This is a genomic window from Stenotrophomonas sp. TWI169, assembly GCF_039674705.1.
Lineage (GTDB): Bacteria > Pseudomonadota > Gammaproteobacteria > Xanthomonadales > Xanthomonadaceae > Stenotrophomonas > Stenotrophomonas maltophilia_P.
Map to the genome: position 1 here is coordinate 115,344 of NZ_JBDJOB010000002.1, position 55,209 is coordinate 170,552.

A 55,209-nucleotide genomic window follows, 5' to 3' on the forward strand; every position below is an offset into this window, starting at 1 on the left:
AGCGGCGGCCGCGGGGCGCGGTGCGGGCAGTGCAGGCGCCGCCGCCGCCGGGGCAGCCACGGGTTTCGCGCCAGGGGCGGCGCCGCCGTGCAGTTGGTCAAGCAGGGCTTCGAACTCATCCTCGCTGATCAGGCCATCGTCGGCCTTGGCCGGCGTCGCCACCGCGGTGGGGGCGTTGCTGCCGTGCAGCTGATCGAGCAGGGCCTCGAACTCGTCGTCGGTGATCAGGTCACCGGCACCGGGTGCGGCCGCTGCGGGAGCGGCGGCGGCCGGCGCAGCAGTGCCGTGCACGTCGAACTGGGCGATCAGGTCCGGCGGGGCATAGCCGGGTTCGTTGCCGGAAGACACGGCATCCAGCATCGATTGCAGGTAGTCCAGGGATTGCTGTGCGGCATCGAAGTGATGCGGCTGCAGCACCGCCTGGCCAGCGCGGGCGGCGCCCAGTGCCTCTTCGGCGGCATGGCACAGCTCGACCATGGCGGTGATGCCGAGGAAGCCGGCGCCGCCCTTGAGCGTGTGATAGCCACGGAACACGGCGTTGAGCTGGTCGGCGTCCTGCGGCGCCTGTTCCAGCGACACCAGCTGTTCGCCGAGGCGATCCAGGATTTCCTGTGCCTCGATGATGAAATCGGCGGTGATGTCGTCGGATACCGCGCTCATGCTTACAGTCCCAGGTCCGACAACAGGTCGTCGGCGTCGTTCTGAGAGACCGCGTGGCGGTCCAGTCCCTTCAGTGCCGGTCCGGCCAGCGCCGGATCGGTGCGATGCTGCTCCGGTGGCAGGCCCAGCGCGCCAAAGCCTTCGTGCACGCGGCGGACGATGCCGACCACGCGACGGATGATCTGTCCGGTCAGGTCCTGATAGCTCTGGGTCAGGGCAATCTCGGTCAGGTTGTGGCGGATGCGTTCCAGCTGCGCATCCTGCCCCGGCTGCAGGCCTTCGGCGCGCAGCTGTTCGGTGAGGCTGCGGCACTCTTCGGCCAGGTCCAGGGTGCGGTGCGTGGCCTGTTCGGTCATCGCCACCACATGGTCCAGGCGCGCGCAGGCGTCGTCCAGCTCGCCCGCCTCGCTGGGGACGGTCGGCAGTTCGCCCAGGGCCTGGCCCAGTTCGCGGGCCAGCCGTGACAGGCCGCTCATCATCGGCTGCGTGCGTGCGGCCACCAGGGCATCGATGCGCTGGCGCCAGGCGCTCTCGTCGCCGGATTCGAGCGCGTCGAGGGCTTCCTGCAGGCGCAGGGCGAGGGCGTTCTTGTCGACCGTGGCGTCCATCAGGCGCTGGCCGCCAGGCGTTCGAAGATCTTGCCCAGTTTCTCTTCCAGCGTCTGCGCGGTGAACGGCTTGATGATGTAGCCGTTCACGCCGCTCTGCGCCGCTTCGATGATCTGCTCGCGCTTGGCCTCGGCGGTGACCATCAGGACCGGCAGGGTCTTGAGCTTGGCATCGGCGCGGATCGCCTTGAGCAGTTCGATGCCGGTCATCACCGGCATGTTCCAGTCGGTGACCACGAAGTCGAACGGCTGGCTCTGCAGCATCGACAGTGCGGCATGCCCGTCCTCGGCTTCGGCGGTGTTGGTGAAGCCCAGATCGCCCAGCAGATTCTTGACGATGCGGCGCATGGTCGAGAAGTCGTCGACGATCAGGATGCGCATGTTCTTGTTCAAAGCGGAGTTCCTTTGTTGTTCAGTCGCCCGCGGTGGCCGTGGCCGCCGCAGGCATGTTCATTCTTCAAGCCCGGCATCCGCGGCCTCGAAGATCTTCAGCCGGCCGCGCAGGCGCAGCACGGCCTGGCCGTGGATCTGGCAGACGCGCGATTCGCTCACGCCGAGAACCGCGCCGATCTCCTTCAGGTTCAGCTCCTGCTCGTAGTACAGCGAGAGCACCAGCTGTTCGCGTTCGGGCAGATGGCCGATGGCCTTGCCCAGTTCGCGGCCGAATTCGCCACGTTCCAGGACCTGCTGCGGTGTCGGTCCGCCCTGGGCGACGGTGTCCAGTTCGCCCTGGTCTTCGATGCGCGATTCCAGGCTCAGCACCTGGCCGCGCGAGGCATCCTCCATCAGCCGCAGGTATTCGGGCAGTGGCATGTCCATGGCCGCCGCCACCTCGGTGGCACTGGCTGCACGGCCCGTGGTCTGCTCCAGGCGGCGGATGGTGGCGGCCGCATCGCGGGCGCGCCGATGCACCGAGCGCGGTACCCAGTCGCCACGGCGGATCTCGTCGATCATCGAGCCGCGGATGCGGATCGAGGCATAGGTCTCGAACGAGGCACCCTGGTCGGCGTCGTAGCTGCGCGAGGCTTCGATCAGGCCCATCATGCCGGCCTGGATCAGGTCGTCCACTTCGACGCTGGCCGGCAGGCGTGCGGCCAGGTGATGGGCGATGCGCCGCACCAGGTCCGAGTGCTGGGCGATGACCTCGGTCGCCGCCGAGCGCTGGACTTCCCTGTACTGGGCCGCGCCTTTCATGCTGCCACCCCGCGTTGCTTGAGGATGCGCTCGAGGAAGAATTCAACGCCACCGCGTGGCTCGGTGGGGGCCTGCCAGCGGGCGGTGCGACGGGCGATCTCGGTGATCGCCAGCGCCGCCGGGCTGGATGGATAGGCCTTCACCACCGGCTGCTGGCGCTGCACCGACAGGCGCAGCCAGTCATCCTGCGGCACGCAGCCCAGGTAGTTCAGCGAGACATCGGCAAGGAACTTCTCGCAGACCCGGGTCAGCTTTTCATACAGCACGCGGCCCTCGTTGGGGTCGCGCACCATGTTGGCCACCACCTGGATGCGGTCCACGCCGCGCTCGCGCGACAGCACCTTGATCAGTGCGTAGGCGTCTGTGATCGAGGCCGGTTCGTCGCAGACCACGACAACCGTGTCCTGTGCGGCCTGGCAGAAGGTCAGCACGCCGTCGGTGATTCCGGCGGCGGTGTCCACCACCATGATGTCCAGCTCGCGTTCCAGTTCGGAGAACACGTTCACCAGGCCGATGTGCTCGGCCGGGGCCAGCTCGGCCATGTGCCGCCGACCGGACGCGGCCGGCACCACCAGCACGCCGTTCGGACCTTCGACGATCACGTCTTCCAGCGAGCAGCGGCCGGCGACCAGATCCGCCAGGGTGTGGGTGGGATTCAGCCCCAGGATCACGTCGATGTTGGCCAGGCCCAGGTCGGCGTCGAGCAGCAGCGTGCGCTTACCCATGCCGGCCAGCGCCACGGCCAGGTTGGCCGAGACGTTGGTCTTGCCGACGCCGCCCTTGCCGCCGGTCACGGCGATGGTGCGCACAGGGCCGAGCGGCTCGCTGCGGGTGGCCGACAGCGGGAAGGTCTTGGTCAGCTTGGCGTACTCACGCGACGGCATGGTTCAACTCCGGGTTGCAGGGCATATCGGCCGCTCGGCGCAAATCTTCAAGGCGAAGTACGAGATTGGCCGCGCTGGCCCGGTGCAGGTCGTCCGGAACGTCCTGGCCATCGGTCACCCAGGTGATCGGCAGCGCGTGGTCTACCGCCACTGACAGGGCGTTGCCGAAGCGGCCGGTCTCATCCAGCTTGCTCAGTACCAGGCCCTGCAGGTTGGCCGCGCCGAAGCGGCGCACGACCTCGTCCATGTCGCCAAAGCTGGTATTGGCCGGCAGCACCAGCAGAGTGCGGACCTGGCGGGCGGCACGCAGCCACTGCAGCTGCGCGGCCAGGGCGCGGTCACGCGGGCCCAGGCCGGCGGTATCGATCAGCACCAGCTTGTAGTCCTTCAGCCGCTCCAGCAGCTGGTCCAGGTCGGTACCGCTGTTGGCTTCATGCACCGCGATGCCGAGCTGGCGGCCATAGCCGTACAGCTGCTCGCGGGCACCGATGCGCAGCGTGTCGGTGGTGACCAGGGCCACATCGCGCGGCGCGTGCTTCTCGGCGAAGCGCGAGGCGAGCTTGGCGATGGTGGTGGTCTTGCCGGCCCCGGTCGGACCGACCAGAGCGATCACGCCGCCTTCTTCCAGCGGATCGACCGGCGCGATCGGCAGCCTGCGCGAGATCAGGCCCAGCATCAGCCCTCGGCCCCGGTGGGCTTCGGTTTCCAGCGGTATCTGCATGGCCACATCGCGGGCCAGCCCGGCATCGAATCCGTACTCGTCCATCAGGTCCAGGGCGGTCGCCCGCACCGGGCAGCCGCGCAGGCGCTCGTCGGTGAAGCGGTTCATCTCGCGCTCGATGACCTGGCGCATGCCGGCCACTTCGTGGCGCAGCTGGCGGATCTCGGCATCGTCCTGTGCAACCACCGTCAGTACCGGCGCCGGGGCAAGGAGCGGCGCCGGGGCCGGCGCGGTCTCCGCTTCAGCGGCAGCGGCAGGGGCTGGCGTGGTCTCGGCAACGTCCTGCGCGTACGGCGGCTCGGGGTGCACGGACTCGGCCTGCGCAGTGGCCGCAGCGGTGATCGGCAGCGGCGGCGGCAGCACTGCCGGCGCGGGGGATGCGTGATGCTCGTCCTGCGGCGGGTCGATCAGGAAACGGGCGCGGTTGGCGGGCGCCGGTGCGGGAGCCACGACGGCGCTCGCGAACGGCGCGAAGATCTGCTCCGGCAGTGCCGGATCGTTGACGGTGGCACGCGCCAGGGTGGCAGCGAAGCCGGAACTGCCGCGGGTGGGCACGATCTCGTCCGCACTGTCCAGGGTGCGGCCGGTGGCACCGACGGCCGCGCGGGCGAGGGCGGCCACGGCCGATGTGGTGGCCGTCACCGGCTGCTGGGCAGGTGTCGCGGAGCGGCGACGGGTGACCGCGGCGATCACTGCATCCGCGGCGGTGCGCGGTTTCGGCGGCGGCGGAGCCACGTCGCGCCGCGAGGCTTCCAGCGCGCGTTGCACCGCGCTCTCGTCATAGTTGGCTGCGGAGACGATCTCGACGCCTTCCTCGATCCGGCGGTTGGACAGGATCACAGCATCGGGACCATGTTCCTTGCGCACCAGGTTCATGGCCGAGCGCATGTCGGCGGCGACGAATCGTTTGATTTTCATGCTGTGGTCACGGGACGGGGACGGCGGGGTGGTGGTGGGAGAACGCGGGTGGTCGGTGGTCTGCACGGAACGGGTTCCCCTTGGCATCTGTCTGTTGCGGTGGTTCGAAGGTGGTGTCTGTTTTCTGACGCATCGGTGGGCGGCGTCAGCTGATCGTTCCGACCAGCTTCAGGCGCTTGTCCTCCGGCACTTCGCTGTACGCCAGTACCGACAGCGACGGAACGCTGTGACGGACCAGGCGTGCCAACGCGGCACGTACCGGGCCGGGAACCAGCACGACCGCGGGCTCGTTGCGGGCTTCCTGCTTGCTGACACATTCGGCCAGACTCTGATGCAGTCGCTCGGCAAGCCCGGGTTCCAGCGCGGCGCCGTTGCCCTGCGTGGACTCCTGCAAGACGCGTTCCAATTGCGGGTTGAGGGTGAACACCGGCAGCTCCGCCGACATTCCGGCGATCTCCTGCACGATGAAGCGGCCGAGCGCGGTGCGCACTGCGGCGGTGAGCGTGGCCGGGTCCTGGCTGGACGGCGCGTGCTCCACCAGTGCTTCGGCGATCTTGCGCAGCTGGCGGATCGGAATGCGTTCCACCAGCAGGTTCTGCAGCACCCGCACCACGGCCGACAGCGGCAGCGCCTTGGGCGTCAGATCTTCGACGAGCTTGGGTGCGCTCTTGGCGAGGTTGGCCAGCAGGTGCTGCACCTCTTCGTGGCCCAGCAGCTCCGGCGCATGCTCGCGGATCAGGTGGGAAAGATGGGTGGCGACCACGGTGGCCGGGTCGACCACGGTGTAGCCCATGGTTTCGGCCTGGGCGCGCTGGTGCGGCTGGATCCAGGTAGCGTCCAGGCCGAAGGCGGGATCCTTGCCGGCGATGCCGTCCAGCGGGCCGAGCGCACTGCCGGGGTCCAGCGCCAGTTCGCGGTCGGGATGGATCTCGGCGGTTGCCACCGGCACGCCATGCACCAGCACGCGGTAGCCGTTGGCCGGCAGTTCCAGGTTGTCGCGGATGTGCACGGATGGAATCAGGAATCCCACGTCCTGGGTCAGCTTGCGCCGCACACCCTTGATGCGTGCCATGAGTTCGCCGCCCTGATTGCTGTCCACCAGCGGAATCAGCCGGTAACCGACCTCCAGCCCCAGCGGGTCGACCGGGCGCAGTTCGTCCCAGCTCAGTTCCGCGGTGGGGGCCGGCGCCGCCGGTCGGCCCAGCGCACTGACCGCGCCGGGGTCGCTGCCGGCAGCGTCGCTCGGGGCCGGTGCCTGTCCCTTCCGGTACAGCTTCCAGGCGATGAAGCCGAGAATGGAGGCAAGCGTCAGGAAAGCGACGTTGGGCATGCCGGGCACCAGGCCGACCAGGCCGATGATGCCGGCCGTGATGGCCAGGGCACGGTACTGGCCGAACACCTGGCCGGTCATCGCCTGTGCCATGTCCTGCGAGCGCGAGGCACGGGTGACCAGCATCGCCACTGCGCTGGAAACCAGCAGGGCCGGCAGCTGCGCCACCAGACCGTCACCGATGGACAGCAGGGTGTAGGTCGCAGCGGCATCGCCGAACGGCATGCCATGCTGCAGCACGCCCACGGCGAGGCCACCGAGCATGTTGATGAACAGGATCAGGATGCCGGCAATCGCATCACCCCGGATGAACTTGCTGGCGCCGTCCATCGCGCCATAGAAGTCGGCTTCCTCGCGGACCTCCTCGCGGCGCAGCTTGGCTTCTTCGCGCGTCAGCAGGCCGGCGTTGAGATCGGCATCGATGGCCATCTGCTTGCCGGGCATGGCGTCGAGGATGAAGCGTGCGGTCACTTCCGAGACGCGGCCGGCGCCCTTGGTGATGACCACGAAGTTGATGATGGTCAGGATGGCGAACACCACGATGCCGACCGCGTAGTTGCCGCCGATCACGAATTCACCGAACGCGGCGATGACCTTGCCGGCCGCGTCGTGGCCGTTCTGGCCGTTGAGCAGGATGACGCGGGTGGAGGCCACGTTCAGTGCCAGCCGCAGCATGGTGGTGACCAGCAGCACGATCGGGAAGATGGTGAAATCCAGCGGGCGCTTCACGTACACCACCGCCAGCAGCACCATCAGCGAGATGGCGATGTTGAAGGTGAACAGCGCATCGAGCACGGGCGCCGCCAGCGGCACCACCACCATCGCCAGCAGCGCCAGCACGATCAGCGGCGCGCCCAGCCCCTGGCGGATCATCTCCAGCACCCGGCGGGTGTTGAATCCGGACGAGGCCTGCGCGCTCATGCCCGGCCTCCCTTGCCGAATTCATCCACCTCGATGTGCGGGGCGCCCGGCATCGGGCCGGTGCGCCAGGCGCGCAGCTGGTAGACGTAGGACAGGACCTGGGCCACGGCCGAATACAGTCTCACGGGGATTTCCTTTCCGAGTTGGCCTTCCCGATACAAGGCGCGTGCCAAAGGCGGGGCGGAGACGATGGCGACCTTGTTGCCATCGGCGACTTCACGGATGCGCAGGGCGGTCTCGTCCACGCCCAGCGCCACCACGGTGGGCGCGTTCATGGCGCCGCCCTCGTACTTCAGGGCCACGGCGTAGTGGGTCGGGTTGACCACCACCACGTCCGCGGTGGGCACCGCTTCCATCATCCGGCGGTTGGCCATCTGCTGCTGCAGCTGGCGGATGCGGCCCTTCACCTCCGGGCTGCCTTCGCTTTCCTTCATTTCCCGCCGCAGTTCCTCGCGGGTCATCTTCAGCTTGCGCATCCAGTTCCAGCGCTGGTACGGCGCGTCGATCGCCGCCAGCACCAGCGTTGCCCCGGCGGTGGCCAGCAGCAGTCGCAGGGTGAAGCCCAGGCCATCGGTGATGGCGGTTTCCAGTGGGTGGTGGATCAACCCGCGCAGGGTGTCGAAGCCGCTCCACACCACCAGTCCGGCGGCGACGCCCACGAACGCCACGCGCAGCAGTGACTTGGTGAATTCAGCGATGGCTTCCGGCCCGTACAGACGTTTGAGGCCGGTCAGCGGGTTCAGCCGATTGATGTCGGGCATCATCGCTTTGGCCGACCAGCGCAATCCGCCCATCACCAGCGGGGCGACGAAGCTGGCCAGCAGGCAGACCAGCACCAGCGGGGTGATCACCAGCATGAACTGCAGCAGCAGGTCGCCAAAATGGCCGAACAGTTCCTTCGGGTTCTGCCGCAGCCCCTGCTCGGGACTCAACGCCTGTTTCATCCATTGCGTGGCACCACGGCCGATCGAGCCGCCCATGGCCATCACCGCCAGCACGCCGCCACCGAACACCGCGGCGGTCCCCAGTTCGCGGGAACGCGGCAGGTTGCCCTGTTCCCGGGCCTCGCGCAGGCGTTTTTCGGTGGGTTGTTCGGTCTTTTCGCCGGCGGATTCGTTCTCGGACATCACGGGCACTGCGGCAGGGGATGCCGGGCTGCCTGCAAGAACTGTTCCGCGGCGCGTGGTTCACCGCCGGGGCAACGCTCGACGCTAGCCGGGCAGGGCCGGCCGCAGCGGGATGCTCAGCGTGCTGTCGCTGTGCCAGTCCACCTGCAGGGGCTCACCGGCATCGGCGGCTGACTCGTCGCTGACATCGCGTCCGGTGCCGTGGTTCACCTGGTGCATGGCGTCCTTGAGCACGTCCACCTTCACCAGCAGCCGGCTGCCCGCGCCCACGCGGCGGGCGACCATGCGGGTGCGATCGAAGGGCAGGTCGGTCCATCGCCCCGGCACCAGCAGCTGCCGCGTGGTCGGGTCGCGTACGTGGCTGGCCCGGCCGACGTAGTAGGACAGCTGCATCCGGCGCCCATCGGGCAGCAGCTCGTACAGGGTGACCGTGAAGTCCATGTCGCGCTTGTTGATGCGGACCTTCAGATCGCCCGAGAAGCGTCCGATCAGGTCCATCGGTGCTGGGAAGGGCTCGGAGAGGAAGGTCAGTGCCGTGTCCGGCTCGTCCCCGGCGGCCACGATCGGGAACGGATAGTAGCCATGCCGGACCTCCGTGCGGTCAGCGAGGTCCACCGTCTGCCGCAGTGTTCCCGGCGTTGGCCGCTGTTCCTGCAACGGGTGATGGTCGCCCTCAGCGGCTGCCGACAGGTAGTACGTGCGGTGGCCGCCTGCAGCGGCATCAAGGGTGGCTGCATGCCCCCAGGTGTTGCTGCCCATCAGCTGGAAGTTGACCTGGTCGGCCAGAAGCGCCGGGCGCGGGGCACCGCGAAGTACGTGGTCCAGCCACTGGAAGGTCAGCGCAGGCGTATCGAACTGCGCGACCGGGTCCACCGTGTAGCCGCGCAGGTGCATCGGCTTGCTGGCGGCCTGGGCACCGCCGTGGTCGTACGGCCCGATCAGCAGGACATGATCGGCGTCCGGCCGGTAGCGCATGTGATCGGTGAAGTACTGCAACGCGGAAATCTGGCCGTCGTCGTAGTAGCCGGTAATGGTCAGTACCGGAATGCGGATGTCCCTGAAGTCTTCGGCGTACGGCACCATGGCCTGCCAGTAACCATCATAGGCCGGGTGGGCGAGCCAGCGCTGCAGCCAGCGATTGGGGGTGCCGTCGATCTGGTCGATCTGCCGGTACGGCCGGCCGGAGGCATACCAGCGGCCGGGCAGCTGTGACCACCGGTCCTGCTGCCCATAGGTGTCGGCATCCAGCATCGGGCCATTGGCCACGTAGAAGGCCCAGCCGTAGTTGGCGCTGAGGAATACGTTGTTCTCCATCGGCAGGCCCTGGCCCGGAATGGCAGCCACGTAGGGCACGATGGTCTTCAGTGCCGGATGGTGATGGCGCGCTGCCGCCCATGCGGTGAATCCTTCATAGCTGCCGCCATACATGGCGACCCGACCGTCGCTCCAGGGCTGGCGGCTGACCCAGTCGATCGCGGCATTGGCGTCCACCCCGTCGTGTTCGTAGGGGGCGATGGTGCCGGTACCCTGACCTTTTCCGCGTGCGTCGACCACGATGCCGGCGTAGCCGTGGGCTGCGGCCAGCAGCATCTTCAGACGGTTTTTGGGCGGGTCGGTGTAGATGGTGAACAGCATGGCCGTCGGCAGCGGCGCGGACGCGCTGCGGGGCCGTGCCAGCTGTGCGGACAGCACCACCCCTTCGGCCACGGGGATACGCAATCCGCTGTCGATCACGAAGCGGCGTTGCTGTTCTGCGTCAAGCAGTGCAGGGGCGAGTGCCGCAGCCAGGGTCTGCGCGCGCAACACAGCCTGCAGGCGCACCAGCTCCAGCGCGGCTGACTGCGGCACGGTGGCGGCATCGGCCTGTGCCGCAAGCGCCTGCGTCAGCTGCGCCTGTACCGCAGCGGGAGGCAAGGCAAGCGCTGCATCGGCCTGCACGGCGGCAACATCATCCAGGCCAGCAAAGGCCGAATGGAAGGCGCGCGAATACGCTTCCGCATCCCGCGCGCCAGTGCTTGCCAGCAGCATCGGCATCCAGCGCTGGGCCGCCGCGCCATCGCCGGCAGCGGCCAGCATCGCGCGCAGCTTCTCGATCATGGCGCGTGCCTCGGCGTAGCGACCCGTGGCCAGCAGCGCGTGGCAGCGCTGTGCATCGGTCAGCGTTGCCGACTGCAACAGCTCCGTACCCAGCGCCTGCAGTGCCGTATCCACCTGTGCTGGCGGCGCATCGCGGGGCAGCGACCACCGCAGATCGCTGGCGGCCACGCCGGTGCAGGTGAGCGCCAGCAGCAGGCCAGCAAGAAGAGTGCGTAAGGTCACGGGGTGTTCCTTGCAATGGCGGGCGCGTGGCCATCATACGGTGGGTGGCCGCCCGCCGCGGAGAGTCCGACGTTACCCCGGCGGGGCCGGTGGGGGCGGGGTCTGCGCCAGCTCCACCCGTGGCCGCGGCAGGTCGTGCAGTTGCATGAAACGGCCCGCATCGACCGGGCGGCCGAGCAGGTAGCCCTGCAGGTAATCGCACCCCAGCCGCTCAAGGTAGGCACGCTGGGCAGCCGTTTCCACGCCCTCGGCAACAATGTCCATGTCCAGTGCATGGCCCAGCGCCACGATCGCCGATACGATCACCACGTCCTCCGCGCTGTGTTCGAGATCGCGCACGAAGGCGTGGTCGATCTTGATCTCGGTGGCCGGCAGGCGCTTGAGGTACAGCAGACTGGAGTAGCCGGTGCCGAAATCGTCGATGGAGATGCCGACCCCCAGCACCGACAACGCCTGCAGCAGCCGCAAACTGGTGTCGGTGTCGCGCATCACGGTGCTTTCGGTGATCTCCAGCACCAGGTTGCGCGGCGTGATGCGATGCCGCTCGATCACGTCGCGCACATCGCGCAGCAGGTGCGGCGAGCTGAACTGGACCGGCGACAGGTTGACCGATATCGACCAGCCCTCGTGGCCGGCGTCGTGCCAGTGCCGCAGTTGCAGGCACGCCTGGTCCAGCGCCCAGCGGCCGATCTCGTTGATCGCGCCGCTGCGCTCGGCCAGGCGGATGAAGCGATCCGGTGGAATAAGGCCCTGTTCCGGATGACGCCAGCGGATCAGCGCCTCGGCGCCGGCGACCTTCTGGGTGGCCACGCGGATCTTCGGCTGGTAGTGCAGGAACAGCTGTTCGCTGCCGATCGCCCGGCGCAGGTCGGCCAGCAGGCGGAACTGCTGTTCGGCGCTGTCGTTCATCCAATCCGCGAACAGGACAAAGGAGTTTCGGCCGGATTCCTTGGCCTGGTACATCGCAGCGTCGGCGAAGGCCATCAGCTGGCGTTCGCTGGCGGCGTGGTCGGGGCAGATGGCGATGCCGATGCTGGCAGTCACCTGCAGCTCGTTGTCGGGCAGCAGCGGGCCGCCTCCCACCGCCTGCAGGATGCGCCGGGCCAGGGTCGGCAGGTCCTCGTCATGGTCGATGCGCACCACCAGCACGAACTCGTCGCCGCCGAGCCGCGCCAACAGGTCGTTCGGCCGCAGCAGCTGGCGGGTGCGCTCGGCGACGGCCACCAGCAGGGCATCGCCGGCCTGGTGGCCATAGGCATCGTTGACCTGCTTGAAGCCATCCAGGTCCATGAACATCACCGCGAAGCGGCTGCCGCCCTGTTCGGCTTCGGCCAGTGACTGCACGATGCGCCGTTGCAGCAGCAGCCTGTTCGGAAGGCGGGTCAAGGGGTCGTGCAGCGCGGCCTGGGTCAATTCCTCCTGCGCATCCGTCAGCGAGGTGCTCAGCATCGCGTTGCGAAGGCGCAGCAGCTGCGCTTCCACCCGCTGGTCCAGCCAGGACACCACCAGCACCACCGCCAGGATCGCGACGGTCAGCACCACCACCAGCATCGCCAGCCAGGTGCTCTGCAGGCCATCGCCCACTGCAGCGCCGCAGATGCTGCCCTGTGGAAAGCGTGCGGCGGCCATGCCGGTGTAGTGCATGCCCACGATGGCCAGACCGAGCAGGCCGGCGGCGGCCAGCCGGTCACCGACCCGGGTGCGCTGCGCGCGCAGGCGGAAGGCGACGTAGAGGGCGGTCCAGGATGCAGCGACCGCAACCAGCAGCGACAGCAGCAGCCAGCCCGTGTGGTAGTCGATGCCGGGTTGCATGCGCATCGCGGCCATGCCGACGTAATGCATGCCGGCGATGCCGGTGCCCATCAGCAAGGCGCCCCCTGCCAGGCGTGGATGTGGCAGGGTGGGCAGCGAGACCAGCCAGAGCGCGAACACCGACGAGGCGATGGCCAGGGCGAGCGACAGCAGGGTGATCGGCAGGTCGTACCCCAGCGGAATGGGCAGGTCGAAGGCCAGCATGCCGATGAAGTGCATCGACCAGATGCCCAGGCCCATCGCGAAGCCGCCACCGAGCCGCCACCACCAGGTCGCGCCCCTGCCGGGTGCCGTGACCGTGCGTCCGGCCATCGCCAATGCCGTGTAGGAAGCCATCACGGCCACCAACAGCGAGACTGCCACCAGCCATGCGTTGTACGTGCCTACCAGCATTCGTCAGTCTCCCGGACCTGCCTGTCGACGGAAACTACGGTGGGGCATGCATGTGGCAGGCAGCCAGAAGCGGCCGCCAGGTGCGGCATCCCCCCGGTTGCCGCGTATTCACTCTAACGCGCGTCCCCGGGGGGACGGCAAGCAGCAAAGCGTGATGGAAGCGTCAGTGTGTGACCGCGTCCGCAGCCTGGAACGCCGCATCGAACAGTCGTTGCACCGGGGGGCCCATTTCGCCGGCCAGCAGGACCAGCAGGAACAGGCCCAGCAGCAGCGACACCGGCAGGCCGAGCTGGATCGGATTGAGCGCAGGTGCCGCACGGGCGAGCACGCCGAACGCCAGGTTCACCGCCAGCATCGCCACCGTCAACGGAATGGCCAGTGTCAGCGCACCGCGCAGCACGGTCAGCAGGAATGTCGGGGCGATGCTGAAGAACGCGTGCGGATCGGGCAGCGGCGCACCGATCGGCAGTGCCCGGTAGCTGTCCACGACCAGCGAGATCAGCGCGAGGTGGCCGTTCGCGGTGAAGAACAGCAGGCCGAACAACAGGTAGAACCACTGCCCGATCACGCCGGAGGTGCCGCCGCGCAGGGGGTCGCTCATCTGCGCGAACGCCAGGCCGGTGCCCTGTGCCACCAGTTCGCCGGCCATCGCGCCAGCTTCGAACACCAGCCGCAGCAGGAAGCCGATGGCCACGCCGATGGCCAGCTCACGGGCGATGGTCAGCACGGTGGCCGCATCGAAGCCGGTCCACTCCGGCACGGGCGGCAGCAGCGGGGCGAGCGCGATGGCGAGGGTACCGGCCAGTACCACGCGGATCCGCGCCGGCACCGCACGGGTGCCGACCATGGGCATGGCCATGGCTACCGCGCCGATGCGCAGCATCGTCCACAGCACGGTGCCGATCATGCCGAAGGCCTGCAGGCCGTCGGCAGCCATCTGGGTGGCGGCATCCATCGCGGTGCGCGTCCTAGCCGATCAGGTGCGGAATGCGCTGGAACAGCAGCGTGGTGTATTCGACCAGATGGCCGATCAGCAGGCTGCCCAGGGCGAACAGCACGGCGGTCAACGCTGCCGCTTTGGCGACGAAGGCGATGGTGGGCTCATTGAGCTGGGTCGCGGCCTGCACGACACCGACCACCACACCTACCACCAGTACGGTCAGCAGCAGCGGGCCAGCCACCCACAGTACGGCAATCAGGCCGCCACGCAGTTCGGTCAGGGCAAGTTCGGGAGACATCGTCTTTCCATCGGTAGCGCCGGGTCCTGCCCGGCGGTGGTCAATGCGGCCGCCGGCAATGGCTGGCGGCCCCTGCAATCACGCCGGTCCGGGTCACGCCGGATTGAAGCTGGCCGCCAGCGTTCCCACCGTCAGCACCCAGCCGTCGACGAGCACGAACAGCAGGATCTTGAACGGTGCCGAGACCAGCATCGGCGACAGCATCATCATGCCCATCGACATCAGCACGCTGGCCACGACCAGATCGATGATCACGAACGGGATGAAGATCAGGAAACCGATCTCGAAGGCGGTCTTCAGTTCGCTGGTCACGAACGAGGCGACCAGGACCGGGAACGGGATCGCATCCGGGCTGGCGTAGGTGCCGTGCCCGGCGATGCCGGCGAAGGTCATCAGGTCGGTCTCGCGGATCTGCGCCAGCATGAAGCCGCGCAGCGGCTGGGTGGTCAGTGTCCACGCGGTCTGGAAGTCGATCTGGCCGTTGAGGTAGGGCGCCATTCCGCTGCTCCACGCCTTGTCCCAGGTCGGCATCATCACCATCGCGGTGAGGAACAGGGCCAGGCCCAGCAGCACCTGGTTGGACGGGGTCTGGCCGGTGCCCAGTGCCTGCCGCAGCAGGCCCAGCACGATGATGATGCGGGTGAACGAGGTCAGCACCAGCAGCATCGACGGGATCAGGGTGATCGCCGTCATCAGCAGCAGTGTCTGCAGCGGCAGGCTGACCGGCTGGCCACCGATCCTGCCCACGTTGACATCCGGCAGTGGCGTGGTCGGAGCAGCGCCCGGCGCGGCAAAGGCGAGCGCGGGCAGCAGGCACAGGGCAATCAGCAGCAGCCACGCGATCAGGGTAGCTGGACGGGTACGGATGACACGCATGTCAGGGGTCCTTGCGCAGCCGCTGCTGCAGCAGCTGGGCGAAATTCGGCAGGTTCTTCAGGTCCGGCACGCGCACCGGCGCGGGCGGCGGCAGCGGTTCGGAAAGGGTGTGCAGGGCGTTGATGCTGCCGGCGGTGACGCCCAGCAGCAGTTGTTGGCCGTTGACCTCCACCACCACGACGCGTTCCTTGGCGCCGACGCTGAGGCTGGCCACCAGCTTCATGCCGTCGGCCGGGCGGAAGCCGCTGCCGGGCAGGCGCTTGAGCAGCCAGCCCAGGCCGACCACCAGGGCCAGCACGGCCAGCAGCGCCAGCACGGCGCCGAACAGGCCCGGTGCCGAGGCCGCGTGCTGGCCGACCGGGGCGGCGGCCTTGCCGACGCCCAGCAGGGTGGATGCCAGCAGGCTCAACGCAGTCTCCGGATGCGTTCGCTCGGGCTGACCACATCGGTCAGGCGCACGCCGAAGCGGTCATTGATCACCACGACCTCGCCATGTGCGATCAGGGTGCCGTTGACGAATACGTCGAGCGATTCACCGGCGCCACGCTCCAGCTCCACCACCGAACCCTGGTTGAGCTGCAGCAGGTTGCGGATTGGCAGGCGGGCGCGGCCGACTTCCAGCGACAGGGTCACCGGCACGTCGAGGATCACGTCCAGATTCAGATCGACCCCGGAGGCCTCGTCGGCGTGCAGGGTGCCGAACTGGGCCGGAGTCGGTTCGAGGGCGTCGGTATCGTTCATTGCGGGTCTTCCTGGATGACGGGTACGCGCGGGCGGGTGCCCGGCGGATGGGTAGCAGTGATCTTCACGGCATTCATGCCGTTGGCGATGCCGAATTCGCCGGTGAACACCGGGATGTTCTCCACGCACAGCGGCACCTGCGGGCTCAGCTCGATCGGCAGGATGTCGCCGACCTTCAACCGGGTCAGGTCACGCAGGGTCATGCGCTTGCTGGCCAGCACGCTGGACAGGGTCACTTCGGCGATGTTGAGCTGCTCGCGCAGGGTCTGGCCCCAGCTTTCGTCGCGGTCGTTGCGATCGCTCTGGATGCCGGCATCGAGCAGCTCCCGGATCGGTTCGAGCATCGAGTACGGCAGGGTGACGTGGATGTCGCCGCCACCGCCGTCGAGCTCGACATGCAGGCGGCACACCACCACGTATTCGCGCGGGGTCACGATGTTGGCGAAGTGCGGGTTGATCTCCGAGTTGATGTACTCGAACTCCACGTCCATCACCGGTGCCCACGCTTCGCGCAGGTCGGCGAAGGTCTGCTTCAGCAGCAGATGGATCACGCGCATCTCGGTGGCGGTGAACTCGCGGCCTTCGATCCGGGTGGGGTAGCGCCCGTCGCCGCCGAAGAAGTTGTCGACGATGGCGAACACCAGGGTCGGCTCGAACACGATCAGGCCGGTGCCGCGCAGTGGCTTGAAACGGATCAGGTTCAGGTTGGTCGGCACATACAGCGAATGCATGTAGTCGTTGAACTTGATCAGCTCGATGCCGCGCACCGACAGTTCGGCCGAGCGCCGGATCAGGTTGAACAGGCCGATGCGCCACAGGCGCGCAAAGCGCTCGTGGACCATTTCCAGCGTCGGCATACGGCCGCGGATGATGCGGTCCTGGCTGGCGAAGTCGTATGAACGCGCTTCGCCGGAGGGCGGCTCCGGGTCGGTCTCGACCGCGCCGCTGTCCACGCCGTGGAGCAGGGCATCGATCTCGTCCTGGGACAGCAGATCATTCATCGGTGGGCCCTTACTGGGTCACGAAGCTGGTGAACAGCAGATCGTCGGCACCATTGCTGCCGGTCTCGGCCTTGAGCACCTTCTGCACCTCGGCCAGCGAATCGGCCTGCAGCTTCTTCTTGCCGGCGATATCGGCAATCTGTGCCGGCTCGACCTGCGAGAACAGCATCAGCAGTCGTGCACGCAGGGCCGGGGCGTGGGTCTTGATCGCCTCCAGCGCGGCCGGATCACGGGTCATCAGCTGCACTTCCAGCTGCAGGTAGCGCGGGCCGTCGATGGGACCATTGAGGTTGACCACGAACGCGGGCTCCAGCGCGAAGTACTGCGCCGGTGCCGGCGTGGCGTTCTTCTTCTTCGGCGCCTGGCTGGTCTTTTCTTCCTGCGTGGACTGGGTGAAGAACCACACGCCGCCACCGGCGGCAGCGGCAGCCAGTACGGCCACCAGCGCGGTGATCAGGATCGGACTGCGCGGCGTGCGGGCCTTGTCCTTTTCGACGTTCTTCTTGGTTTTGTCAGCGGCTGCGGCCACGAGGTGAAGCTCCTGAGGGTTGCTTCACCGGGATATGCAAGGGGTGTGCCGATGCACCGGGAGCAGGGTGCGACGGAATTCCGTCGGCAGGGCCTGCGTAGGTCGCGCACTGTCAGGCGTAGGCGTCCAGCAGGCCACGCTGGCGGATCAACGGGGTGGCCGGCAGGCTGGCATCACCCCGCGTCGGTTCTCCGTCACCCCGACCTGCCTCCTGCCCGGCCTGGCCGGCAGGTGCGCCACCGCTGCCCGGCTGATGGCCGACATCGGCGTGGGCCAGCTGGAAGCCTTGTTCGCCCAGCAGTTCACGCAGGCGTGGCAGGCTGCTTTCCAGCGCCTGGCGGACATCCACGTGCGGGCTGCTGAAACTGGCGTGGACCTTGTCACCGTTGAGCTGCAGGCGTACGTCCACCGGCCCCAGATCGTCCGGGCTCAGTCGGATGTGGGCGTGGCCGATCTTCTGGTCGGCCAGCCAGCCCAGGCGGGCGCCGATGGCCTGGTCGAATCCATCGTCGCCAAGCACCGGCTTCGGCGTCGGTTCACCGTTGAAGACCGCGTTGCTGGACAGCGCTGCCTTCAGATCCTGCAGTGCGGCGGGCAGGGGCGCCTGCAGGGGTGCAGGCGGGGCACGATCACCCTGCAACGTGCTGTCGGTGTCACCGCTGCGCTCCAGCGCGGCGTCGCCCGTCGGCAGGACAGGCAGGGACAGTGCGCCGTCCTCGCCATCGACGCCCGTGGCGGGTGACTGCACCACGGCGGCAGGCGACGCGGCAACCGGCGATGGGGGGGCGGTGGTCGCCGCCAGGGCCGGAGGCGCTGTGCCCGTTGCGGACGGTGGGACGCTGGCCGCAGGGTCGGCGGGCAGTGGGGTGGCCAGCACCAGCCCGGCCAGTCCAAATGGAGGCCAGGGCGCTTCGTCGGTTTCCGTCGTCGCGTCCTGGTCGGTCGCAGCCTTGCCGGCCGGTGGCGCAGCGGCCTCGCCCGTAGCCTGCTCGCTGGCGGGGGGCCGCACGCTGGCGGCGTCATCGCTGCCGGTGGCCGCAACGCCGGTCGGCGCGGGGCTGTCCGCGGGCGGGACGGGCGCACCGCCCTGCAGCAGCTGACCGAAGTCCTTGCCGCCTTCGCTGCGTGCCGTGCGCGACGGGCTGCTGCCCACGCCGGGCGGAGTGGCCGTCGTGCTGCTGCCCGAAAGCGCGGAGGGCGTCACGAACGGCCTCCGGTGTCTGTGCCGTCCTGGTCCTCGGCCTGCGCCAGGCGGGAGCGGCGCGCGCCGATGTCATCCATCTCGCGCTGGTCGCGGCGGTCTGTCACCACCTTTTCCTGTGCGCGATAGCTGGCGGCCAGCTGCTCCAGCACCGCCTTGTCGCGGCTGGCCAGGATCAGGCGCGCGCGTTCGGCTTCGACCTTCTCGCGGTTGCCGTCGACGGTGCGCTGCTGTTGCTCCACCGCACTGTCGAGGCGGTCAAGGAACGCACGCCGGTTCAACAGCTGGGCGGGACTGGTCGCGGCCATCTGTGCGTTGGCGTACTCCTCGGCATAACGTCGCAGTTCGTCCAGACGCGACAGGTGAGTGTCGAGAAGGCGCTGGCGCTCGGCCAGGTCGCGGGCGACCGCATCTTCATGTTCCTGCGCCCGCCTCAGCAGAGGGTCGATACGCTTGGATTGGTTCATCGCTTACACCTCGTTTTCCACCAGGCGCTGCAGCGCCGCCTGGCTGTGCGGGAGATCCGCGGCCTTGGCCACGTCCTGTCCCAGGAATTCCATGATTTCCGGCCAGCGTTCCAGGGCTTCGTCGGTGGCTGCGTCGTTGCCGCGCTGGTAGGCGCCGATGGCGATCAGGTCGCGGTTGGCCGAGTAGGCCGACACCAGCCGCTTGAGCTTGCGGATGCGCAGGCGCCACGGTTCGTCGGCGATTTCCGTGACCACGCGGCTGACGGACGATTCCACGTCGATGGCCGGGTACAGGCCGCTGTCCGCGACCCGGCGCGACAGCAGGATGTGGCCGTCGAGGATCGCGCGTGCGGCGTCTGCGATCGGATCCTGCGGATCGTCGCCTTCGGTCAGCACGGTGTAGAACGCGGTGATGGAGCCGCGCCCCTTGGCGCCGTTGCCGGCGCGTTCGACCAGCGCGGGCAGCTTGGCGAACACCGACGGCGGGTAGCCGCGCGTGGTCGGCGGTTCGCCCACCGACAGGCCGATCTCGCGCTGTGCCTGCGCGAAGCGGGTCAGCGAGTCCATCAGCAGCAGGACGTTCAGGCCCTGGTCGCGGAACCATTCGGCAATGGCGGTTGCACGGTAGGCGCCATGCAGGCGCGCCAGCGGTGGCCGGTCGGCCGGGCTGGCGACCACCACCGCGCGGCGCAGGCCTTCCTCGCCCAGCGTGGTTTCGACGAAATCGCGCACTTCGCGGCCGCGTTCGCCGATCAGCCCGACCACGATGACGTCGGCAGCGGTGTAGCGGGTCATCATGCCCAGCAGTGTCGATTTGCCGACGCCGGAGCCGGCGAACAGGCCGACACGCTGGCCACGGCCGATCGGCAGCAGTGCGTTGATGGCGCGCACGCCCACATCCAGTGGCTGGGTGATCGGCTCGCGCGCGAGTGGATTGATCGACACACCGGCCATGCCGACGTGGCCTTCGGCACGGATCGGGCCCTTCCCGTCCAGCGGCACGCCATCGCTGTCGATCACCCGGCCGAGCAGGCCTTCGCCCACTTCCACGCCGCCGCGCCGTGCCGACGGCACGACCCGCGCGTTGGGCAACAGGCCATGCAGTTCGGCGCTGGGCATCAGGTAGGTGCGCTCACCGGCGAAGCCGACCACTTCGGCATCCACCCAGCCACCGTCTACCACTTCGACCTTGCAGCTGGCCCCCAGCGGTGCTTCGCAGCCGACCGCTTCCAGGGTCAGCCCGACCGCACGGCGCAGCACGCCTTCGCGGATCAGGCCACGGCCGTGTGCGGTGTCCACGCGCAGCCCGTCCAGGCGACGGGCCAACCGTAGATTGCGGGCCAGGGCCCAGTCGGCCGCAGGCGGCGGCAGTGGCGTTTCGGCCGTCATGCGTTCGCTCCGGTCTGGCGGATCACTGCGTCCAGCGCGCCACGCAGGCGGGCTTCGAGAGTGCCGTCGATGCGCACGGCCTCGGCATGCACGCGCAGGTCGCCGCGGCTGAGGCTGGTGTCGGCCACCAGCCGCTGCTGCGGTGGCAGGGTTAGCAAAGGGGCGAGGGCAGCGATGTCGTCCGGGTGCAGGCGCACTTCCACTTCGCGCGTGCTGCCGCCGACCGCATCGATGGCTTCGCCGACCAGCTGTGCCAGCAGCGCCGGTTCGGCCTCGTAGGCGCGACCGACCAGGGCACCGGCGATGCGGACCGCCAGCTCTCCCAGCGCACCGACCACCTCGTTCTCCAGGCGGACCAGCGGGCGGCTGAAGTTGTCCAGGATGCCCTCGATCTGCGCGGCAAGCCGGCGCACCTCGGCCTGGCCCTGGCCATAGCCCTCCGCATGGCCGTGCTGGAAGCCTTCCTTCTCGGCACTGTCCTGGATGGCCTGTATCTCTTCCAGGGTCGGCAACTGCAGCGGCGGTTCCGGCTCGTGCTCCGGGTCCGGCCCGGCATGCCCGGACGCGTCCTCCTGTTCCAGCACGGGTTCCGGCTGGGCCAGCAGGTCGGGGGCGAGCCAGCGCACGACCGTACTCACAGCATGGCCTCCGCGCTGCCGCCGATGGTGATGGTGCCTTCATCGGCCATGCGCTTGACGATGGCCAGGATCTCGCGCTGCGCGCCTTCCACGTCGGACAGACGCACCGGCCCACGGGCCTCCATGTCCTCCAGCAGGATCTCGGCGGCACGCTGGGACATGTTGCGGGTGATCTTGTCGCGGACCTTGATGTCGGCGCCGCGCAGGGCCAGCCCCAGCCGCTCGCCGCTGACTTCACGCAGCACCAGCTGCATCTCGCGGTCGTCCAGATCGACCAGGTCGTCGAACACGAACATCAGGTCCTGGATGCGGCCACTCAACGGCGCGTCGATGCGTGCGATCTCGCCCAGGATCGCCTGGTCCTGGCCGCTGTCCATGAAGTTGAGGATGTTGGCCGCGCACTGCACGCCGCCGATGTTGGATGACTTCAGGTTCTGGTTGCCGGCGAACTGGCGCTCCATGATCTCGTTGAGTTCATTGAGTGCGTTCGGCGGAATGCCATCGAGGGTGGCGATGCGCAGCAGCACGTCCACGCGGGTGCGGTCGGGCAGCAGTTTCAGCGCATCGGCGGCCTGGTCGGTTTCCAGGTGGGCCATGACGATGGCGATGATCTGCGGGTGCTCGTTGCGGACCAGGTCGGCGACCGCGCGCGGATCCATCCACTTCAGCGCATCCAGGCCGGTGGTGTTGCGGCCCAGCAGGATGCGATCGATCAGGTTGCCGGCCTTCTCGCTGCCCAGTGCCTGCACCAGCATGTTGCGGATGTAGTCGTCCGACCCCACGCCCAGCGAGGTCTTGGAGCCCAGCTCCTGGCCGAACTGGTCCATCACCCGTTCCACCTGTTCGCGGGTGATATCGGACATGGTGGCCATCGCGATGCCGATCTTCTGGACTTCCTTGGGTTCCATGTGACGCAGCACTTCGGCCGCGTCCAGTTCACCCAGCGACAGCAGCAGCACGGCGGCGCGCTGCACTCCGGTCAGCGGTACCTCAGTCATTGGCCACCCAACCCTTGACCACCTGGGCCACGCGCTTGGAGTCGGTCTTCACGGCTTCACGGGCCATCCGCAGTCGTTCCTCGTAGGAGTCCACCGGCAGGGCCAGTGCCTCCGGTCCACCCAGGCCAGCGCGCTCGGCACCCAGGGCCGGCAGCGGGCTGCCATCGTCATCGACCAGCTGCACGTCAGCGGTATGCGGTTCCAGTGCCAGCGGGTCGTGCTTCTTCGCCTGGCCGGTGATGGCACGCAGCGCCGGACGCAGTACGCCGAACAGCAGCGCCAGCACCACAATGGCCCCCAGCAGCATGCGGCCGGCATCGTGCACCCACGGCAGCTCCCACCAGGCCGGGCCTTCCACCGGTGTGGTCTCGCGCACGAACGGGGCATTCATCACCGAGACCGTATCGCCCCGCTCGGCGCTGAAGCCGACGGCCTGCTTGACCAGCGCCTCGACGCGGGTCAGTTCGGCAGCCGACAGCGGCTGCGGGGTAAGTGCACCATTGGCGCCGGGGCGCGGCACGTTGTCCACCAGCACCGCCACCGACACGCGCTTGATGCGGCCGGCCGGCTGGCGGGTGTGCTGCAGCGTGCGGTCCAGCTCGTAGTTGCGCGTGGCGTTCTTGCTGCTTTCGCTCGGCGTCTGCGCGGTCTGTGGCGGCGCAGCCTGGCCCGGAGGCGTGTTGCTGGTTGCGCCAGGCACACCCTGCGGTCCGGGCGTGCTGGTGGTGTTCTCGCTCATCTGTTCGCTGCGCAGCTTGGCCGGCTCGCCGTTGTACAGCTCACGCGCTTCCTCGGTGACCGAGAAGTCCATGTCCACGCTGACTTCCGGATTGACGCGGCCCGGGCCGGTCATCGGTTCCAGCAACTCGCGGATGCGCTGGTTGAAGGAGGTCTCCTGCCGGCGGACCTGCTCGAACTGGGCGGCGTTGACCGCCGCTTCGCTGTTCGGGTCGCTGATGCTGAGCATGCGCCCGCTCTGGTCGACCACGGTCACCCGTTCCGGCGACAGGTCCGGAATGCTGGCGGCGACCATGTGCACGATCGCATCCACCTGGCTGCGTTCCAGCTGCTGGCCACCGCGCAGTTCCAGGGTCACCGAAGCACTGGCGACGTCGCGCTGGCGGGTGAAGGCACTGGGCTTGGGGATGGCCAGGTGCACGCGTGAATCACGCACCGGTCGCAGCGTATTGATGGTGCGCGACAGTTCGGTTTCCAGCGCGTGCTGGTAGCGCGCGCTTTCCACGAACTGGCTGACACCGAAGCCCGGGTCGCGCTCCATCAGCTCGAAGCCCAGCTTGCCGCTGTCGGTCAGGCCGGAGCCGGCCAGCTTCAGGCGGGCGTCATGCAGGTTCTTCTCCGGCACGGTGATGCCACCGGTTGCCGGGTCCAGGGCAAACGGGATCTGCGCTGCACGCAGCAGGTCGGTCGCTTCAGCGGTGGCCTTCTGGTCCAGGCCGGTATACAGCGGAACCATGCCGGGCTTCTGCGACCAGAAGAACACGAACAGGCCCGCCGCCACCGCCACTGCGATCATCGCCATCAGCCCCAGCCGACGGGTGATCTGCAGGCTCTGCAGGCGGTCGAACCATTGCCCCGCCTTCTCGGCGTTCAGGCTGTCCTTGGAAAGCGTCAGTGCCATGCGTCAAGTTCCTTACAGCGGCATGTTCATCACGTCCTGGTAGGCCTGGACGAGACGGTTGCGGACTTCCACGGTGGCGCGGAAGGCGATCTGGGATTGCTGCGAGGCGACCATCACCTTGGCCAGGTCGGCGCCGGGTTCGCCCATCTCGAACGCCTTGGCCAGCGCGCCGGACGTCTGCTGCGCATTGTTGACGCCGGCAATCGCACCGCGCAGGGTCTCGGTGAAGCTGGCCGGCTGCACCTGCGGCGCATCCAGCACCGCACCAGGAAGGGCATTGCTGCGCGGCGCTTCAGCCAGCGGATTGAGCACCGGCTGTCCCATCTGGGATTGGTAGGTGCGGATCTGCGAAAGGATCGAAGTGACGGAGTGGGACATCTGCAACGGTTCCAGGAACAGGGATGGGGAATCTGCAGAGATCACTGCAAGTGCCGTGCCGGAACGCCTGAGTGGTTCAGAAACGTGACGGAAGTTTGCGTTCGGCGGAGGACGGGCGAGCTGGCGTGCCGATACGCTGTCGTCATCTGCCGGTGTCAGTGAACCGGCGTCGGTTTTTTGGCCTTGCCGGCGGCCGCCGGATACACGAACGCCCGGGCAAGCCCAGGCGTCCGTGCCCCCTTCATGCTGGCGATCACGCTCAGCTGGCCAGTTCGGCCTGCTCGCGTTCGATGCCGTACTTGCGCAGTTTTTCCACCAAAGTGGTGCGGCGCAGGCCCAGCAGCTGCGCGGCGTGGGCGACCACCCCCTGCGTCCGCTCCAGCGCTTCATTGATCAGGCCCAGCTCGATGCTGGCCATGTGGTTGCGCAGGTCCAGGCCGTCGTCGGGCAGGGCCGTGGCAGCCGCAGCGCGGTTGACCGCGATGCCGTGCTCCAGCGACGGCTGGCCGCCGCTGCCGGGGGTGTGGAAGGAGAAGCTGCGCAGGTCCAATCGCTCTTCGCTGGGTGCTGCCGGTACCGCCGCCGGGGTGCTGACGGGGGCCAGCAGGGCGTCGCCCCGGTAGCGCGCGGGAAGGTCCTGCACGCGGACCGAACCACCCGGATGCAGCACCGCCAGGCGTTCGACCAGATTGGTCAGCTCGCGTACGTTGCCTGGCCATTCGTAGCCCGCCAGCGCCTGCAGGGCTTCGGCAGTGAAACGGACTTCGCCGCGGCCGGTGCGCGCCAGCTGCGCGGCAATGGTTTCCACCAGTGCCGGCAGATCCTCGCGCCGTTCGCGCAGGGCCGGCACGTCGATCGGGAACACATTGAGGCGGTAGAACAGGTCTTCGCGGAACTTGCCGTCGGCGATCCGGCTCTCCAGATCGCGGTGGGTCGCTGCGATCACCCGCACGTTGCAGCGGATGGTCTGGTTGCCGCCGACACGCTCGAAGCTGCGCTCCTGCAGCACGCGCAGCAGCTTGACCTGCATCGGCAGGCTCATGTCGCCGATCTCATCCAGCAGCAGGGTGCCGCCCTCCGCCATTTCGAAGCGGCCCTTGCGCGCGGTCAGCGCGCCGGTAAAGGCACCCTTCTCGTGGCCGAACAGTTCGCTCTCGAGCAGGTCGGCTGGAATGGCGCCACAGTTGATCGCCACGAACGGTCCGTCACGGCGCGGCGAGCGCTGGTGGATGGCGCGCGAGACCACTTCCTTGCCGGTGCCCGACTCGCCCAGCACCAGGACGGTGGTGTCGAATGCCGCGACCTGGTCGATCATCGTGCGCAGCGCGCTCACAGCGGCACCATTGCCGGTGGGTCCCTGCTCCTGCACGGCGCCCGCCTGGTGCTCGGCATCCAGGCGCTTGAGGCTGGCACGGCGCAGCAGGGCTTCCATCTGCGCATGGCGCAGCGGCGTCTCCAGCGGCCAGATGTTGGCTTCATGCAGGCCGTGGCGGTGGGCGAAGGCACTGGCCTCGCCATCGGCCAGCAGCACCGGCGGCGGCAGGCTGCTGCCACCCAGCCATGCGTAGAGGGCGGTGCTGGCGGCGCTGTCGTCGAGGCTGCCGACGATCACCGCCATCCAGTCGCTCTGGCGCTGCCGGCCAAGGTCGAAATCGGCCGCGTCGGAAACCCAGCGCGGATTGAAGTCCATGAATTCCAGCAGGGCAACGGTGCGTTCGGCACGCACGGCGTCGTTGTCCAGCACCAGGATGCGCGACTCGCTCACGATCGATCCTCCCTGAGGCCTTCCAGGATTGGCATCACTTCCTGGATGTAGGACAGCTTGCTGACGAAATTGTCGGCGCCGGCACGCAGTGCATGCTCGCGGTGCTCGGCGTCATCGAAGTGGCTGGCGATGACGATGTACGGGGCGTCATCCTGCGACTTGATCAGGCGGGTCGCCTGCAGGCCGCCCATTTCCGGCATTGCCAGGTCCATCAGCACCACCTGCGGGCGCAGGGTCTCCGAGCGCTCGATCGCTTCCAGGCCGTTGCCGGCACTGCCGACGATCTGCAGCCAGTCGATCTTGCGGAAATGGCGCATCGCTGCGTTGATGAAACCTTCGTGGTCGTCGACCAGCAGGACCGTGAGCGTGTTCATGTCCAACATCCTTTTCAGCCCACCCGGGCCAGCTGCGGTTGCCTGGCGCTGAGCCGGCGCCGTTCGCGGGCCGGGGCGATATCCAGTTGTTCTCGGTATTTTGCGACGGTTCGGCGGGCAATGTTCACCCCCTGGCGCGAAAGCAGGGCGGCGATGGCCTCGTCGGCCAGCGGCCGACCGGCCGGCTCGGCATCGATCAGGCGGCGCACCATGGCCTTCACCGCCTGGCCGGAGACGCTGGCGCCTTCCAGGCGCACCGCGAAGAAGTGCTTCAGCTCGAAGGTGCCACGCGGCGTCTGCAGGTACTTGCCGGTGGTGATGCGCGAGACGGTGGACTCGTGCATGCCGATCTCCTCCGCCACTTCCTTAAGCGTCAGCGGCGCCATCGCTTCCTCGCCCCGGACCAGGAACGCGGCCTGGCGCTCGACGATCACCCGCGCGGTACGCAGCAGGGTGTCATAGCGCATCGACAGGCCACGGCTGAACCAGCGCGCTTCCTGCAGCATCTCGCGCAGCGCCGGTGCAGCCTCGTTGCTGTCGGCCAGCGCCTGTTCGTACTGCGTGTTGATCGATACGCGGCGGCTGGTCGCCGGATTGAGGGCCACTTTCCACTGGCCGTCGGCGTGCCAGGCGACCACGTCCGGTACCACCACGGCATTGCGTTCCGGCAGCAGGTTGTCACCCGGGCGGGGTTGCAGCGAGAGGATCAGTCGCACTGCTTCGCGCACGTCACCGATCTCGGCGTCATGCAGGCGGGCGAGGGCGGGGTAGTCGTGCGCGGCCAGCGGCTCGAGCGCGCCCGCAAGGATGCGGGTAGCCAGATGCCGCGCAGGAACCACGCCGTCCAGGCTGCGCAGCTGGGCCTGCAGGCTTTCGCGAAGGTCCCGCGCGGCCATGCCGGCGGGCTCGCCATGCAGCAGGCGCTGGCGGACCGCTTCCACGCCATCGGCAGCGATGTCGAACTGGGCGCTGGCCAGCAGCTGCAGCTGTGCCAGCGGTGCCTGCAGATAGCCGGCGTCATCGCAATGCTCGAGCCAGAAGGCGGCGACCGCCAGCTCGCGGTCGTCCAGGTCCAGTGCCAGCCGCTGCAGCACGCGCAGCTGCGGATCACTCGATTCGCCCGCCGCGATGCGTGCCATCCGGTCGTCGTCGCCGTCCTGCCAGCTGGCGCCGGCAACGTCCCACATCGAGGATTCCGGCAGCTCGTCGAACGCCGCGGTTTCCAGCGTGGTGGCGCCGGCGTCGCCGGGTTCGGGTGCAGGTGCTTCGGCATCCTCGATCTCCAGCATCGGGTTGGAGTCGAGCAGGCGCTGTATTTCCTGTTCCAGATGCAGCCCGTCCAGCTGCAGCAGCCGGATCGACTGCAGCAGCTGCGGGGTGAGGTGAAGTTGTTGGCCCAGCTGGGCCGAGAGTGCAGCCTTCATCGTGGTTCCCCGGCGCCGCTCCCCGACGCCTTGTGGAACGCATCTTGCTTCTGATCCGGCAGGTGCGGAATCAGGGGGTTCCTGAGGTGGTTGGTGAATTACCCGACAGCGTGTAGGGGTTTTCCCGACATCGGCGCGGGATGTTGACGTTTCCCGGTCGCAAGCCATTGATTTCCCGTTGCGCACGCGGTCGGGGCGTCGTGCCGGCGTGTACGGGATTCCGTCAGTGCCTGTGGGGGTGACGGGAACCCGTCATCCGGATGGCGCGGTCACTCCAGCTCGTGCTGGTGGCGGGCGGCGAGCAGCAGCAGGTCGTTGGCGCGGCGGCACCCCAGCGACTCCATCATGCGCGCGCGGTGGGTTTCCACGGTCTTGACGCTGATGCCGAGGTCGGCGGCGATTTCCTTGTTGCTTTCGCCTTTGCCGATGCGGCGCAGGATCTCGCGCTGGCGGGGTGACAGCGCGGCGATGCCGGTGGGCTTCTCGCGGCCCAGCATGGGCGCCAGCATCTTCGCCGAGATCTGCGGGCTCAGGAACACCTGGCCTGCGTGTGCAGCGCGCAGCGCCAGTTCCAGTTCCTGCGGAGCGGCATCCTTGACCACGAAGCCGACGGCACCGCGATCCAGTGCGTCGCGCACGTGGGCGGCATCATCGTGCATGGTCATCATCACCACCCGGGTGCCGGGTGCGCGCATGCGGATGTCGCTGAGTGCTTCCAGGCCGGTGCGTCCGGGCAGGGACAGATCCATCAGCACCACGTCCGGCGCGTGCTGCAGGGCCAGTTGCAGCGCCTGCTCGGCGTTGCTGGCCTCGGCCACGAGCTGCACGTCGGCAAACCCCTGCAGCAGCCGCGCCAGGCCGGCGCGGACCAGGGTGTGATCGTCGACGATGAGAACTCGCACAGGCACGCTGGAGGTCCGGGAGGGGAGTCCACCTTAACTTAGCTGAACGGGCGAGCCAAGCGTCGTCCGTTGCGGGCGGGCGTGCCAGGGTTCAGCGCGCCCGCCTTGCTTCGGCGACCTGACGTCTGTGCAGGCGGAACAGATGCCGCTCCATGGCCATTTCCAGCCCGTCGCCGAGGCGATGGAAACGCAGCCAGAGATAGTGGCCTCCGCTGCCATCGGCGGCCTCGGCAACCACTTCCACCGGCAGATCGATATGGTCGGGCAGCCAGTCGCTGGGCTGCACGCGGACCACGCCGGCCTGGCCCGGGGCCGCGCCACTGCGGGGCCCCAGCTGCAGGCGGATGCCGCGCCGGGACCAGCGCACCGGGCGCAGGGTCAATGCCGGGCCCTGCTGGCGCACGAGCCGGCCCAGCAGCACCATGGCCAGATCCAGCTTGGCTTCCAGCCGCTGCAGCGGAAGGCTGGCCTCGCTGCGCTCGTCGTGTTCATCGACACGGCTGTCCTCGACCAGCGCCAGGCTGCGCAGCAGGCCTTCGGCGCTGCTGGTACGTCCCGCCGCATTGCCGGCCTGGAACTCGACCGGCAGCGCCAGTTCGCAGCTGAGCGTCTCGTCGAACAGCTCGCTTTCGGCCGGGTGATGCAGCGACGTGGTCGGCAGGAGGGTCATGCCAGCGATTCTGCCTGCAGGTACGCGTGCGCGGCGCGAAGGGAGCGCCGTCCATCGTGCAGCTGCACGGCCACCGCGTCGCGGCGATGGCGCAGCAGGGTGAGCAGGCTCTGCTGGCGTTCGAACAGCGCGGTCAGGGGCGCATGGTCGGCGGCCGCCAGCGGTTGGCTCAACAGCGCGTGCAGCTTGCTGTCATGGCCTTCGAGCAGGCTGTCGGCGGTGTCGAAGGCATCTTCACCCAGCGCCTTCTCGAAAGCATCCAGCTGCGCATGCAGTGCCTGCAGGCTCATGGTGCCACCGCTGCCGTACGGCGCTGCTCGTGCGGAATTGCGTTCCAGGCGCTGTCGATCTCGCCCAGCAGCTGCAGCGATTCGTCCAGGGCGGCGCGGTCGTTGTGCAGGTTGGCCTCGGTCAGGCGCTGCAGCACGTAGTCGTAGAGGGACGAAAGATTGCCGGCAATCTCGCCGCCGGCCTCATGGTCCAGCGAGCCGTTGAGGTGGCCGACGATGGCGCAGACCTCGCCGATCGCCTTGCCCTTGCCGGCATGGTCGCCGCGCTCGAGGCTGGCCAGCGCGCGCCGCACGCGCTCCAGCGCGCCCGCCAGCAACAGGGCCACCAGCTTGTGCGGATCGGCATCGGTGACCGCACTGGTCACACCCACCTGGCGGTACTGCTCGGCGTACTGACGGCTGGAACCGTACATTCGTGATTCTCCTTGCGCTGGGTGCTGCAGCAGGATCGTGACGATCACTGCCGGCAGTACCGCGATGATTGCTGTTGCGTCCGTTATCGGTGCGTTCGGCACCAAACTTGAGTGCCGCGCGCGTCGTCCGTCAACCGTTCAACTGCGCCAGCTGCTGCTGCAGCGCCGAACTGCTCTGCTGCAGCTTGCCCATCAGGCTGTCCAGTGCGAGGAACTGCTTCTTGTACCGTGCCTCCACGCCGACCATGCGGGTATCCAGGTCCTTGCGGCGCTTGTCGATGCTGTCCAGGGTGTTGTTCAGGCCCTTGGTGCGGGCAACGAACGCACCCTCCTTGCCGACCGTCGTGCTCACGTAGCCGTCGACCAGCGAGTACAGCTGGCCCGCACCGCCGGCATCGCCGGTGATCGCCTGGCGGATCTTCTCCGGCTGGCTGGCAAGCGCGGCAGCGAACTTGGTGGTATCAAGCACCAGGCTGCCATCGGCATTGGGGTAGCCACGGGTCTGCAGGCCGATGGCCTTGGCGTCCAGGCCATCGCCGGACAACGACTTGAGCACGCCCGACATCACCGAGCGCAGCTGGCTGGCGGCGCCGCGCATCTGTGCGTCGCCGGTGAGGGCTGCCGCTTCCTTGGTCTTGGCGTCGTACTTGGTTTCGGTGTTGATGGCGGCGATGGCCGCGTTGTACGCGGTCACGAAATCCTGCATCACCTTGGTCGCCGCGGCCGTGTCGGTGCTGATCGTGACCGTGCTCTGTCCTTCCTTCTTCAGGTTCAGGGTCAGGCCCGGCACGGCGTCGGCCACGGTGTTGCTGGCGCTCACCACTTCAACGCCATCGATGGTCAGTTTGGCATCGGCGGCCGCGGTGTTCTGCTTCAGGCTGCCGACCAGCGCTCCCAACTTCGGGTCGCTGCCGGCGTATTCGAGCTTGATCGCGTTTGCCGCGCCGGTCTTTTCCTGTGCGATCGACAGGTACTGGTTGTCGCCGGAGCTGATCAGGGTGGCCTGCACGCCTTCCTTGCGGCCGGCGGCGTCGATCTTGTTGCGGATCGTGGTCAGCGTGTCGCCTTCCTCGACCTCCACGTTCATGGTCTTGGCCTTGTCGCCGACGCCGACGGTCAACGTCAAGGTTCCGGCGGCGAACGTATCGGTCTTGGGCACGGAGGTGTCGGCGATCAGCTTGTGTGCGGTCGCCAGCGACTTGACGTCGATGATGTGCGTGCCATTGGACGCTGCCGCCTTGGTGGTGCCGACGTCATACAGCGCCACGCTGGCCGTCAGGATCTCGTCGGTACCGCCGCTGCCGCCCTTGCTGGCGGTGACCGTGCGGGTGTCGAAGGCCGTGGTGGCCTTCAGTGCAGTGAGTGCGGTCTTCAGCTTGTCGAAGGCCGCGGTGACGGTGCCGATCGACGACAGCTGCATCTTGGTCTTGGACTGCTGCAGGTTCAGCGCATTGTCGGCGGGCTTGCGGTCGGCCGCGACCAGCTGGCTGACGATGCTGGAGATGTCCAGGCCCGAGCCGATGCCACCGTATCCAAAGTCTGCCACGTCGTTTCTCCTGGTAATCCGGGCGCCGCGCTGCGGCCGCCCGTCGTCAACGAAAATAGCGGCCTGCGCCGCTGGGTCTTGAGGACTTCGTTGATGCATGCGCCGTGCCAGTGCCGGACGGCAGGTTTGGCATGCAGGTTGCAGGAGTGACGGGGCAGGGTGCGGTCGGGACGACGCAGGCTGCCGGGAGTCTGCAAAAAACCCTCCCCCAAAGCAGGGGAGGGATCAGGCTACTGACAATCGGGGGGAGACGAAGCCGCCCGGTGCGTACAGTCAAAGGTACAGCGCTGAAACAGAGGTCCGCAGGGGCGGGCGATGCCAAGCCGGTTCGGGAAGCGTCCCGGGCCGGGCATGGCCCGCGCCTGCGTGCGCCGTGGCTGTCGGGTTGCCGCTGCCGCCGGTTCGACCGGCGGCAGCGGTACCTTCTTGCCATGGATCAGCGCAGCAGGCTGAGCACGCCCTGCGGTACCTGGTTGGCCTGGGCCAGCATGGCCGTACCGGCCTGCTGCAGGATCTGGGTACGGGTCAGTTCAGCGGTTTCCTTGGCGAAGTCGGTGTCCTTGATGCGGCTGCGCGACGCGGACAGGTTCTCCGTCGAGGTCTGCAGGTTGGCAACCACCGAGGTGAAGCGGTTCTGGATCGCACCCAGATCGGCGCGGGTGTTGTTGATCGAACCCAGTGCCTTGTCGACCACTTCCAGCGCCTGCTGGGCGCCGAGCACGGTGCTCACGTCCAGCTTCTGCACGCTGGCATCGGTGGCGGTGCCAGGGGCGTAGGCCGCGACTGCAGTCTTTGCACTCCACACGCCGGTTGCGGCCGTCAGGTCGCTGCGCTCCAGCGCGATGTCGGCGGCAACGACATCCTTGCCTTCCTTCACCGAGCTCAGCTTCAGGGTGCCGTTGCTGTTGGCTTCTGCGTAAATGCCGGCTTCACCGATCTTGGCGTTGATGGCGGTGGCCACGGCCTTGGCGGCCTCTTCGGTGGTCGCGCCGGCCTTGATCTCGACGGTGCCGATATCCACGTCCATCACGGTACCGGTGATGCGTGCGCCGTCGCCGCCCGCTGCCAGGGCAGCCGTAGTGCCGGTGGCGAAGGTCGCGGTGCCCAGCGATTCGGTCTTGGCGTCCACCACCTTGTCGATGGCGATGGCCTGGCCGGCGTTGGCGCCGACCTGGAACAGCTGGCTGGAGAACGAGCCGTCCAGCAGCTTGGTGCCGTTGAACTCGGACTGCTTGGCGACGCGGTCGATTTCGCTGACCAGCTGGGTCACTTCAGCCTGCAGGGCCTTGCGGTCGCTGGCCGAGTTGGTGGCGTTGGACGACTGCACCGACAGCTCACGGATGCGCTGCAGGTTGTTGCCGATCTCGGTCAGCGAACCTTCGGCGACCTGGGCCAGCGAGATGCCGTCGTTGGCATTGCGGATGGCCACGTCGGTGCCGCGGATCTGGGTGCCGAAGCGCTCGGAGATCGCAAGGCCGGCGGCGTCGTCCTTGGCGCTGTTGATGCGCGAGCCCGAGGACAGGCGCTGGATGGTGGTGGCCAGCGAGGCGCCGCTGGTGCTCAGATTGCGCTGAGCATTCAGCGACATCGTATTGGTGTTGATGACTTGTGCCATGGTGCATTTCCTTTGGCGGAGGTGGTGCGTGGTTCAGGGTCCGGGCGCCGGCCTGGCCGGCGCCCGGGAGTCGATCACGGTGCGGATCAGCGCAGCAGGCTGAGCACGCCCTGCGGTACCTGGTTGGCCTGGGCCAGCATGGCCGTACCGGCCTGCTGCAGGATCTGGGTACGGGTCAGTTCAGCGGTCTCCTTGGCGAAGTCGGTGTCCTTGATGCGGCTGCGCGAGGCGGACAGGTTCTCCGTCGAGGTCTGCAGGTTGGCGACCACCGAGGTGAAGCGGTTCTGGATCGCACCCAGGTCGGCGCGGGTGTTGTTGATCGAACCCAGTGCCTTGTCGACCACTTCCAGCGCCTGCTGGGCACCCTTCACGGTGCTGATGTCGACGTCCTTCAGCAGCTTGCCCGCTGCGGCGCTGGGGCTGGCGGTGGCGGCATCGCTGTCGAACCCGGCGACGCCGGTGCTGGCGCCCGCGGTAGCCGACATGGCGACGAACTTGCCGTCCTTGTCGACGCTTTCCTTCACCGAGGTCAGGTTGATCTTGCCGGCGGTGGTGCCGTCGAGTTCGGCGTAGACGCCGGTCTCACCGATCTTGGCGTTGATCGCGGTCACGGTCGCCGCGGCCAGGGCAGCCTGGTCCTTGGCGGCGTCGCCGGTGGAGGTGATCTTGACGTCGGCGATCTTGATCGCCGAGGTCAGGCTGCCGCCACCGATGGTCAGGCCGGAATAGGTGATTTCCTTGCCGGCATCGGCTGCCAACGAGCCACCTTCTTCGATCGTGATCGAGTTGGAGTCGAAGACGGCATTGCCCAGCGCGTCGGCCTTGGCATCGACCACCTTGTCGATGGCGATGGCCTGGCCGGCATTGGCACCGACCTGGAACAGCTGGCTGGAGAACGAGCCGTCCAGCAGCTTGGTGCCGTTGAACTCGGACTGCTTGGCGACGCGGTCGATTTCGCTGACCAGCTGGGTCACTTCGGCCTGCAGCGCCTTGCGGTCACTGGCCGAGTTGGTGGCATTGGCGGCCTGCACCGACAGCTCGCGGACGCGCTGCAGGTTGTTGCCGATCTCGGTCAACGAGCCTTCGGCGACCTGGGCCAGCGAGATGCCGTCGTTGGCATTGCGGATGGCCACATCGGTGCCGCGGATCTGGGTGCCGAAGCGCTCGGAGATCGCCAGGCCAGCGGCGTCGTCCTTGGCGCTGTTGATGCGCGAACCGGAGGACAGGCGCTGGATGGTGGTGGCCAGCGAGCTGCCGCTGGTGCTCAGGTTACGCTGAGCATTCAACGACATCGTGTTGGTGTTGATGACTTGTGCCATGAGGAGAGGTCCTTGAGCGGTTGCACGTGAGTTGGGTCAGACGCCCCCGACGTGCCCCGGGAGCGGCTCATGTCAGCGCTGCAACAGGCTGAGCACGTTCTGCGGCACCTGGTTGGCCTGGGCCAGCATGGCCGTGCCGGCCTGCTGCAGGATCTGGGTGCGGGTCAGTTCGGCGGTTTCCTTGGCGAAGTCGGTATCGCGGATGCGGCTGCGCGAGGCCGACAGGTTTTCGGAAGAGGTCTGCAGGTTGGCGACCACCGAGGTGAAGCGGTTCTGGATCGCGCCCAGGTCGGCGCGGACGCTGTTGACCGATTCCAGGGCCTTGTCGACGATCTCCAGGGCCTGCTGGGCGCCGGCGACGGTATCGATCTTGATGTCGGCGACGTGGGCGGCAGCGGTGCCGGCGGCGGGGGCGTTCAGATCGGTTGCGGTGGCGGTCGGCCCCATCTTCACGGTCACACCGGCCACGGTGTTGTCGGCCTTGACCGAGGTCAGGGTGACTTCGCCCGCGGTGGTGGACTGCGCGGCATGCAGGCCGGTTTCGCCGATCTTGCCGTTCAGGGCAGCAGCCAGCGCCTTGGTGGCGTTGTCCTGGTTGACCTTGCGCACCGCAGCGATCTCGGCCGCGGTGGCCGGCGCGCCTGGCGGGGTGGTGTAGTCGAACGTGACGTCGCCGATGCTGACGTCGCCCACCGTGATGTTGGCCAGCGTACCGGCGGCGGCATCGACGGCTGCGTCATCCAGGGTGGCGCTGCCAGCGTTGACGAAGGTCGTCGCGCCCAGCGAGTTGGCCTTGGCGTCGACCACGCTGTTGATGGCGATGGCCTGGCCGGCGTTGGCACCCACCTGGAACAGCTGGCTGGTGAAGCTGCCGTCGAGCAGCTTGGTGCCGTTGAAGTCGCTCTGCTTGGCGACGCGGTCGATTTCGCTGACCAGCTGGGTCACTTCGGCCTGCAGCGCCTTGCGGTCGCTGCTGGAGTTGGTGGCATTGGAGGCCTGCACGGCCAGTTCGCGGATGCGCTGCAGGTTGTTGCCGACTTCGCTCAGCGAACCTTCGGCGACCTGGGCCAGCGAGATGCCGTCGTTGGCGTTGCGGATGGCCACGTCCAGGCCGCGGATCTGGGTGCTGAAACGCTCCGAGATCGCCAGGCCGGCGGCGTCGTCCTTCGCGCTGTTGATGCGCAGGCCGGACGAGAGGCGCTGGATGGTGGTGGCCAGCGAGTTGCCGCTGGTGCTCAGGTTGCGCTGAGCGTTGAGCGACATCGTATTGGTGTTGATTACCTGTGCCATGGGGTCGTCTCCTCTTATTTGGAACCCGTAGGTGAATGGAACGAAGCGCCGCCTGTTTTTTGTTTGGCTGTGTGCTTCGCCGTTGCCAAATGAATAACGGCGCTTTGTCAACAACCTTTAGGCGTGAATTCCGATGAACCGGAAAAAGCCCGCGGGACGCTGTTTTTCCGGGGTTTCACCGCCCTGGAAGGGGGGCGGGCAGGGGGGGCGGGCGCCGCTGGTGGCGCCGGGTGGGGCGGACCTGGGCGCGGGTCGTCAATGAACGCGCGCGGCGCACCGGCGGGCGAGGCAGCGGCAGGGTGCTGCGGAAACGAAAAAGGCCGCGATGCAGGGCATCGCGGCCTTCATGGGCGTGTGCGGGAAACGGATCAGCCGATCTTGTTGAACAGCGACATCGACTGCATCTGCGAGAAGATCGTCTGTGCAGCCTGCAGCGCGGTGCTCTGCAACTGGTACTGGCTCAGGGCATCGGCGTAGTCCAGGTCGCGCATCTGTGACAGGGTGGTCTTCAACGTCACACTGTTGGCTTCGCGCATGTCCGCTGCATTGTCCAGCGCCTTGAGCTGCGAGCCGCCGGCAGCACGCGAATCGATCATCCGCTCGGACGCGCGGCCGACGTCACGCAACGCACTCTGCAGCTGGTTCTGCTGCGCCGCCAGCTGCGCGGTGCTGCCGGTATCGCCGTCGAGTGCGGCGATCAGCTTGTCCATCGTCGCGAAGATGTCGCGGCTGCCGGCCGGCTGCACGTTGAAGGTATCGCCGGGCTCGGCAGCGCCGGTGATCTGCAGGCGCACGCCGTTCACTTCCAGTTCGTCGCCGGGCTTCAGGGAGCCGGTACTGGTCACGTTGCCCGTTGCGTCCAGCACCTCGTACTGGTCGCTGGCGGTGAAGCGCACGCTGAAGGCCTGGCCGTTCCAGCTGTCGCTGCCGTCGCGGGTGATGTTGGTCAGCACGCCCTTGCCGGTGTTGCCTGCGGCGGCGCTGCCGTCGACGAAGCCATCGCCGGTCGGAATGCGCATGAAGATCTCGCTGCCGGGCAGGGCGTCGAGCACGTAGGTGTCCGGCCCCACTTCCACCTGGCGCTGGGTCTGGTCGCCGCGATAGACCACCTTGCCGTCGATCTTGGCGAACGGCGGATCGCCGTCATGGGTGCCGCCGAATACATAGCGGCCGGTACCGTCGCTGCTGTTGGCCAGCGACAGCAGGCCGTCGCGGATCTGGTTCAGCTCGGTGATCAGGGTCTTCTTGTCCGCGGCGCTCAGCGCCGGATTGCTGGCTTGCAGCGTCAGATCGCTGACGCGGCCCATCAGATCGTTGACCTGGGCCAGTGTGTTCTCCTGCACGCCGAGCCGGTTCTGCACGTTGCCGGCGTTGAGGCCCATGCGCTCGAGTGCCGCCAGGCTGCGGTCCAGGCCCACGGCGGTGCCCGCGGCCACGGGATCGTCCTTGGCGCTGACGATCTTGCTGCCGGTGGCGATCTGCTGCTCCAGGTGATTGAGCTTGGCCTGCTTGGCCAGCATCAGCGTCACCGACTGGTTGAACATCATTCCGGTGGAGATGCGGCTGCTCATCGGCGGACGGCTCCCAGGATGGTCTGGAACATGTTGTCGGCAGTGGAAATCAACTGCGAGGCGGCCTGGTAGGCCTGCTGCAGGCGGAGCATGTTCGCCGCCTCCTCATCCAGGTTGACGCCGGAGATTTCGTCGCGCGCGTCCTGGGCCTTCTCGTTGATCACCAGCTGCGCTTCAAGCGAGTACTCGGCCGAGCGCGCTGCCGCGCCGACCTGGGTGGTCAGCCCGCCCAGTGCGCCGTTCAGGGTGACGGTGCCGCTGCTGAACGCCTTGGCGCTCTCCACCTTGGCCAGCCTTGCCGCGTTGCTGTTGTCCGAAGAGCCGGCCGGGGTCGGGGTGATGTTGAAGGTGTCGCCGGTGCGTGGTGCACCGTCGAGAACGAAACTCCAACCGTTGGCGCTGATGGTCTGGCCCGGGGTGTAGGTCTGCGGTGGGCCACCATCGATGGTGTAGGTGGTGGCGGAGGTGAAGACGATCGCCGCAGGATTGCGCAGGTCCGCATGGCCGGCATCGGTCACGGAGACGCCGCTGAGCTTGCCCGTACCGGTATTGGCGGTGGCGGCGGCGCCCTTCACGGCAGCCGCGGCTGCGATGCGCGAGGGATCGGTGATGGCGATCTCCAGGCTGCCGGCCACGCCGGCAGTGGGCTGCAGCAGGAAGCGGTCGTTGATTGCCGGCGTGCCGCCGACCACCAGCTCGACGCCGTTGATCACCAGCGGATCGGCAGCAGTGCCGGTGCCGGTCAACGGAATGCTGGCGCCGGTGTCGGCGCGGCTCGCCTTCCACTGCGTGCCATCGAACTGCAGGACGACGTTCTGCGCGTCCAGCTTGCCGAGATCGCCGAAGCTGGCACTGATGCTGGCCGTCCCGCTGTTGCCACTGTTGGCCGTCACCCGCGGCGTGCCGATGTTGAAGAAGTCACCGCCGAGCTGGCCGTAGAGATCCACGCCCTGGTGGTGGACCTGGTTGAAGCTGTCGGCCAGGCCGATCGCCAGCTTGCCCAGCTCCGCCTGCGCCGGGGTCAGCACGGTGTCGCGGAACTCCATCAGCCCACCGATCTGGCCGCCGACGGCCTTGGGATCCAGGGTGATGGTGTTGCCCTGCGTTTCCAGTGCCAGCTGCAGGCGCTCGGGCTGGTACGGATCGGCCACGGTGGTGACCCGGGTGGCGGTGGTGCCGACCACCAGTGCGTTGCCGCCAGCGGTGTAGACGTTCATCACGCCGCCGTCCTGGATCACCGCGGTGCCACCGGTATAGCCGATCAGCTGCGAGATCAGCTGGTCGCGGCGATCGAGCAGGTCCGGGGCCGCGCTGGCGATGTTGGTGCCGATGGCGCCGTTGATCTGGGCGATTTCCTGCGCCAGCCGGTTGACCTCGGTCGCTCCGGCGAGCAGGCCGTTGTTGACCTCGCTGTTGAGGTTGTTCAGATGGGTATTGAGCTGCACGAAACGGTTGGCCAGGGCCTCGCCACCGTCCAGCATGCTCTGCCGGTCGGCCGTGCCGGAGGCATTGGAAGACAGGCCGCTGACCGAATCGAAGAAGCTGGACCAGACGCCTGCGACGTTGGTGGCGGCGTCGGAGAACAGCGCGTTGACTCGGTCGGCCATGCCGGACAACTGCTTCAGGCGTGCCAGCTCACCGCTGCTGTCGAGCAGGCGCGAGATCGCCAGCTGGTCGGCAGTGCGCCGGATGTCGGTGATGCGCGTGCCGTTGCCCACCGTGCCGTAGCCGAAGTTCTGCGGATCGGCCGTGGCGAAATTGACCTTCTGCCGGCTGTAGCCCGGCGTGTTGAGGTTGGCCACATTGTGGCTGGTGGTTGCCAGGGCGCGCTGGAAGGCGAGCAGGGCACCGGTACCGGTGGAAAGTACGCTGGACATGGGGTTCCTCAACGACGGGTGATACCCAGCGCCGCTGTTGCGGTGCTGGCGAAGGTCTGGCCAAGGCGACTGCCGGCATCGGTCACGGCGGCGACGGCACGCTCGATGGTCGGGCCGCCGGCGATCGCGGCGATCTTGGCGGCGTAGCGCGGATCGGTGGCATAGCCGGCCCGCTGCAGGCCCCGGGCGAAGCCCTGCACATCGGTGCCGGCCTGCAGGGCCTGCTGGTAGCGCGGGCTGGTCTTCAGCAGGCGCACGTAGTCGGCGAAGCTCTCGGCCGGCGAGGTGTAGGCACGGAAGCTTGCGGTTTCATTGCGGCGCACGCCATCGACGTACTCATGGGTGCCGGCCACCGCACGCTGTCCGTTCCAGCCATTGGCCTTGATGCCGAACAGGTTGTGCGAGGTGCTGCCATCGGCGTGCTTGATCTGGCGCTTGCCCCAGCCGGTTTCCAGTGCGGCCTGCGCAACCAGCGCGCGGGCGTCCACGCCCAGCTCTCTGGCTGCGCTCTGCGCGTGCTGCCAGATGCTGGCGACGAAGCCTTCCGGGGTATGCGCACCCAGCTGGGCTACCGCGGTGCGGGTCGCCAGCGCATCGGTCGTAGTGCCGCTGCCACGGTTGCTGGCAGTGGCGGCCCACTGGTCGTTGCGGGCTGCCCAGTCGGGGCCGTCAAGCCCGGCGATGTACGGATCATCGGTGCCCAGCGACCGGTGGACGCTGCTGCTTTCGCGGCCGGCGATCAGGTCCAGGGCCTGTTCCATCGGCGCGATGGCGGCCGATGCATCCTGCTGTGCACCTGCGGCCATCTGCTGCAGCATGCGTACGGCCTGGCCGGCGTCCTCCAGCGGCAGCGACGGCGCCGCCTTGGGGGGCGCGTTGAGCTGATAGGCCCGGCTGGCCTTCGCAGCGCCGATGCCGGTATCCAGCGCCGGTCCTTCGGCGGTCGCTCCGGACAGCTGGCGGGTGATCATGGCCGACAGCCCGAGTCCCTTGCCACGGGTCATCGCCTCGGCGATCTTCTGGTCGTACATCTCCCGGAACATCTTGTTCTCACCGGGAAAGAGCGAGTCGCCGAAACTGGCATCGCGCATGCTCTTGACCAGCATCTGCGCGAACTGGCCTTCCAGCTGACGCGCGACCTTGTCGATCCTGGCCGGGTCGTTCTGCTGCGCCGGATTCAGCTCGAAGGCGGGGGTGATGCGCATGTCAGATCACCTCGAGTTCGGCGCTCAGCGCGCCGGCCTGCTTCAGTGCTTCCAGGATCGCGATGAGGTCGCCCGGCGCGGCGCCGACGGCGTTCACCGCGTGCACGATCTCATCCAGTGTGGTCCCGCCATTGAACTTGAACATGCGGCTGCCATCGTTGGTGGCGGTGATGGTCGACTGCGGGCTGACCACCGTGCTGCCGCCGGCCAGTGCGTTGGGCTGGCTGACGTTGGTGTTCTCCTGGATGGTCACCGTCAACGAACCGTGCGAGATCGCCGCAGGGCCGACGCGGACCTGCTGGCCGATGACCACCGTGCCCGTACGCGAGTTGACCACGACCTTGGCCGGAGCGCTGCCCGGGGTCAGCTCCAGGTTCTCGATGCGGGCAAGCAGGCCGATGCGTGCACCCGGGTCGGTCGGCGCGGCCACCGCCACCGTCACGCCGTCGACGGCACGTGCCGCGCCTTCGCCGAAGGCGTTGTTGAGCGCGGCGACCATCCGCGAGACGGTGGTGAAGTCGTTGTTGTGCAGGTTCAGGGTGATTTCGCCGTTGGCACCGAACACATCCGGCAACGCGCGTTCGACCGTGGCACCGTTGGGAATGCGGCCGACGCTGGGCACGTTCACCGACACCCGCGAGCCATCCTTGCCCTGGGCACCGAAGCCGCCCACGATCAGGTTGCCCTGTGCGATGGCGTAGACCTGGCCATCAGCACCGCGCAGCGGCGCCATCAGCAGCGAGCCGCCACGCAGCGACACCGCGTTGCCGATCGAGGACACGGTGACATCGATGGGCTGCCCTGGCTTGGCGAACGGTGGCAGTTCGGCGTGGATCGCCACGGCGGCGACGTTCTTCAGCTGCGGATTGACGTTGGCCGGCACATTCACGCCCAGCTCGCCCAGCAGGTTCTTCAGGCTCTGCACGGTGAAGGGGGCCTGGCTGGTGCGGTCGCCACTGCCATCCAGGCCGACCACCAGGCCGTAGCCGACCAGCGCGTTGCCGCGCACGCCGCCGACCTGGGCCAGATCCTTGATGCGCTCGGCATTGGCGGGCGCAGCCACTGCCAGCAGCATCAGGCAGCACAGCGATGACAGGCGGTGCCAGGAAGAGAAGAAGGTAAGCGTCATGGCATGCTCAGAACGGCGTCAGGCCGGAGTTGAAGAAGCGGCTCAGCCAGCCCATCGCGTTGGATTGCGCGACCGGGCCGCGGCCGCCGTAGACGATGCGGGCCTCGGCCACGCGGCTGGAGGGAAGGGTGTTGTCCGGGCTGATGTCACCCGGGCGCACGATGCCCTGCACCTGCACCAGCTCGTCGCCCTGGTTCAGGCGCAGATTCTTCTGTCCCTGCACGACCAGGTTGCCATTGGGCAGGCGCTGGATCACGGTGACCGTGACGCTGCCCTGCAGGCGGTTGCTCTGTGCGCTGTTGCCCTTGCCGGTGAAGTCGCGCGCGCCCTTGGCGCTGGCGCTGAGGATGTCCTTGCCGCCCAGGGTGACCGGCGCACCGAAGATCGAGGGCGTCCCCAGGCTCAGATTCGATTCCTTGTTGGTGGCGGTGTTGGCGCTGGTCTGCGCGGTGGTGTTTTCCAGCAGCGTGATGGTCAGCAGGTCGCCGACATCACGCGCGCGGCGGTCCGAGTACAGCTGCAGGGTTGGCCCTGCCGCATAGATCGCACCGGCCGTCGGCTCCGCCTGGGGCGGCATGATCGGCTGCAGCGGCGCCATCGCGGGGTAGGGGCGCACGTCGCCGGCGATCACGCAGCCGCCGAGCAGGGCGGCCATCGTGCTGGCGAGGACAGTGCGGGCGAGGGTGGAAATGGGCGACATGGCGTTATCCCGGTTGGGCCGGTCAGATCTTGTTGTTGAGGTAGGCCAGCATGGAGTCGGTGGTCGAGATCGCCTTGGCGTTCATCTCGTAGGCGCGCTGGGTTTCGATCATCGACACCAGCTCCTCCACCACGTTCACGTTGCTGCCTTCGAGCGCACCCTGGACCACGTTGCCGAGCCCGTTCAGGCCCGGATTGCCGTTCTGCGCCGGCCCCGAGGCGGTGGTTTCCAGGAAGAGGTTCTCGCCGCGCGCCTGCAGGCCTGCGGGATTGACGAAGTCGGTCAGGGTCAGCGCACCGATTTCCACCGATGCGGCGTCGTCGGCCATCTTCACGCTGATGGTGCCGTCGCTGCCGATGGTTACCGACTGCGCGCCTTCGGGAATCTGGATGCCGGGCTGCACCGGGTAACCGCTGTTGGTGACCAGTTCGCTGTCCTGGTTGATCTTGAACGAGCCGTCGCGGGTGTAGGCGGAGCTGCCATCGGGCAGCTGCACCTCGAAGAAGCCCCGGCCATTGACCATCACGTCCAGCGCGCGGCCGGTCTGCTGCTGGCTGCCCTGCTCGAAGTTCTTGGCGGTGGCCACCACGCGCACGCCCGTGCCCAGCTGCAGGCCGGTCGGCAGCTGGGTCTGCGCCGACGATGCGCCGCCCGGCTGGCGGACCTGCTGGTACAACAGATCCTCGAAGCTGGCGCGGTCCTGCTTGAAGCCGGTGGTGTTGGTGTTGGCGAGGTTGTTGGAAACCACCGACATGCGCATCTGCTGCGCATCCAGTCCGGTTTTCGCGATCCACAATGCCTGGTTCATCTTCGGAGTCCTGTCTGGCTGAAACCGGCCGCGTGCTGCGGCCCATGGGGTACGGCGTGCAAGCGGTGTGCCAGTGCCGTTACGCGGCGCCGGCGGAATTCCGTCAGCTGCCCAGTCGCAGCAGGCTGTTGGCGCTGCGTGCGTTGTCATCACCGTGCTTGATCACCTGCACCTGCATTTCGTACTGGCGTTGCAGCTGGATCATCTGCACCAGTGCACCGGCGGCATCGACGTTGCTGCCCTCCAGCTGGCCGCTGTGCACGGTGGGCCCGAGGGCCTGAGCGAACGGTTGCAGCGGATCGGTGTTGCGGAACAGGCCATCAAGACCGCGCTCGAGCCGTTCGTCCGGTGCCTGCACCACCTTGATCCGGCCGATCATGGCCATGGTCTGCGGGCCTTCACCCTGCGGGATGATGGAGATCGTGCCGTCGTTGCCGATCTCCATCGCCTGGTAAGGCGGAATGGCGATCGGGTTGTTGTTGTCATCCAGTACCGGGCGCCCACCGGAGGTCACCAGCTGACCGTTCGGTGTCACCGACAGTGCCGCGCCGCGCGTGTACGCTTCGCTGCCGTCGCTGGACTGCACGGCCAGCCAGGTGCCGGTCTGCAGCGCCAGGTCCAGCGGCTTGCCGGTGATGTGCTGCGCACCGGGCCGGCGGTTGAAGCCGGCGTCGACGTGCAGCGCATCGACCCGCGAGGCAAAGCCCCGGCCCTGGATCGGGAAGGCTTCGGTGTTGGCCAGCGCTTCCTTGAAGCCGGGGGTATCGGAGTTGGCGAGGTTGTGGCTGAGCGTTCCCTGCGCCTGCAGGGAGGCGCGGGCACCGGTCATCGCCACGTAGAGGGCTTTATCCATGCGGGGAGTTCCGTGACAGGGTCAGCGGCTCATCAACGGATGTTGATGACGGTCTGGGTGATCTGGTCCTGGGTGGTGATCATCTGTGCGTTGGCCTGGAAGTTGCGCTGCGCGGTGATCATGTTGACCAGCTGCTCGGTCAGGTCGACAGTGGACGCCTCCAGCGAGCCGGCCTGGATCTTGCCGAGGTTGGAGGTATCGGGCATTCCGGTACGGGCCGTACCCGAATCGAACGTCTCCGCCCACACGTTGTTGCCCTTCTGCTCCAGGCCCTGCGGGTTGTTGAAGGTGGTCAGCGCAACCTGGCCGAGCGGCTTGTCGTCGCCATTGGAGTAGCGTGCGTAGACCACGCCGGTGTCCGACACCGTGATTTCGTTGAGCTTGCCCGCGGCGTAACCGTCCTGCTGGGTGTTGCGCAGGGCGAACTTCTCGCCGTACTGGGTCGAGCCGCTCACGTCCAGGGTCATGTTCAACTCGCCCGCGCCGGTGGTCGGGGTGAACGTGCCGAGGCTGATCCTGCCGTTGGCCGGCGCGGTCAGCTTGCCGCTGTTGTCGAAGGTGACCGGCGTCGGGGTACCTGCGGGTTCGCCGTCGACGAAGTTGTGCACGGTCCACTGGTTGACGCCGGCTTCCTTGACGAAGTACGACACCTGGATGTGGCTCACGCCCAGCGAGTCATACACGGTAATGCCGCCGCTGGAGTGGTTGTAGCTGTTGGAATTGGTGGCATCGAACGGCTGCACCGTCGGTTCCTTGGCGTTGGCCGGCAGGGTGAAACCAACCTTTACATCGCTGGTCTGCCGGGGCGGGCTGTCGGTGGTCAGCAGCTGCAGGTCGATCATGCGACCGGCGTCGAAGTTGGTGCCGTCGGCGTTGGGCGCGAACACCTGCAGGCGCGCGCCCTGCGGGTTGGTCACGTAGCCTGCGGCATCGGTCTGGAAGTTGCCGGCACGCGAGTACACCCGCTGGCCGTTCATGTTCATGGTGAAGAAGCCCTCACCGGAAATCGCCATGTCCAGGCTGCGGCCGGTCTGCTCGTTGTTGCCCTGGATGAACTGCTGGGCCACGTTGGAGACGCGCACGCCCGAGCCGACCGCGTTCTTCGACAGGCCGTAGCTGGTGGCGGCGAACAGGTCGGCGAACTCGGCGCGCGACTGCTTGAAGCCGGTGGTGTTGACGTTGGCGACGTTGTTGGCGGTGACGCTCAGGTCGGAGTTGGCGGCATTGATGCCGGACAGCGAGACATTGAAGCCCATGGGATGCTCCTGGTAGATGCGGGTAGGCGGCTCAGCTGACGCGGAGCACGTAGTCGATCGGGGCCGTGCCCAGGCCCTTGAGGTTCAGGTACAGGCCATCGGAACCGACGGTCACGCTTTCCACCGGTGCCTGCACATAGGTGGACAGCTTGGTGCTCTTGCCAGCGGTATCGACATGGTTGGCGACCACGCTGTACTTGCCCGGCTCCATGCGGTTGCCGGCGGCATCCTTGCCATCCCACTGGAATGCGGTTTCGCCCGCGGCCTTGGCCTCGACGCTGATCGAGGTGACCTTGGCGCCGTTGGCATCGGTGATGTCCACGGTGATGATGCCGGCGCCGGGCGCGGCCACCGTGCCCTCGACGCTGCCTTCGTTCTCCAGCACCAGCTTCTCGGACGGCACCAGCACCTGGTGTCCCACCAGCGCGGCGCCACGCAGCACCTGGTCGCTGGCCATCGACTGCTGGAAGCCCTGCACCGTGGTGTTCAGATCGGTGATGCCCTGCACGGTCGACATCTGCGCCATCTGCGCGACCATCTGCGTGTTGTCCATGGGCTTGAGCGGGTCCTGGTGCTGCAGCTGCTCGGTCATCAGGCGCAGGAAGTCGGCCTGGTCCAGGGTGTTCTTCTTCTTGGTGGCGTTGCTGTTGGGAGCATTCAGGCCCAGCGCGGAGTAGACGTCCTGGCTGGTCTGGTTGTTGACGGCAGTGGTCATGGCGGTATCCGGTACTGCGGGCCTCAGCGGCCCATGGTCAGGGTGGCCAGGGCCAGTTCCTTGGCGGTGGTCAACATCTCCACGCCGGCCTGGTAGTTGCGCGAGGTCGAGATCAGATTGACCATCTGCGCGACTGGATCGACGTCGGGCTGGTAGATGTAACCGTCGGCGTCGGCGAGTGGGTGGCCGGGCTCGTAGCGCTTGATCGGCGCCGCCTCGCTGCGGGTGATTTCCTTCACCTGCACCGAGGTGATGTTCGGGTCGTCCTTGCTCGTGACCGCCTGGAAGATCGGCTCCAGCGGCTTGTAGACGGCCTCGGCCGAGCCGGCAACGGTGTCGGCGTTGGACAGGTTGGAGGCGATGGTGCTCATGCGCACCGACTGCGCCTGCAGCGCGGAGCCGGCGATGTCGAAGATCGGCAGGTTGCTCATGGCTTATTGCCCCGTGATCGCGGTCAGCATGGAACGGACCTTGCTCTCGACGAAGCTGAGCGATGCGCGGTACTCCAGCGCGGCGCGACCGTAGGCGGCGCGCTCTGCATCCGGATCGACGGTATTGCCGTCAAGGCTGGGCTGGACACCCTCGCGCGCGATCTGGAACGGATTCAGGCCGTTGTTGATCGCATAGTGCTGCTCGTGGGTGGTGGCCATCAGGCCGTTGCCATCCTGTCCCTGTGCGCTGCGCAGGGCGGCGTCGAAGTCCAGGTCCTGGGCCTTGTAGCCGGGGGTATCGGCATTGCCGAGATTGCTGGCGATCAGCTTCATCCGCTGTTCGCGCAACGGCATGGCCTGGGCATGTACGCCCAGGTAGTCGGTAATCAGGTTGCGCACGATGCACTCCCACGGGAACGTTGCCCGGGAAGCTGCAAGCGGTGTGCCAAAAGGTCGTGGGCGGGGCGGGGCGCCCCTACGCTCGCCGGGCACGGCCCGGCGCTACCCAAGGGGCGGCCAACATCCGGTAGCGCCGGGCCATGCCCGGCGGCGCATCATCAATCGCGGTAGACGCGGGCGACCCGCTTGACCGCGCAGGGCAGCTGGTAGGCGCTCACCCCGCAACGTGGCGCCAGTTCCGAAAGCGTCGGGGCCTGCCCCCACAGTTCCACCACACTGCCAACGCCGGCCTGTGCATGTGCGGTCAGGTCCACCGTCAGCATGTCCATCGAAACCCGGCCGATCAGCACACCAGGCTGGCCGTCGATCAATACCGGGGTGCCGTTCGGCGCGAACTGGGGATAGCCGTCGGCATAGCCCAGGGCCACCACGCCCACGCGTGTACGCGCCTTGGCCACGAAGCGCGCGCCATATCCCACCGGCTCACCGGCTTCGATCCAGCGCTCGGCAATCACCTTGGACTGCATGGTCATCACCGGGCGCAGCCGCCCGGTCAGATCCGTGTCGTCCGGCAGCGGGTTGGCGCCGTACAGCATCAGCCCCGGGCGCACCCAGTCACTGCGCACGTCGGGCCACCCCAGCAGGGCCGGCGAATTGCACACGCTGGTCTCACCCTGCAGGCCCTCGATTGCACGTGCGAAGGTGGCGGCCTGTTCGTGGGTACGTTCGCTGTCCAGTTCATCGGCACGCGCCAGATGGGTCATCAGCACGATCCGCTCCACCTGCGGCATCGCCTGCAGGCGCGCGTGTGCGGCGCGGAAGGTCTCCACGTCCATGCCCAGGCGATGCATGCCGCTGTCCAGCTTCAGCCAGACCGTCAACAGATGCGGGCTGTCGAAGGCAGCCAGCGCCTCCAGCTGCCACGGCGAGCCGACCGAGAACCACAGCGAATGCTCGGCCACCAGCGCCATCTCGCTGGCTTCGAAAATGCCTTCCAACAGCAGGATGGGCGCGCGGATACCGGCCTTGCGCAGCTCCAGCGCTTCTTCGATGGTCGCCACCCCGAAGCCGTCGGCCTCGTCTTCCAGGGCCTGCGCGCAGCGCACGGCGCCATGGCCATAGGCATCGGCCTTGATGATCGCCAGCGCCTTGCCGCCCCCCAGCTCGCGGGCGAGCCGGTAGTTGCTGCGCAGCGCGTGCAGATCGATCAGCGCGCGGGCAGGACGCATGTGCGGCTCTCGTGTTGCGGGGCATGGCCGAACTGGCCGTAGCGGAAGATGTCCAGGCCTTCGGTGCTGATCTGTGGCTGGCGTGCACTCATCAGGTCGGCCAGGTAGCGACCTGAACCACACGCCATGGTCCAGCCCAGGGTGCCGTGACCGGTGTTGAGATACAGGTTGCGGAAGGGCGTGGCGCCGATCACCGGCGTGCCATCCGGCGTGGCCGGGCGCAGGCCGGTCCAGAACTGCGCGCGCGACAGGTCCCCGCCCTTCGGGTAAAGGTCACGAACCACCAGCTCCAGGGTCTCGCGGCGACGCGGTGACAGCGACAGGTCGAAACCGGCCACTTCGGCCATGCCACCGACACGGATGCGGTTGTCGAAGCGGGTTACAGCAACCTTGTAGCTCTCATCGAGGATGGTCGAGGTCGGAGCCATGGCCGGATCGGTGATCGGCAGGGTCAACGAATACCCCTTCAGCGGGTACACCGGCAGGCGCATGCCCAGCGGCGCGACCAGCGCCGGCGAGTAACTGCCCAGCGCGACCACATAGCGGTCGGCAGTCTCCAGCTTGCCGGCGATGCGCACGCCGGTGATGCGCTCTCCATCCGACTCGATGGCGCTGATGTCCTGGTCGAAGCGGAACTCGACACCGGCATCGGTGCACATCTGCGCCAGGCGGCGGGTGAACAGCTGGCAGTCGCCGGTCTGGTCACGCGGCAGGCGCAGCGCACCGACCAGGCCATCAACGTGCGCCAGCGCCGGTTCCGCGGCGATGATGCCGGCGCGATCCAGCACTTCGTACGGCACGCCATAGCGGGCCAGGATCTCGATGTCCTGTGCCGAGGCATCCAGCTGCTGCTGGGTGCGGAACAGCTGGGTGGTCCCCAGGTCGCGCCCCTCGAACTCGATGCCGATCTGCGCGCGCAGCTCGTTCAGGCAATCGCGGCTGTACTCGGACATGCGCACCATGCGCGCCTTGTTGATCGCATAGCGCTCGTGGGTGCAGTTGCGCAGCATCTGCCACAGCCAGCGGTACTGGGCCAGATCCATGCCGGGACGGATCGCCAGCGGCGCATGCTTCTCGAACAGCCAGCCGATCGCCTTCTTCGGCACGCCGGGCGCGGCCCAGGGCGAGGTGTAGCCGAATGACAGCTGGCCGGCATTGGCGAAACTGGTCTCCAGCGCGGGGCCGGGCTGGCGGTCGACGACCGTGACATCAAACCCGGCCTGTCGCAGGTACCAGGCACTGGTGGTGCCGATCACGCCGCTGCCGAGAACTAGGACTCGCATGGAAATTCTCCAACCCGATCATTCCCTGCGTTTGAGCACGACAGGGCCATAATCGGGGAAGTATATTCTTCCATTCATAGGCGATTTGCCTGTTTTTCACGCTGCGGGCAAGATGTTTCCCCGTGATTTACTTCCCCAGGTTGACGCCCATGGCCGCCCGCCCCCGTGAACTGGACAAGATCGACCGCAGGATCCTGCGCATCCTCCAGGCCGAAGGCCGCATTTCCTTTACCGAGCTGGGCGAGCGCGTGGGCCTGTCGACCACCCCGTGCACCGAGCGCGTGCGCCGGCTGGAGCGCGAGGGCGTGATCACCGGCTATCACGCCCACCTCGATCCCACGGCCCTGAAAGCCAGCCTGCTGGTGTTCGTGGAGATCAGCCTGGCCTACAAGTCCGGCGACATCTTCGAGGAGTTCCGGCGTGCGGCGCTGAAGCTGCCGAACGTGCTCGAGTGCCATCTGGTGTCCGGCGACTTCGACTACCTGCTGAAGGCGCGGATCAGCGAGATGGCCTCCTACCGCAAACTGCTGGGCAGCACCCTGTTGACCCTGCCGCACGTGCGCGAATCGAAGAGCTACATCGTCATGGAAGAGGTCAAGGAGACGCTCAGCCTGCCGATTCCCGAATGAAGGGCCAGAGCCCGCGCTGCGGGTTCCGGCCCTGTTCCAGGGGCGTCAGCGCTGCTGCGGGTGCTTCATCGAGCCCTGCTGCTGACCTGTCTCCTGCTGTTTGCTGCCCTTCTGCGGCCGCTGCGGGTCCATCTGCTGCTGTTGCTGCTGTTGCGGCTTATGGCTCTGCGCTTCCTTGCCGGGATGACGGTTCTGCGGATTCTTCATGATCGCGATCCAAAGGACAAAGGACACGCGACGGCGGGATGCCGGCGCAGGGCCACGGTGGTCCTGCGGCGGTTAATCACAGGCGAAAAAGCCGTGAGCAGCAGCAGTGTGTTTTCAGGCGTTCAGCCGGCGCGGTCACCACCCGCCGCGGGCGGTGGCGGACTGCCCTATGGCTTGACCTGCTGGCCACTGCCGGCCGGCACACTGTCGTAGTAGCGGCCGGTACGGGAGTCGAACACACGGTTCGGGCCGACCGGCTTGACGCCGGGAACGATGCGCCCGTTGCGGTCATAGACCTTGTCCGGCAGCTTCGGCGCCGGCGTCGGCACCACCTGCGCCGGGCCGGTGGACTTGATCGGCTGCGTCGGCTGCGGTGACGGCAGGACCTGCGGCTGCGGTCTTGCCGGCTGTGGGGGCGGCGTCACCGGCGCTGGCGCCACGGTGGTGGTGGTGCGGGTGGTGGTCGGCGATGTGGTGGGCACCTGGGCCTGTGCCGACAGGGGCAGCAGAGCCGACAGCACCCAGACGGAAAGGGTCTTCATGGCACGCTCCAGCAGGAATCCTCCCCACCATGCGCCCGCGCCCGTGTGCCGCCCATGAACGCAGCTCACACTTGCAAGACGGCGGTCACACCCCCACGTCTGCAGGCATCCCCAGGCCATCGACCCCACGGAGAGCCAGCATGAGTGCCTTCGACCTGACGCCCCCTACCGCCTCCCAGACCGACACCCTGGTCGCCGGCCTCAGCAGCGAAGAACGCCGCGTGCTGCTGCAGCACGGCACCGAAGCACCGTTCTGTGGCGTGTTCCTGGACAACAAGCGTGAGGGTGTCTACTGCTGCCGGCTGTGTGGGCTGCCCCTGTTCCGCTCCAGCACCAAGTTCGATTCCGGCACCGGTTGGCCGAGCTTCTTCGCCCCCTACGACGCGGCACACGTGCGTGAGATCCGCGATACCAGCCACGGCATGATCCGCACCGAGATCACCTGCGCCCGCTGTGGCAGCCACCTCGGCCACGTGTTCCCGGACGGGCCGCCGCCCACCCATGAGCGCCACTGCCTGAACTCCGTCTCACTTTCGTTTGCCGGCAACGGCGAGGCCTGGCCCAACCCGTTGCAGCGTGGCGGTGCGGAAAGCGGCGTGGCGGGCTGAGACACCCCTGCTGACCGGTTTCACAGAATTCCCTCTTCAGAAATCCGCAGGGTGGGCCGACAAGGAGATATCCCCCCTCCCTGCGTTGCCCCATGCTCATCATCGTTGGATTCCTGGTCGTCATCATCAGCGTGATCGGGGGCTACCTCGGTGCCCACGGCCGCCTGGGGGCTCTCTGGCAGCCCTACGAACTGGTCATCATCGGCGGTGCCGCGCTGGGTGCGTTCCTGGTCGGCACCCCGGCCAAGACGGTCAAGCAGACGCTGCAGGCCATCGTCGGCGTGTTCAAGGGCCCGCGCTACAAGCAGCAGGACTACATCGACGTCCTCAGCCTGCTCTACGAACTGCTCAACAAGGCGCGCCGGGAAGGCTTCATGGCGCTGGAGGACCACGTCGAACGCCCGGCCGAGAGCGCCGTGTTCGGCAACTATCCGAAGGTGCAGGCCGACCATCACCTGATCGATTTCATCACCGACTGCCTGCGCCTGATGATCGGCAGCAACATCGAGCCGCATGAACTGGAGCCGCTGCTCGAACTGGAGCTGGAAAAGCACCACGCCGAAGCGATGGCCCCGTCGCAGGTGCTGACCAAGGTGGCCGACGGATTGCCCGGTTTCGGCATCGTCGCGGCGGTGCTGGGCATCGTCATCACCATGGGCTCGATCGGCGGCGACATCGTCGAGGTCGGCGGCCATGTCGCCGGTGCGCTGGTCGGCACCTTCCTGGGCATCCTGCTGGGTTACGGGTTCGTCGGCCCGATGGCAGCGGCGATGGAAGCACGTGCCGAGCAGGACAGCCGCATCTACGAATCGGTGAAGACCGCACTGCTGGCCTGCCTGCGCGGTTACAACCCGAAGATCGCGCTGGAATTCGCCCGCAAGACGTTGCCGTCGAACGTGCGCCCGGCCTTCTCCGATTTCGAGCAGCACCTGAAGACGGTCAAGTAAGCCATGGCCGAGAGCAAACCCACCGTCATCGTCCGCAAGGTCAGGAAGGCCGGCCATGCCGCCCACCATGGCGGCTCGTGGAAGGTGGCCTATGCCGACTTCGTGACCGCGATGATGGCCTTCTTCCTGGTGCTGTGGCTGATGGCCACCACCAGCAAGAACGATCGTGCGGCCATTTCCGAGTATTTCCGCAACCCCAGCCCGCTCAGTGGCCAGAGCGCCACGCCGGCCCCGGGCATGGCCGGGCCGGGCGGTGCCAGCACGTCGATGATCAAGCTCGGCGGCGCCACCGACATCTCGCGTGGCAGCAGCAACGATCCCTTCCAGAACCAGCAGGAAGCCGTGCCGCACCCGGTGGACCAGCAGCAGCGCGACAAGCAGCAGCTGGAACAGCTGATGAAGGAACTGCAGGAAGCGATCAGCCGCAGCCAGGCGCTGGAGCCGTTCAAGGACCAGCTGCTGCTGGACCTGACCCCGGAAGGCCTGCGCATCCAGATCGTGGACAAGCAGAACCGGCCCATGTTCGACCTCGGCAGTGCCACGCTCAAGCCGTACACGCAGCAGATCCTGCATGAGCTGGCCGAGTACCTGAACCACGTGCCGAACCGGATCAGCCTGACCGGCCACACCGACATCACCGCCTACACCGCCGCCCGCGGCTACGGCAACTGGGAACTGAGCGCCGACCGCGCCAATGCGGCCCGCCGCGCCCTGATCGATGGCGGACTGGAGGACAGCAAGATCACCCGCGTGGTCGGCCTGTCCTCCTCGGTGCTGTTCGACCGGGCCGACCCGCAGAACCCGATCAACCGCCGCATCAGCATCGTGGTGATGACCCGCGCCGCCGAGCAGGCCGCGCTGGCCGGCGCCGGTCCACAGGTGGGTCTGTCGGCGCCGGTCATCGACGCGGACGTACAGGCGGCGCAGGGTGAGGCAAAGTAGACGGTGGGTGGGGGCCAGTGTACGCCCCAAACGGAAATCAATAAGACCAAAGGAACCACCCCCCCGGGTGGGTGCGGCCCTTGGTCCGCACATCCGGCAACGCATGCGGCCCACGTCCCGCACCCACCAGGGGCATGGCCCGGCGCACCCGGTACAATGGGGGTCTTTCCGTTTTCAGGTGACACCCCCGATGTCCAAGTCTTCCAAGGCCAAGCGCGACCAGCGCAAGAAGCAGCAGGCCAAGCGCCCGTTCCTCCGTCTGAACGCCCAGCAGCAGGTGCAGAACCACGCCGTGCTGACCAGCGAGGACGGCCAGGTGGTCGCCGCCATCGGCCTGCAGGGTCGCGAGTGGCTGCTGGCCATCGGCGGTCAGACCATGGGCAATGCCGAGAACCCGGTGCCGATGCTGGCCATGCTCAAGCACCTGGCCAACGTGCAGGAGAAGGAAGACCGCAAGGTCAGCCTGGAGTATTCCGAACTGCTGCAGAAGCTGCTGGATACCCTGGCCGCCGAAGCGGGCCAGACCGCCGACGAGTACCTGGACGCGCTGGTCGCCGAGTTCGAAGGCGTGGAAGCTGAGGGCGAGACCGCTGAAGGCGATGTGGCCGAAGAAGCCAGCGCTGCCGAAGGTACCGCTGACGCCGAGGCTGCTCCGGCCGCCGACGCCGACGGCAAGCCGCAGGCCTGATCCGGCCGCGGCGGTGACGGTCTACGTTGATGACGCAGTGCATGCCTGGCGCGACCAGCGCTGGGCGCATCTGATGGCCGACACCCTGGCCGAGCTGCACGCCATGGCGGCGCAGCTCGGCATCCCCCGCCGGGCCTTCCAGAACAAGGCCAGCGGCGCGCACTACGACGTCACCACCGAGCTGCGCGCACAGGCGATCGCACTGGGTGCCGTGGCGATTTCACGGCACACCGACCGCGCACAGGTGAAAGCGGTGATCGCCAACGCGCGGGCGCAGTACCGGCCGTAGGCCGCAGTGCCCCCCACCTGGCATGGCCCGGCGAACCGGGATGACGCTCAGAACGGGTCGCTGCCCAGGCGGATTTCCACGTTCAGCAGCGAGCACAGCGCCAGCATGGCGTCATCGTCACGGGTCAGTGCCATCCAGCCGGTGAAACCCGCGCTGCCGGCATCCACGCTCCACAGCGTGTAGTTGTGCTCGCGCAGGCGGTCGAAGGCGGTGGACATCAGCTGCACGCCATCCAGGTCTTCGGTGAAATCCTCATCGTCCAGGTCGCCGCCCCAGTCAAGCTGCAGGTTGAAGCGCGCGGACAGCTCGTTCACCGCCGATATCAGCGTTTCCAGGTCATCCCGCTCCACCTCGAAGCCGGATTGCCAACCGATCGCGGACAGCAGTGGCGGCAGCCAATCGGCGTCTGCCTCCAGCGGTTCGCCGGCTTCGGCCAGCAGCTCGCGCCAGCGGTTGAACTGCTGCAGCGCCAGCTCATCGTCGCCCGGGTTGATCAGTACCAGCAGGTTCCAGACCCGCGCTTCGAAGCCATCCTCATCGAAATCATGGACGTCCTCCTCGAAGTCGAAGTAGTCGCTGTTGTCGGGCATGGCGGGAACTCCTCGGGGCAGGCCGGCATTCTACGGTTTATCCTGTATCGCTGAAGCCGGCCTTGGTGGCCGTCACTGTGAATGATGCGATGAGCGATACCCCTCCCGACCACCTGGCGATCAATCCGGCCAGCCCCTTCCATGATGCGCAGGCGCTGGAGCGCGGCGTCGGCGTGCGCTTCAACGACGTCGAGCGCGACAACGTCGAGGAATACTCGGTCAGCGAAGGCTGGATCCGCGTGCAGGCCGGCAAGGCCCGTGACCGTCGCGGCAACCCGATGACGATCAAGGTCAAAGGCAAGGTCGAGGCCTACTTCCTCGACCAGAAGCCGGCCTGACGGAGCCCGGGGTCAGATCCCTTTCCGCGGGAAAGGGATCCGACCCCGATGCACAGGGCCGGTCACTCGCGCTTGCGCGACTCCAGCAGATCCAGGTTGCGGATCAAGCGCCTCGAGATCTCGTCGGAGATCACTCCGCGCCGGGTGAGGCGGAACAGTTCCTCGCGCTCGGCAGTGAGGCCGGCGCTGCGCAACTGGCGATAGCCCTCCTCCATCCGCTTCACCTTCTCCGGATCCACGTCCGGGTTCTCGCGATCCAGGTGCCGCTGGTACAGCAGGCTGACCCGCGAGGCCGCGTCGTTGTACAACTGCACGTTCTCGGTGTTCTGGTTCAGCACCAGCTGCTGCCGCTTGCGCTCCACCCCGGCCAGCGCCGCCTTCGAA

General features: G+C 67.5%; 59 protein-coding genes (2 of these 59 running past the window's edge). 7 read left to right on the plus strand and 52 right to left on the minus strand.

Going from position 1 to position 55,209, the window contains the following annotated elements; translation table 11 throughout:
- The 48 genes from ABE543_RS02220 to ABE543_RS02455 all read right to left on the minus strand — a co-directional run.
- Window positions 1–660: the beginning of a chemotaxis protein CheA gene (locus ABE543_RS02220; RefSeq protein ID WP_346475234.1), read on the minus strand. Its footprint begins 1,173 nt before the window's first position; the window shows 660 of its 1,833 coding nt (coding positions 1–660); its start codon is at window positions 658–660; the stop codon falls past the left edge of the window.
- Between the two features lie 2 nt (window positions 661–662).
- Complete coding sequence (locus tag ABE543_RS02225) at window positions 663–1,268, minus strand: protein phosphatase CheZ (protein WP_053520062.1); 606 nt, start codon at window positions 1,266–1,268, stop codon at window positions 663–665.
- On the minus strand, window positions 1,268–1,660 hold the full coding sequence (cheY, locus tag ABE543_RS02230) for a chemotaxis response regulator CheY (protein WP_053520063.1): 393 nt from the start codon (window positions 1,658–1,660) through the stop codon (window positions 1,268–1,270). The genes ABE543_RS02225 and cheY overlap by 1 nt, the downstream gene beginning before the upstream one ends.
- A 57-nt stretch (window positions 1,661–1,717) precedes the next feature.
- On the minus strand, window positions 1,718–2,461 hold the full coding sequence (locus tag ABE543_RS02235) for an RNA polymerase sigma factor FliA (RefSeq protein WP_053520064.1): 744 nt from the start codon (window positions 2,459–2,461) through the stop codon (window positions 1,718–1,720).
- Entirely contained in the window at window positions 2,458–3,345 is an 888-nt protein-coding gene (locus ABE543_RS02240) for a MinD/ParA family protein (protein WP_053520065.1), read from the minus strand. Before ABE543_RS02240 ends, ABE543_RS02235 begins: the two co-directional genes overlap by 4 nt.
- On the minus strand, window positions 3,332–4,984 hold the full coding sequence (gene flhF / locus ABE543_RS02245) for a flagellar biosynthesis protein FlhF (protein ID WP_346475235.1): 1,653 nt from the start codon (window positions 4,982–4,984) through the stop codon (window positions 3,332–3,334). The genes ABE543_RS02240 and flhF overlap by 14 nt, the downstream gene beginning before the upstream one ends.
- Window positions 4,985–5,129: 145 nt before the next feature.
- Entirely contained in the window at window positions 5,130–7,235 is a 2,106-nt protein-coding gene (flhA, locus tag ABE543_RS02250; RefSeq protein ID WP_346475236.1) for a flagellar biosynthesis protein FlhA, read from the minus strand.
- Window positions 7,232–8,362 carry a flagellar biosynthesis protein FlhB gene (flhB, locus tag ABE543_RS02255; RefSeq protein WP_346475237.1) on the minus strand — a complete coding sequence of 377 codons (1,131 nt, stop codon included), beginning with the start codon at window positions 8,360–8,362 and terminating at the stop codon, window positions 7,232–7,234. The genes flhA and flhB overlap by 4 nt, the downstream gene beginning before the upstream one ends.
- An 84-nt stretch (window positions 8,363–8,446) precedes the next feature.
- The gene (locus ABE543_RS02260) at window positions 8,447–10,681 is read right to left on the minus strand and encodes a CocE/NonD family hydrolase (protein WP_346475238.1); all 2,235 of its coding nucleotides are present in this window, start codon (window positions 10,679–10,681) and stop codon (window positions 8,447–8,449) included.
- Between the two features lie 72 nt (window positions 10,682–10,753).
- Window positions 10,754–12,886, minus strand: coding sequence for a bifunctional diguanylate cyclase/phosphodiesterase (locus tag ABE543_RS02265; protein ID WP_111186092.1), 2,133 nt, complete (start codon window positions 12,884–12,886; stop codon window positions 10,754–10,756).
- 163 nt (window positions 12,887–13,049) lie between these two features.
- Window positions 13,050–13,841, minus strand: coding sequence for a flagellar biosynthetic protein FliR (fliR, locus tag ABE543_RS02270; protein WP_053519606.1), 792 nt, complete (start codon window positions 13,839–13,841; stop codon window positions 13,050–13,052).
- A gap of 13 nt (window positions 13,842–13,854) precedes the next feature.
- A complete protein-coding gene (locus tag ABE543_RS02275) occupies window positions 13,855–14,124 on the minus strand; it encodes a flagellar biosynthetic protein FliQ (protein WP_053519605.1) in 270 nt (89 codons plus the stop codon).
- Between the two features lie 93 nt (window positions 14,125–14,217).
- Window positions 14,218–15,000 (minus strand): flagellar type III secretion system pore protein FliP, encoded by a 783-nt coding sequence (fliP, locus tag ABE543_RS02280; protein WP_053519604.1) that lies wholly within the window; start codon window positions 14,998–15,000, stop codon window positions 14,218–14,220.
- Window position 15,001: 1 nt separating this feature from the next.
- Entirely contained in the window at window positions 15,002–15,409 is a 408-nt protein-coding gene (fliO, locus tag ABE543_RS02285; protein WP_053519603.1) for a flagellar biosynthetic protein FliO, read from the minus strand.
- Window positions 15,406–15,741, minus strand: a complete 336-nt coding sequence (gene fliN, locus ABE543_RS02290; RefSeq protein WP_053519602.1) for a flagellar motor switch protein FliN — start codon at window positions 15,739–15,741, stop codon at window positions 15,406–15,408. The genes fliO and fliN overlap by 4 nt, the downstream gene beginning before the upstream one ends.
- Window positions 15,738–16,742: a flagellar motor switch protein FliM gene (fliM, locus tag ABE543_RS02295; protein ID WP_065176161.1), complete on the minus strand. Its 1,005-nt coding sequence runs from the start codon at window positions 16,740–16,742 to the stop codon at window positions 15,738–15,740. Before fliM ends, fliN begins: the two co-directional genes overlap by 4 nt.
- 10 nt (window positions 16,743–16,752) lie before the next feature.
- Window positions 16,753–17,271 carry a flagellar basal body-associated FliL family protein gene (locus tag ABE543_RS02300; protein ID WP_053519600.1) on the minus strand — a complete coding sequence of 173 codons (519 nt, stop codon included), beginning with the start codon at window positions 17,269–17,271 and terminating at the stop codon, window positions 16,753–16,755.
- A 112-nt stretch (window positions 17,272–17,383) separates the two neighbouring features.
- Window positions 17,384–18,475, minus strand: coding sequence for a flagellar hook-length control protein FliK (locus ABE543_RS02305; RefSeq protein ID WP_346475239.1), 1,092 nt, complete (start codon window positions 18,473–18,475; stop codon window positions 17,384–17,386).
- Window positions 18,472–18,939: a flagellar export protein FliJ gene (gene fliJ / locus ABE543_RS02310; RefSeq protein ID WP_053519598.1), complete on the minus strand. Its 468-nt coding sequence runs from the start codon at window positions 18,937–18,939 to the stop codon at window positions 18,472–18,474. The genes ABE543_RS02305 and fliJ overlap by 4 nt, the downstream gene beginning before the upstream one ends.
- Before the next feature lie 3 nt (window positions 18,940–18,942).
- Complete coding sequence (locus tag ABE543_RS02315; RefSeq protein WP_053519597.1) at window positions 18,943–20,328, minus strand: FliI/YscN family ATPase; 1,386 nt, start codon at window positions 20,326–20,328, stop codon at window positions 18,943–18,945.
- Window positions 20,325–20,966 (minus strand): FliH/SctL family protein, encoded by a 642-nt coding sequence (locus ABE543_RS02320; protein WP_053519596.1) that lies wholly within the window; start codon window positions 20,964–20,966, stop codon window positions 20,325–20,327. Before ABE543_RS02320 ends, ABE543_RS02315 begins: the two co-directional genes overlap by 4 nt.
- Entirely contained in the window at window positions 20,963–21,949 is a 987-nt protein-coding gene (gene fliG / locus ABE543_RS02325) for a flagellar motor switch protein FliG (RefSeq protein ID WP_053519595.1), read from the minus strand. Before fliG ends, ABE543_RS02320 begins: the two co-directional genes overlap by 4 nt.
- A gap of 7 nt (window positions 21,950–21,956) precedes the next feature.
- Window positions 21,957–23,603: a flagellar basal-body MS-ring/collar protein FliF gene (gene fliF / locus ABE543_RS02330; protein ID WP_065176166.1), complete on the minus strand. Its 1,647-nt coding sequence runs from the start codon at window positions 23,601–23,603 to the stop codon at window positions 21,957–21,959.
- A gap of 12 nt (window positions 23,604–23,615) precedes the next feature.
- Window positions 23,616–23,981 (minus strand): flagellar hook-basal body complex protein FliE, encoded by a 366-nt coding sequence (fliE, locus tag ABE543_RS02335; RefSeq protein ID WP_053519593.1) that lies wholly within the window; start codon window positions 23,979–23,981, stop codon window positions 23,616–23,618.
- Window positions 23,982–24,240: 259 nt separating this feature from the next.
- Entirely contained in the window at window positions 24,241–25,746 is a 1,506-nt protein-coding gene (locus tag ABE543_RS02340) for a sigma-54 dependent transcriptional regulator (RefSeq protein ID WP_053519592.1), read from the minus strand.
- Entirely contained in the window at window positions 25,743–26,120 is a 378-nt protein-coding gene (locus ABE543_RS02345) for a response regulator transcription factor (protein WP_053519591.1), read from the minus strand. Before ABE543_RS02345 ends, ABE543_RS02340 begins: the two co-directional genes overlap by 4 nt.
- 14 nt (window positions 26,121–26,134) lie before the next feature.
- A complete protein-coding gene (rpoN, locus tag ABE543_RS02350; protein WP_053519590.1) occupies window positions 26,135–27,544 on the minus strand; it encodes an RNA polymerase factor sigma-54 in 1,410 nt (469 codons plus the stop codon).
- A 269-nt stretch (window positions 27,545–27,813) separates the two neighbouring features.
- Entirely contained in the window at window positions 27,814–28,446 is a 633-nt protein-coding gene (locus ABE543_RS02355) for a response regulator transcription factor (RefSeq protein ID WP_053519589.1), read from the minus strand.
- Window positions 28,447–28,537: 91 nt separating this feature from the next.
- Entirely contained in the window at window positions 28,538–29,116 is a 579-nt protein-coding gene (locus ABE543_RS02360; RefSeq protein WP_053519588.1) for a PilZ domain-containing protein, read from the minus strand.
- Window positions 29,113–29,406 (minus strand): hypothetical protein, encoded by a 294-nt coding sequence (locus tag ABE543_RS02365; protein WP_053519587.1) that lies wholly within the window; start codon window positions 29,404–29,406, stop codon window positions 29,113–29,115. The genes ABE543_RS02360 and ABE543_RS02365 overlap by 4 nt, the downstream gene beginning before the upstream one ends.
- On the minus strand, window positions 29,403–29,819 hold the full coding sequence (fliS, locus tag ABE543_RS02370) for a flagellar export chaperone FliS (RefSeq protein ID WP_053519586.1): 417 nt from the start codon (window positions 29,817–29,819) through the stop codon (window positions 29,403–29,405). The genes ABE543_RS02365 and fliS overlap by 4 nt, the downstream gene beginning before the upstream one ends.
- Before the next feature lie 130 nt (window positions 29,820–29,949).
- Window positions 29,950–31,365 carry a flagellar filament capping protein FliD gene (gene fliD / locus ABE543_RS02375; RefSeq protein ID WP_053519585.1) on the minus strand — a complete coding sequence of 472 codons (1,416 nt, stop codon included), beginning with the start codon at window positions 31,363–31,365 and terminating at the stop codon, window positions 29,950–29,952.
- A gap of 436 nt (window positions 31,366–31,801) precedes the next feature.
- The gene (locus ABE543_RS02380; protein ID WP_322522758.1) at window positions 31,802–32,980 is read right to left on the minus strand and encodes a flagellin; all 1,179 of its coding nucleotides are present in this window, start codon (window positions 32,978–32,980) and stop codon (window positions 31,802–31,804) included.
- 86 nt (window positions 32,981–33,066) lie between these two features.
- A complete protein-coding gene (locus ABE543_RS02385) occupies window positions 33,067–34,299 on the minus strand; it encodes a flagellin (protein ID WP_263178186.1) in 1,233 nt (410 codons plus the stop codon).
- A 72-nt stretch (window positions 34,300–34,371) separates the two neighbouring features.
- Entirely contained in the window at window positions 34,372–35,589 is a 1,218-nt protein-coding gene (locus ABE543_RS02390) for a flagellin (RefSeq protein WP_346475240.1), read from the minus strand.
- 368 nt (window positions 35,590–35,957) lie between these two features.
- Window positions 35,958–37,160, minus strand: coding sequence for a flagellar hook-associated protein FlgL (flgL, locus tag ABE543_RS02395; protein ID WP_346475241.1), 1,203 nt, complete (start codon window positions 37,158–37,160; stop codon window positions 35,958–35,960).
- A complete protein-coding gene (gene flgK / locus ABE543_RS02400) occupies window positions 37,157–39,037 on the minus strand; it encodes a flagellar hook-associated protein FlgK (RefSeq protein WP_346475242.1) in 1,881 nt (626 codons plus the stop codon). The genes flgL and flgK overlap by 4 nt, the downstream gene beginning before the upstream one ends.
- An 8-nt stretch (window positions 39,038–39,045) precedes the next feature.
- Complete coding sequence (gene flgJ, locus ABE543_RS02405) at window positions 39,046–40,242, minus strand: flagellar assembly peptidoglycan hydrolase FlgJ (RefSeq protein ID WP_111187007.1); 1,197 nt, start codon at window positions 40,240–40,242, stop codon at window positions 39,046–39,048.
- A 1-nt stretch (window position 40,243) separates the two neighbouring features.
- Window positions 40,244–41,371 carry a flagellar basal body P-ring protein FlgI gene (locus tag ABE543_RS02410; RefSeq protein WP_346475243.1) on the minus strand — a complete coding sequence of 376 codons (1,128 nt, stop codon included), beginning with the start codon at window positions 41,369–41,371 and terminating at the stop codon, window positions 40,244–40,246.
- A 7-nt stretch (window positions 41,372–41,378) separates the two neighbouring features.
- Complete coding sequence (flgH, locus tag ABE543_RS02415; protein WP_074898853.1) at window positions 41,379–42,071, minus strand: flagellar basal body L-ring protein FlgH; 693 nt, start codon at window positions 42,069–42,071, stop codon at window positions 41,379–41,381.
- A gap of 22 nt (window positions 42,072–42,093) precedes the next feature.
- Window positions 42,094–42,879 carry a flagellar basal-body rod protein FlgG gene (gene flgG / locus ABE543_RS02420; protein ID WP_053517910.1) on the minus strand — a complete coding sequence of 262 codons (786 nt, stop codon included), beginning with the start codon at window positions 42,877–42,879 and terminating at the stop codon, window positions 42,094–42,096.
- A gap of 103 nt (window positions 42,880–42,982) precedes the next feature.
- Window positions 42,983–43,732 (minus strand): flagellar basal body rod protein FlgF, encoded by a 750-nt coding sequence (locus tag ABE543_RS02425; protein ID WP_277381747.1) that lies wholly within the window; start codon window positions 43,730–43,732, stop codon window positions 42,983–42,985.
- 32 nt (window positions 43,733–43,764) lie between these two features.
- On the minus strand, window positions 43,765–44,988 hold the full coding sequence (flgE, locus tag ABE543_RS02430) for a flagellar hook protein FlgE (RefSeq protein WP_053517912.1): 1,224 nt from the start codon (window positions 44,986–44,988) through the stop codon (window positions 43,765–43,767).
- Window positions 44,989–45,019: 31 nt separating this feature from the next.
- Window positions 45,020–45,703 (minus strand): flagellar hook capping FlgD N-terminal domain-containing protein, encoded by a 684-nt coding sequence (locus tag ABE543_RS02435; RefSeq protein WP_053517914.1) that lies wholly within the window; start codon window positions 45,701–45,703, stop codon window positions 45,020–45,022.
- A gap of 23 nt (window positions 45,704–45,726) precedes the next feature.
- Window positions 45,727–46,134, minus strand: coding sequence for a flagellar basal body rod protein FlgC (gene flgC / locus ABE543_RS02440; protein ID WP_053517916.1), 408 nt, complete (start codon window positions 46,132–46,134; stop codon window positions 45,727–45,729).
- A 3-nt stretch (window positions 46,135–46,137) separates the two neighbouring features.
- Window positions 46,138–46,533: a flagellar basal body rod protein FlgB gene (gene flgB, locus ABE543_RS02445; RefSeq protein ID WP_053517917.1), complete on the minus strand. Its 396-nt coding sequence runs from the start codon at window positions 46,531–46,533 to the stop codon at window positions 46,138–46,140.
- A gap of 158 nt (window positions 46,534–46,691) precedes the next feature.
- On the minus strand, window positions 46,692–47,762 hold the full coding sequence (alr, locus tag ABE543_RS02450) for an alanine racemase (protein WP_262218498.1): 1,071 nt from the start codon (window positions 47,760–47,762) through the stop codon (window positions 46,692–46,694).
- On the minus strand, window positions 47,741–49,045 hold the full coding sequence (locus ABE543_RS02455) for a D-amino acid dehydrogenase (RefSeq protein WP_053518245.1): 1,305 nt from the start codon (window positions 49,043–49,045) through the stop codon (window positions 47,741–47,743). The genes alr and ABE543_RS02455 overlap by 22 nt, the downstream gene beginning before the upstream one ends.
- A gap of 149 nt (window positions 49,046–49,194) precedes the next feature.
- On the opposite strand from ABE543_RS02455, the gene ABE543_RS02460 reads away from it, so the two are divergent.
- Window positions 49,195–49,674 carry a winged helix-turn-helix transcriptional regulator gene (locus ABE543_RS02460; protein ID WP_053518243.1) on the plus strand — a complete coding sequence of 160 codons (480 nt, stop codon included), beginning with the start codon at window positions 49,195–49,197 and terminating at the stop codon, window positions 49,672–49,674.
- 45 nt (window positions 49,675–49,719) lie between these two features.
- Here the strand turns inward: ABE543_RS02460 and ABE543_RS02465 are convergent, their stop codons facing one another.
- Together ABE543_RS02465 and ABE543_RS02470 are read right to left on the minus strand one after the other, a co-directional pair.
- Window positions 49,720–49,881: a lana protein gene (locus ABE543_RS02465; RefSeq protein ID WP_262100746.1), complete on the minus strand. Its 162-nt coding sequence runs from the start codon at window positions 49,879–49,881 to the stop codon at window positions 49,720–49,722.
- 167 nt (window positions 49,882–50,048) lie between these two features.
- Window positions 50,049–50,423, minus strand: a complete 375-nt coding sequence (locus ABE543_RS02470; RefSeq protein WP_262218499.1) for a classical arabinogalactan protein 4 — start codon at window positions 50,421–50,423, stop codon at window positions 50,049–50,051.
- A gap of 140 nt (window positions 50,424–50,563) precedes the next feature.
- On the opposite strand from ABE543_RS02470, the gene msrB reads away from it, so the two are divergent.
- From msrB to ABE543_RS02495, 5 genes are all read left to right on the plus strand, one after another.
- A complete protein-coding gene (msrB, locus tag ABE543_RS02475; protein WP_053518238.1) occupies window positions 50,564–51,031 on the plus strand; it encodes a peptide-methionine (R)-S-oxide reductase MsrB in 468 nt (155 codons plus the stop codon).
- Window positions 51,032–51,123: 92 nt separating this feature from the next.
- Entirely contained in the window at window positions 51,124–51,978 is an 855-nt protein-coding gene (gene motA, locus ABE543_RS02480; protein ID WP_053518236.1) for a flagellar motor stator protein MotA, read from the plus strand.
- Between the two features lie 3 nt (window positions 51,979–51,981).
- The gene (motB, locus tag ABE543_RS02485) at window positions 51,982–52,920 is read left to right on the plus strand and encodes a flagellar motor protein MotB (protein ID WP_053518234.1); all 939 of its coding nucleotides are present in this window, start codon (window positions 51,982–51,984) and stop codon (window positions 52,918–52,920) included.
- 190 nt (window positions 52,921–53,110) lie between these two features.
- On the plus strand, window positions 53,111–53,608 hold the full coding sequence (locus tag ABE543_RS02490; protein ID WP_346475244.1) for a hypothetical protein: 498 nt from the start codon (window positions 53,111–53,113) through the stop codon (window positions 53,606–53,608).
- A gap of 13 nt (window positions 53,609–53,621) precedes the next feature.
- The gene (locus ABE543_RS02495; RefSeq protein ID WP_111186594.1) at window positions 53,622–53,897 is read left to right on the plus strand and encodes a DUF4031 domain-containing protein; all 276 of its coding nucleotides are present in this window, start codon (window positions 53,622–53,624) and stop codon (window positions 53,895–53,897) included.
- A 47-nt stretch (window positions 53,898–53,944) separates the two neighbouring features.
- Here the strand turns inward: ABE543_RS02495 and ABE543_RS02500 are convergent, their stop codons facing one another.
- Complete coding sequence (locus ABE543_RS02500; protein WP_065175387.1) at window positions 53,945–54,487, minus strand: hypothetical protein; 543 nt, start codon at window positions 54,485–54,487, stop codon at window positions 53,945–53,947.
- A gap of 89 nt (window positions 54,488–54,576) precedes the next feature.
- On the opposite strand from ABE543_RS02500, the gene ABE543_RS02505 reads away from it, so the two are divergent.
- The gene (locus ABE543_RS02505) at window positions 54,577–54,825 is read left to right on the plus strand and encodes a DUF3297 family protein (protein WP_053520274.1); all 249 of its coding nucleotides are present in this window, start codon (window positions 54,577–54,579) and stop codon (window positions 54,823–54,825) included.
- A gap of 62 nt (window positions 54,826–54,887) precedes the next feature.
- On the opposite strand, the gene ABE543_RS02510 is transcribed toward ABE543_RS02505, so the two are convergent.
- A protein-coding gene (locus tag ABE543_RS02510) for a Na+/H+ antiporter (RefSeq protein WP_053520275.1) crosses the window boundary here: on the minus strand, window positions 54,888–55,209 show its final stretch. Its footprint extends 1,322 nt past the window's final position; the window shows 322 of its 1,644 coding nt (coding positions 1,323–1,644); its start codon lies beyond the right edge, outside the window; its stop codon occupies window positions 54,888–54,890.

What these genes read in the sequence shown, in the direction of transcription:
- ABE543_RS02225 (WP_053520062.1), bottom strand. Translation starts at nt 1,268, where the DNA reads ATGGACGCCACGGTCGACAAGAACGCCCTCGCCCTGCGCCTGCAGGAA.
- ABE543_RS02235 (WP_053520064.1), bottom strand. Translation starts at nt 2,461, where the DNA reads ATGAAAGGCGCGGCCCAGTACAGGGAAGTCCAGCGCTCGGCGGCGACC.
- ABE543_RS02240 (WP_053520065.1), bottom strand. Translation starts at nt 3,345, where the DNA reads ATGCCGTCGCGTGAGTACGCCAAGCTGACCAAGACCTTCCCGCTGTCG.
- flhF (WP_346475235.1), bottom strand. Translation starts at nt 4,984, where the DNA reads ATGAAAATCAAACGATTCGTCGCCGCCGACATGCGCTCGGCCATGAAC.
- flhA (WP_346475236.1), bottom strand. Translation starts at nt 7,235, where the DNA reads ATGAGCGCGCAGGCCTCGTCCGGATTCAACACCCGCCGGGTGCTGGAG.
- flhB (WP_346475237.1), bottom strand. Translation starts at nt 8,362, where the DNA reads ATGTCCGAGAACGAATCCGCCGGCGAAAAGACCGAACAACCCACCGAA.
- ABE543_RS02265 (WP_111186092.1), bottom strand. Translation starts at nt 12,886, where the DNA reads ATGCTGGTAGGCACGTACAACGCATGGCTGGTGGCAGTCTCGCTGTTG.
- fliR (WP_053519606.1), bottom strand. Translation starts at nt 13,841, where the DNA reads ATGGATGCCGCCACCCAGATGGCTGCCGACGGCCTGCAGGCCTTCGGC.
- ABE543_RS02275 (WP_053519605.1), bottom strand. Translation starts at nt 14,124, where the DNA reads ATGTCTCCCGAACTTGCCCTGACCGAACTGCGTGGCGGCCTGATTGCC.
- fliP (WP_053519604.1), bottom strand. Translation starts at nt 15,000, where the DNA reads ATGCGTGTCATCCGTACCCGTCCAGCTACCCTGATCGCGTGGCTGCTG.
- fliN (WP_053519602.1), bottom strand. Translation starts at nt 15,741, where the DNA reads ATGAACGATACCGACGCCCTCGAACCGACTCCGGCCCAGTTCGGCACC.
- fliM (WP_065176161.1), bottom strand. Translation starts at nt 16,742, where the DNA reads ATGAATGATCTGCTGTCCCAGGACGAGATCGATGCCCTGCTCCACGGC.
- fliJ (WP_053519598.1), bottom strand. Translation starts at nt 18,939, where the DNA reads ATGAACCAATCCAAGCGTATCGACCCTCTGCTGAGGCGGGCGCAGGAA.
- ABE543_RS02315 (WP_053519597.1), bottom strand. Translation starts at nt 20,328, where the DNA reads ATGACGGCCGAAACGCCACTGCCGCCGCCTGCGGCCGACTGGGCCCTG.
- fliF (WP_065176166.1), bottom strand. Translation starts at nt 23,603, where the DNA reads ATGGCACTGACGCTTTCCAAGGACAGCCTGAACGCCGAGAAGGCGGGG.
- fliE (WP_053519593.1), bottom strand. Translation starts at nt 23,981, where the DNA reads ATGTCCCACTCCGTCACTTCGATCCTTTCGCAGATCCGCACCTACCAA.
- ABE543_RS02345 (WP_053519591.1), bottom strand. Translation starts at nt 26,120, where the DNA reads ATGAACACGCTCACGGTCCTGCTGGTCGACGACCACGAAGGTTTCATC.
- rpoN (WP_053519590.1), bottom strand. Translation starts at nt 27,544, where the DNA reads ATGAAGGCTGCACTCTCGGCCCAGCTGGGCCAACAACTTCACCTCACC.
- ABE543_RS02360 (WP_053519588.1), bottom strand. Translation starts at nt 29,116, where the DNA reads ATGACCCTCCTGCCGACCACGTCGCTGCATCACCCGGCCGAAAGCGAG.
- ABE543_RS02365 (WP_053519587.1), bottom strand. Translation starts at nt 29,406, where the DNA reads ATGAGCCTGCAGGCACTGCATGCGCAGCTGGATGCTTTCGAGAAGGCG.
- fliS (WP_053519586.1), bottom strand. Translation starts at nt 29,819, where the DNA reads ATGTACGGTTCCAGCCGTCAGTACGCCGAGCAGTACCGCCAGGTGGGT.
- ABE543_RS02380 (WP_322522758.1), bottom strand. Translation starts at nt 32,980, where the DNA reads ATGGCACAAGTCATCAACACCAATACGATGTCGCTGAATGCTCAGCGC.
- ABE543_RS02385 (WP_263178186.1), bottom strand. Translation starts at nt 34,299, where the DNA reads ATGGCACAAGTCATCAACACCAACACGATGTCGTTGAATGCTCAGCGT.
- ABE543_RS02390 (WP_346475240.1), bottom strand. Translation starts at nt 35,589, where the DNA reads ATGGCACAGGTAATCAACACCAATACGATGTCGCTCAACGCTCAGCGC.
- flgL (WP_346475241.1), bottom strand. Translation starts at nt 37,160, where the DNA reads ATGAGCAGCCGCATCTCCACCGGAATGATGTTCAACCAGTCGGTGACG.
- flgK (WP_346475242.1), bottom strand. Translation starts at nt 39,037, where the DNA reads ATGTCCAGCGTACTTTCCACCGGTACCGGTGCCCTGCTCGCCTTCCAG.
- flgJ (WP_111187007.1), bottom strand. Translation starts at nt 40,242, where the DNA reads ATGCGCATCACCCCCGCCTTCGAGCTGAATCCGGCGCAGCAGAACGAC.
- ABE543_RS02410 (WP_346475243.1), bottom strand. Translation starts at nt 41,371, where the DNA reads ATGACGCTTACCTTCTTCTCTTCCTGGCACCGCCTGTCATCGCTGTGC.
- flgH (WP_074898853.1), bottom strand. Translation starts at nt 42,071, where the DNA reads ATGTCGCCCATTTCCACCCTCGCCCGCACTGTCCTCGCCAGCACGATG.
- flgG (WP_053517910.1), bottom strand. Translation starts at nt 42,879, where the DNA reads ATGAACCAGGCATTGTGGATCGCGAAAACCGGACTGGATGCGCAGCAG.
- ABE543_RS02425 (WP_277381747.1), bottom strand. Translation starts at nt 43,732, where the DNA reads ATGGATAAAGCCCTCTACGTGGCGATGACCGGTGCCCGCGCCTCCCTG.
- flgE (WP_053517912.1), bottom strand. Translation starts at nt 44,988, where the DNA reads ATGGGCTTCAATGTCTCGCTGTCCGGCATCAATGCCGCCAACTCCGAC.
- ABE543_RS02435 (WP_053517914.1), bottom strand. Translation starts at nt 45,703, where the DNA reads ATGACCACTGCCGTCAACAACCAGACCAGCCAGGACGTCTACTCCGCG.
- flgC (WP_053517916.1), bottom strand. Translation starts at nt 46,134, where the DNA reads ATGAGCAACCTGCCGATCTTCGACATCGCCGGCTCCGCGCTGCAGGCG.
- alr (WP_262218498.1), bottom strand. Translation starts at nt 47,762, where the DNA reads ATGCGTCCTGCCCGCGCGCTGATCGATCTGCACGCGCTGCGCAGCAAC.
- ABE543_RS02455 (WP_053518245.1), bottom strand. Translation starts at nt 49,045, where the DNA reads ATGCGAGTCCTAGTTCTCGGCAGCGGCGTGATCGGCACCACCAGTGCC.
- ABE543_RS02460 (WP_053518243.1), top strand. Translation starts at nt 49,195, where the DNA reads ATGGCCGCCCGCCCCCGTGAACTGGACAAGATCGACCGCAGGATCCTG.
- ABE543_RS02465 (WP_262100746.1), bottom strand. Translation starts at nt 49,881, where the DNA reads ATGAAGAATCCGCAGAACCGTCATCCCGGCAAGGAAGCGCAGAGCCAT.
- ABE543_RS02470 (WP_262218499.1), bottom strand. Translation starts at nt 50,423, where the DNA reads ATGAAGACCCTTTCCGTCTGGGTGCTGTCGGCTCTGCTGCCCCTGTCG.
- msrB (WP_053518238.1), top strand. Translation starts at nt 50,564, where the DNA reads ATGAGTGCCTTCGACCTGACGCCCCCTACCGCCTCCCAGACCGACACC.
- motA (WP_053518236.1), top strand. Translation starts at nt 51,124, where the DNA reads ATGCTCATCATCGTTGGATTCCTGGTCGTCATCATCAGCGTGATCGGG.
- motB (WP_053518234.1), top strand. Translation starts at nt 51,982, where the DNA reads ATGGCCGAGAGCAAACCCACCGTCATCGTCCGCAAGGTCAGGAAGGCC.
- ABE543_RS02490 (WP_346475244.1), top strand. Translation starts at nt 53,111, where the DNA reads ATGTCCAAGTCTTCCAAGGCCAAGCGCGACCAGCGCAAGAAGCAGCAG.
- ABE543_RS02500 (WP_065175387.1), bottom strand. Translation starts at nt 54,487, where the DNA reads ATGCCCGACAACAGCGACTACTTCGACTTCGAGGAGGACGTCCATGAT.
- ABE543_RS02505 (WP_053520274.1), top strand. Translation starts at nt 54,577, where the DNA reads ATGAGCGATACCCCTCCCGACCACCTGGCGATCAATCCGGCCAGCCCC.